The sequence below is a fragment of the Lacinutrix chionoecetis genome, from assembly GCF_053604665.1.
Genome location: NZ_JBSHNQ010000073.1, coordinates 1 through 57,671 on the forward strand (window position 1 = coordinate 1; position 57,671 = coordinate 57,671).

The 57,671-nt window shown below is 34.2% G+C and carries 53 protein-coding genes and 1 tRNA gene (1 of these 54 running past the window's edge); 30 read left to right on the forward strand and 24 right to left on the reverse strand.

The window, feature by feature from the left end; genetic code table 11:
- Positions 1-137: 137 nt before the first annotated feature.
- Positions 138-3,551, reverse strand: coding sequence for a methylmalonyl-CoA mutase family protein (locus tag ACVC43_RS06520; RefSeq protein ID WP_452223770.1), 3,414 nt, complete (start codon positions 3,549-3,551; stop codon positions 138-140).
- 145 nt (positions 3,552-3,696) lie between these two features.
- Between ACVC43_RS06520 and purU the strand changes: the two genes are divergently transcribed.
- From purU to ACVC43_RS06540, 4 genes are all read left to right on the forward strand, one after another.
- On the forward strand, positions 3,697-4,545 hold the full coding sequence (purU, locus tag ACVC43_RS06525) for a formyltetrahydrofolate deformylase (protein WP_452223771.1): 849 nt from the start codon (positions 3,697-3,699) through the stop codon (positions 4,543-4,545).
- Between the two features lie 176 nt (positions 4,546-4,721).
- Positions 4,722-5,426 (forward strand): DUF4197 domain-containing protein, encoded by a 705-nt coding sequence (locus tag ACVC43_RS06530; protein ID WP_452223772.1) that lies wholly within the window; start codon positions 4,722-4,724, stop codon positions 5,424-5,426.
- Positions 5,427-5,461: 35 nt separating this feature from the next.
- Positions 5,462-5,794: a hypothetical protein gene (locus ACVC43_RS06535; protein ID WP_452223773.1), complete on the forward strand. Its 333-nt coding sequence runs from the start codon at positions 5,462-5,464 to the stop codon at positions 5,792-5,794.
- A 255-nt stretch (positions 5,795-6,049) separates the two neighbouring features.
- On the forward strand, positions 6,050-6,247 hold the full coding sequence (locus ACVC43_RS06540; RefSeq protein WP_452223834.1) for a Lacal_2735 family protein: 198 nt from the start codon (positions 6,050-6,052) through the stop codon (positions 6,245-6,247).
- On the opposite strand, the gene ACVC43_RS06545 is transcribed toward ACVC43_RS06540, so the two are convergent.
- The 14 genes from ACVC43_RS06545 to ACVC43_RS06610 form a co-directional block, all read right to left on the reverse strand.
- The gene (locus ACVC43_RS06545; RefSeq protein ID WP_452223774.1) at positions 6,230-7,021 is read right to left on the reverse strand and encodes an ABC transporter substrate-binding protein; all 792 of its coding nucleotides are present in this window, start codon (positions 7,019-7,021) and stop codon (positions 6,230-6,232) included. The two genes, ACVC43_RS06540 and ACVC43_RS06545, sit on opposite strands and share 18 nt — an antisense overlap.
- A gap of 35 nt (positions 7,022-7,056) precedes the next feature.
- A complete protein-coding gene (gene pyrF / locus ACVC43_RS06550) occupies positions 7,057-7,872 on the reverse strand; it encodes an orotidine-5'-phosphate decarboxylase (RefSeq protein ID WP_452223775.1) in 816 nt (271 codons plus the stop codon).
- A 129-nt stretch (positions 7,873-8,001) separates the two neighbouring features.
- Positions 8,002-8,691 (reverse strand): DUF4919 domain-containing protein, encoded by a 690-nt coding sequence (locus ACVC43_RS06555; protein WP_452223776.1) that lies wholly within the window; start codon positions 8,689-8,691, stop codon positions 8,002-8,004.
- Positions 8,691-9,767 (reverse strand): peptide chain release factor 1, encoded by a 1,077-nt coding sequence (gene prfA, locus ACVC43_RS06560; RefSeq protein ID WP_452223777.1) that lies wholly within the window; start codon positions 9,765-9,767, stop codon positions 8,691-8,693. Before prfA ends, ACVC43_RS06555 begins: the two co-directional genes overlap by 1 nt.
- Before the next feature lie 404 nt (positions 9,768-10,171).
- Positions 10,172-11,155, reverse strand: coding sequence for a DUF3078 domain-containing protein (locus ACVC43_RS06565; RefSeq protein WP_452223778.1), 984 nt, complete (start codon positions 11,153-11,155; stop codon positions 10,172-10,174).
- Between the two features lie 37 nt (positions 11,156-11,192).
- Entirely contained in the window at positions 11,193-12,371 is a 1,179-nt protein-coding gene (locus ACVC43_RS06570) for an AIR synthase related protein (RefSeq protein WP_452223779.1), read from the reverse strand.
- Between the two features lie 84 nt (positions 12,372-12,455).
- Positions 12,456-13,988 carry a carboxypeptidase regulatory-like domain-containing protein gene (locus ACVC43_RS06575; protein ID WP_452223780.1) on the reverse strand — a complete coding sequence of 511 codons (1,533 nt, stop codon included), beginning with the start codon at positions 13,986-13,988 and terminating at the stop codon, positions 12,456-12,458.
- A gap of 16 nt (positions 13,989-14,004) precedes the next feature.
- The gene (locus ACVC43_RS06580; RefSeq protein WP_452223781.1) at positions 14,005-15,513 is read right to left on the reverse strand and encodes a CsgG/HfaB family protein; all 1,509 of its coding nucleotides are present in this window, start codon (positions 15,511-15,513) and stop codon (positions 14,005-14,007) included.
- 17 nt (positions 15,514-15,530) lie between these two features.
- Positions 15,531-15,941 carry a curli production assembly/transport component CsgF gene (locus ACVC43_RS06585; RefSeq protein WP_452223782.1) on the reverse strand — a complete coding sequence of 137 codons (411 nt, stop codon included), beginning with the start codon at positions 15,939-15,941 and terminating at the stop codon, positions 15,531-15,533.
- 2 nt (positions 15,942-15,943) lie between these two features.
- Positions 15,944-16,705 carry a CsgE family curli-type amyloid fiber assembly protein gene (locus ACVC43_RS06590; RefSeq protein ID WP_452223783.1) on the reverse strand — a complete coding sequence of 254 codons (762 nt, stop codon included), beginning with the start codon at positions 16,703-16,705 and terminating at the stop codon, positions 15,944-15,946.
- A gap of 6 nt (positions 16,706-16,711) precedes the next feature.
- Positions 16,712-17,260: a hypothetical protein gene (locus ACVC43_RS06595; RefSeq protein WP_452223784.1), complete on the reverse strand. Its 549-nt coding sequence runs from the start codon at positions 17,258-17,260 to the stop codon at positions 16,712-16,714.
- Between the two features lie 101 nt (positions 17,261-17,361).
- Complete coding sequence (locus ACVC43_RS06600; RefSeq protein WP_452223785.1) at positions 17,362-18,852, reverse strand: curlin; 1,491 nt, start codon at positions 18,850-18,852, stop codon at positions 17,362-17,364.
- A 387-nt stretch (positions 18,853-19,239) separates the two neighbouring features.
- The gene (locus ACVC43_RS06605) at positions 19,240-20,727 is read right to left on the reverse strand and encodes a curlin (protein WP_452223786.1); all 1,488 of its coding nucleotides are present in this window, start codon (positions 20,725-20,727) and stop codon (positions 19,240-19,242) included.
- A 192-nt stretch (positions 20,728-20,919) separates the two neighbouring features.
- Complete coding sequence (locus ACVC43_RS06610) at positions 20,920-23,106, reverse strand: glutamine synthetase III family protein (protein ID WP_452223787.1); 2,187 nt, start codon at positions 23,104-23,106, stop codon at positions 20,920-20,922.
- A 192-nt stretch (positions 23,107-23,298) separates the two neighbouring features.
- On the opposite strand from ACVC43_RS06610, the gene ACVC43_RS06615 reads away from it, so the two are divergent.
- Positions 23,299-24,315, forward strand: a complete 1,017-nt coding sequence (locus tag ACVC43_RS06615; RefSeq protein WP_452223788.1) for a glutamine synthetase beta-grasp domain-containing protein — start codon at positions 23,299-23,301, stop codon at positions 24,313-24,315.
- Positions 24,316-24,417: 102 nt separating this feature from the next.
- Here ACVC43_RS06615 and ACVC43_RS06620 read toward each other — a convergent pair whose 3' ends face one another.
- Complete coding sequence (locus ACVC43_RS06620) at positions 24,418-25,935, reverse strand: OmpP1/FadL family transporter (protein ID WP_452223789.1); 1,518 nt, start codon at positions 25,933-25,935, stop codon at positions 24,418-24,420.
- Positions 25,936-25,977: 42 nt separating this feature from the next.
- On the reverse strand, positions 25,978-26,952 hold the full coding sequence (locus ACVC43_RS06625; RefSeq protein ID WP_452223790.1) for a hypothetical protein: 975 nt from the start codon (positions 26,950-26,952) through the stop codon (positions 25,978-25,980).
- Between the two features lie 101 nt (positions 26,953-27,053).
- Here ACVC43_RS06625 and proS point away from each other — a divergent pair, with 101 nt between their 5' ends.
- The 3 genes from proS (at position 27,054) to rpsT (ending at position 29,034) form a co-directional block, all read left to right on the forward strand.
- Positions 27,054-28,532: a proline--tRNA ligase gene (gene proS, locus ACVC43_RS06630; protein ID WP_452223791.1), complete on the forward strand. Its 1,479-nt coding sequence runs from the start codon at positions 27,054-27,056 to the stop codon at positions 28,530-28,532.
- Positions 28,533-28,681: 149 nt separating this feature from the next.
- Positions 28,682-28,753: transfer RNA gene (locus ACVC43_RS06635), tRNA-Glu, on the forward strand.
- 29 nt (positions 28,754-28,782) lie between these two features.
- Positions 28,783-29,034, forward strand: coding sequence for a 30S ribosomal protein S20 (gene rpsT, locus ACVC43_RS06640; RefSeq protein ID WP_452223792.1), 252 nt, complete (start codon positions 28,783-28,785; stop codon positions 29,032-29,034).
- A 153-nt stretch (positions 29,035-29,187) separates the two neighbouring features.
- Here rpsT and rho read toward each other — a convergent pair whose 3' ends face one another.
- Complete coding sequence (rho, locus tag ACVC43_RS06645) at positions 29,188-30,861, reverse strand: transcription termination factor Rho (RefSeq protein ID WP_452223793.1); 1,674 nt, start codon at positions 30,859-30,861, stop codon at positions 29,188-29,190.
- Between the two features lie 202 nt (positions 30,862-31,063).
- On the opposite strand from rho, the gene ACVC43_RS06650 reads away from it, so the two are divergent.
- Entirely contained in the window at positions 31,064-31,474 is a 411-nt protein-coding gene (locus ACVC43_RS06650) for a DUF4293 domain-containing protein (protein WP_452223794.1), read from the forward strand.
- A 92-nt stretch (positions 31,475-31,566) separates the two neighbouring features.
- On the opposite strand, the gene ACVC43_RS06655 is transcribed toward ACVC43_RS06650, so the two are convergent.
- Positions 31,567-32,064: a metallophosphoesterase family protein gene (locus ACVC43_RS06655; protein WP_452223795.1), complete on the reverse strand. Its 498-nt coding sequence runs from the start codon at positions 32,062-32,064 to the stop codon at positions 31,567-31,569.
- A gap of 108 nt (positions 32,065-32,172) precedes the next feature.
- On the opposite strand from ACVC43_RS06655, the gene truA reads away from it, so the two are divergent.
- Both truA and ACVC43_RS06665 read left to right on the forward strand, forming a co-directional pair.
- Entirely contained in the window at positions 32,173-32,916 is a 744-nt protein-coding gene (gene truA / locus ACVC43_RS06660; RefSeq protein WP_452223796.1) for a tRNA pseudouridine(38-40) synthase TruA, read from the forward strand.
- Positions 32,917-32,924: 8 nt separating this feature from the next.
- Positions 32,925-34,691 carry an ABC transporter ATP-binding protein gene (locus ACVC43_RS06665; RefSeq protein ID WP_452223797.1) on the forward strand — a complete coding sequence of 589 codons (1,767 nt, stop codon included), beginning with the start codon at positions 32,925-32,927 and terminating at the stop codon, positions 34,689-34,691.
- On the opposite strand, the gene ACVC43_RS06670 is transcribed toward ACVC43_RS06665, so the two are convergent.
- The 3 genes from ACVC43_RS06670 to folP form a co-directional block, all read right to left on the reverse strand.
- A complete protein-coding gene (locus ACVC43_RS06670; RefSeq protein ID WP_452223798.1) occupies positions 34,688-35,497 on the reverse strand; it encodes a DUF3667 domain-containing protein in 810 nt (269 codons plus the stop codon). The two genes, ACVC43_RS06665 and ACVC43_RS06670, sit on opposite strands and share 4 nt — an antisense overlap.
- A complete protein-coding gene (gene cdaA / locus ACVC43_RS06675; protein ID WP_452223799.1) occupies positions 35,498-36,289 on the reverse strand; it encodes a diadenylate cyclase CdaA in 792 nt (263 codons plus the stop codon).
- A gap of 146 nt (positions 36,290-36,435) precedes the next feature.
- Positions 36,436-37,272 carry a dihydropteroate synthase gene (folP, locus tag ACVC43_RS06680; RefSeq protein WP_452223800.1) on the reverse strand — a complete coding sequence of 279 codons (837 nt, stop codon included), beginning with the start codon at positions 37,270-37,272 and terminating at the stop codon, positions 36,436-36,438.
- A 105-nt stretch (positions 37,273-37,377) separates the two neighbouring features.
- Here folP and ACVC43_RS06685 point away from each other — a divergent pair, with 105 nt between their 5' ends.
- The 19 genes from ACVC43_RS06685 to ACVC43_RS06775 all read left to right on the forward strand — a co-directional run bounded on the left by ACVC43_RS06685 (position 37,378) and on the right by ACVC43_RS06775 (position 55,102).
- Entirely contained in the window at positions 37,378-37,917 is a 540-nt protein-coding gene (locus ACVC43_RS06685) for a DUF1599 domain-containing protein (protein ID WP_452223801.1), read from the forward strand.
- A 57-nt stretch (positions 37,918-37,974) separates the two neighbouring features.
- Positions 37,975-39,300, forward strand: a complete 1,326-nt coding sequence (locus ACVC43_RS06690) for a BT_3928 family protein (protein ID WP_452223802.1) — start codon at positions 37,975-37,977, stop codon at positions 39,298-39,300.
- Positions 39,293-40,369, forward strand: coding sequence for an ABC transporter permease (locus tag ACVC43_RS06695; protein ID WP_452223835.1), 1,077 nt, complete (start codon positions 39,293-39,295; stop codon positions 40,367-40,369). The genes ACVC43_RS06690 and ACVC43_RS06695 overlap by 8 nt, the downstream gene beginning before the upstream one ends.
- Before the next feature lie 50 nt (positions 40,370-40,419).
- A complete protein-coding gene (gene tpiA, locus ACVC43_RS06700) occupies positions 40,420-41,169 on the forward strand; it encodes a triose-phosphate isomerase (protein WP_452223803.1) in 750 nt (249 codons plus the stop codon).
- A gap of 135 nt (positions 41,170-41,304) precedes the next feature.
- Complete coding sequence (locus ACVC43_RS06705) at positions 41,305-42,312, forward strand: helix-turn-helix domain-containing protein (protein ID WP_452223804.1); 1,008 nt, start codon at positions 41,305-41,307, stop codon at positions 42,310-42,312.
- A gap of 220 nt (positions 42,313-42,532) precedes the next feature.
- Entirely contained in the window at positions 42,533-43,201 is a 669-nt protein-coding gene (locus ACVC43_RS06710; RefSeq protein WP_452223805.1) for a hypothetical protein, read from the forward strand.
- Between the two features lie 11 nt (positions 43,202-43,212).
- On the forward strand, positions 43,213-43,863 hold the full coding sequence (locus tag ACVC43_RS06715; RefSeq protein WP_452223806.1) for a hypothetical protein: 651 nt from the start codon (positions 43,213-43,215) through the stop codon (positions 43,861-43,863).
- A gap of 79 nt (positions 43,864-43,942) precedes the next feature.
- A complete protein-coding gene (gene prmA / locus ACVC43_RS06720; RefSeq protein ID WP_452223807.1) occupies positions 43,943-44,779 on the forward strand; it encodes a 50S ribosomal protein L11 methyltransferase in 837 nt (278 codons plus the stop codon).
- A gap of 23 nt (positions 44,780-44,802) precedes the next feature.
- Positions 44,803-45,078 (forward strand): ATP-dependent Clp protease adaptor ClpS, encoded by a 276-nt coding sequence (locus ACVC43_RS06725; RefSeq protein ID WP_452223808.1) that lies wholly within the window; start codon positions 44,803-44,805, stop codon positions 45,076-45,078.
- A gap of 11 nt (positions 45,079-45,089) precedes the next feature.
- Positions 45,090-45,344 (forward strand): peptide methionine sulfoxide reductase, encoded by a 255-nt coding sequence (locus ACVC43_RS06730; protein WP_452223809.1) that lies wholly within the window; start codon positions 45,090-45,092, stop codon positions 45,342-45,344.
- Entirely contained in the window at positions 45,340-45,831 is a 492-nt protein-coding gene (locus ACVC43_RS06735) for a peptide-methionine (S)-S-oxide reductase (protein WP_452223836.1), read from the forward strand. Before ACVC43_RS06730 ends, ACVC43_RS06735 begins: the two co-directional genes overlap by 5 nt.
- Positions 45,832-45,930: 99 nt before the next feature.
- Positions 45,931-46,359 (forward strand): organic hydroperoxide resistance protein, encoded by a 429-nt coding sequence (locus ACVC43_RS06740; protein ID WP_452223810.1) that lies wholly within the window; start codon positions 45,931-45,933, stop codon positions 46,357-46,359.
- Positions 46,360-46,566: 207 nt separating this feature from the next.
- On the forward strand, positions 46,567-47,025 hold the full coding sequence (locus ACVC43_RS06745) for a GbsR/MarR family transcriptional regulator (protein ID WP_452223811.1): 459 nt from the start codon (positions 46,567-46,569) through the stop codon (positions 47,023-47,025).
- Between the two features lie 71 nt (positions 47,026-47,096).
- Complete coding sequence (locus ACVC43_RS06750) at positions 47,097-48,464, forward strand: TolC family protein (RefSeq protein ID WP_452223812.1); 1,368 nt, start codon at positions 47,097-47,099, stop codon at positions 48,462-48,464.
- 45 nt (positions 48,465-48,509) lie between these two features.
- Positions 48,510-49,574 carry an efflux RND transporter periplasmic adaptor subunit gene (locus ACVC43_RS06755; RefSeq protein ID WP_452223813.1) on the forward strand — a complete coding sequence of 355 codons (1,065 nt, stop codon included), beginning with the start codon at positions 48,510-48,512 and terminating at the stop codon, positions 49,572-49,574.
- A 3-nt stretch (positions 49,575-49,577) separates the two neighbouring features.
- The gene (locus ACVC43_RS06760; RefSeq protein WP_452223814.1) at positions 49,578-52,709 is read left to right on the forward strand and encodes an efflux RND transporter permease subunit; all 3,132 of its coding nucleotides are present in this window, start codon (positions 49,578-49,580) and stop codon (positions 52,707-52,709) included.
- Positions 52,710-52,822: 113 nt separating this feature from the next.
- The gene (locus ACVC43_RS06765; protein WP_452223815.1) at positions 52,823-53,944 is read left to right on the forward strand and encodes a mechanosensitive ion channel family protein; all 1,122 of its coding nucleotides are present in this window, start codon (positions 52,823-52,825) and stop codon (positions 53,942-53,944) included.
- On the forward strand, positions 53,945-54,082 hold the full coding sequence (locus ACVC43_RS06770) for a hypothetical protein (RefSeq protein WP_452223816.1): 138 nt from the start codon (positions 53,945-53,947) through the stop codon (positions 54,080-54,082).
- Positions 54,083-54,109: 27 nt separating this feature from the next.
- A complete protein-coding gene (locus tag ACVC43_RS06775) occupies positions 54,110-55,102 on the forward strand; it encodes a hypothetical protein (protein ID WP_452223817.1) in 993 nt (330 codons plus the stop codon).
- 368 nt (positions 55,103-55,470) lie between these two features.
- Here the strand turns inward: ACVC43_RS06775 and ACVC43_RS06780 are convergent, their stop codons facing one another.
- The gene (locus ACVC43_RS06780; protein WP_159259738.1) at positions 55,471-57,438 is read right to left on the reverse strand and encodes a heavy metal translocating P-type ATPase; all 1,968 of its coding nucleotides are present in this window, start codon (positions 57,436-57,438) and stop codon (positions 55,471-55,473) included.
- A protein-coding gene (locus tag ACVC43_RS06785; RefSeq protein ID WP_105018940.1) for a DUF3703 domain-containing protein crosses the window boundary here: on the reverse strand, positions 57,435-57,671 show its 3' portion. Its footprint extends 126 nt past the window's final position; the window shows 237 of its 363 coding nt (coding positions 127-363); the start codon falls outside the window, past its right edge; its stop codon occupies positions 57,435-57,437. The genes ACVC43_RS06780 and ACVC43_RS06785 overlap by 4 nt, the downstream gene beginning before the upstream one ends.

Below are 57,671 nucleotides of genomic sequence, written 5' to 3' on the forward strand. Positions count from 1 at the left end.
AGATACTTCGACTTCTCTCAGCATAAGCGATTCACACACTTTTTGCTTTGGCAAAAAGTGGTTCTCTGAGATACTTCGACTTCTCTCAGCATAAGCGATTCACACACTTTTTGCTTTGGCAAAAAGTGGTTCTCTGCTTACATGTTGCGTCTATATTGACCGCCAACCTCGAATAATGATGCTGTAATCTCTCCCAAAGAACATACCTTACACACATCCATTAAAGCTTCAAAAATATTCTCGTTTTTAATGGCTCTTTCCTGAAGATCTTTTAACAAGGCTTCAGTATCATTTGCTTCATGAAGGTGTTTTAACGTTTTAATCTGGAACTGTTTTTCTTCTTCTGTCGCGCGAATCACTTCCGCAGGAATAACCGTTGGAGACCCTTTAGAACTTAAAAACGTATTTACACCTATTATAGGAAACGCTCCGTTATGCTTTAAGGTTTCGTAATACAAACTTTCTTCCTGTATTTTACTACGCTGGTACATGGTTTCCATGGCACCTAAAACACCACCTCTTTCGGTAATTCTATCAAACTCCTGTAAAACGGCTTCTTCTACCAAATCTGTTAATTCTTCGATAATAAAAGAACCCTGAATTGGGTTTTCGTTTTTAGCCAAGCCTAATTCTTTATTAATAATTAATTGTATTGCCATGGCGCGACGTACCGATTCTTCTGTAGGTGTTGTAATGGCCTCATCGTAAGCATTGGTGTGTAATGAGTTACAATTATCGTAAATAGCATATAAGGCTTGAAGTGTTGTACGAATATCATTAAAATCAATTTCCTGAGCATGTAAACTTCTCCCAGACGTTTGAATATGGTATTTCAACATTTGCGCTCTGGCATTGGCACCATATTTATGTTTTAATGCCTTAGACCAAATTTTACGTGCCACACGACCTATTACAGAATATTCCGGATCGATACCGTTAGAGAAAAAGAACGATAAATTAGGCCCGAATTTATTAATATCCATGCCGCGAGACAAGTAATATTCTACATATGTGAACCCGTTAGATAGTGTTAATGCCAATTGTGTAATAGGGTTTGCTCCAGCTTCTGCAATGTGGTATCCAGATATAGAAACACTGTAAAAATTACGTACATTATTTTCTATAAAATACTCTTGAACATCACCCATTAAACGCAGGGCAAATTCAGTTGAAAATATACAGGTATTTTGTGCCTGATCTTCCTTTAAAATATCGGCTTGTACAGTTCCTCTAACCTGAGCAATGGTATTCTTTTTAATTTCGGCGTACACGTTTGCTGGCAACACTTGATCTCCAGTAACACCTAATAACATTAATCCTAAGCCGTTGTTTCCTTCTGGTAAATCGCCATTGTAAGATGGTCGTGTTTTGCCTTTATAAATTTTAGTTATTTTCGCTTCAACGTCTTTTTCTAAGCTGTTTTCCTCAATATATATTTCGCATTGCTGGTCTATGGCAGCATTCATAAAGAACCCCAATAACATAGGAGCAGGACCATTAATAGTCATACTTACAGAAGTCATTGCACTCGCCAAATCGAAACCAGAGTACAGTTTTTTAGCATCGTCTAAACAGCAAATACTTACACCTGCATTTCCAATTTTACCGTAAATATCTGGACGTAAGTCTGGATCATTACCGTAAAGGGTTACACTATCGAACGCTGTAGATAATCGTTTAGCTGGCAAACCTGCACTTACGTAATGAAAACGCCTGTTTGTACGTTCTGGTCCGCCTTCGCCTGCAAACATACGTGCTGGGTCTTCTCCTGTACGTTTAAATGGATATAATCCTGCAGTATATGGAAATTCGCCTGGTACGTTTTCCTGTAAACACCATTTTAAAATATCGCCCCAAGCCTGATACTTTGGCAGCGCTACTTTTGGTATTTGTAAGTGCGAAAGTGACTCGGTATGCGTTTCTATTTTTATTTCCTTTTCTCTAACTTTAAAAGCATAAACAGGGTTTTTGTATTTATTTACTTTTTCGTCCCAGCCGGTAATAATTTCCCAATTATATGGGTCTAAGTTTAATTTTACACGGTCGAATTCATTAACTAATAACTTAACAAACGTTTTGTTTTCGTTATTAGGTTTTACAGATTCTGAAGCTATTCCTGCTTTATCTAATGCTACTTCTGCTTCTAAAACAGAGGTTAAGGTTTTATATATGCCAAATAGTTTTTGAGCCACTTCTACCTGTGCATTTGCTGTTTTATCGTAGGCACGATTATTTTCGGCAATTTCAGAGAGGTATCTTGTTCTGTTTGGCGGAATAACAAAAATCTTTTCGCTCATTTCTTTCGAAATTTCGAAAGTAGATTGTAACTCAGTTTCCGTTTTCTCTGCCAATTTATTCATTATCGCTATGTAAAGCGTATTCATTCCTGGGTCGTTAAATTGAGAGGCAATAGTCCCAAAAACAGGTAACTCCTCCTGTGGTGTGTCCCACAAATTATTGTTACGCATGTATTGTTTTTTTACATCGCGTAAGGCATCTAAAGAACCGCGTTTATCGAATTTATTAATAGCTACCAAATCGGCAAAATCGAGCATGTCTATTTTCTCCAATTGCGTTGCTGCACCAAATTCTGGTGTCATAACATACAACGCAACATCGCTGTGCTCCATTATTTCTGTATCGCTTTGTCCTATTCCAGAGGTTTCTAAAATAATTAAATCGTATTCTGCAGCTTTTAAAACCTGCACGGCTTCGTTTACATATTTTGACAGGGCTAAGTTACTTTGTCGTGTTGCCAAACTACGCATATAAACACGTGGTGAGTTGATGGCATTCATACGAATACGGTCTCCTAAAAGTGCGCCTCCTGTTTTTCTTTTTGAAGGATCGACAGACACAATACCAATAGTTTTTTCTGGAAAGTCTATTAAGAATCTACGCACCAACTCATCGACTAACGACGATTTTCCTGCTCCTCCAGTTCCTGTGATTCCTAAAACTGGTGTTTTAGAATTTTTGTTTTTAATATGAATTTCCTCCAAAGCACCTTTTGCTACTTCCGGGAAATTCTCTGCCGAAGAAATAACTCTTGCAATGGCTTTAGGATTTTTTGATGGAAGCATGTCGACCTCACCATTTAAAGTATCGCCAATAGCAAAGTCTGATTGTTTAACCAAATCGTTAATCATGCCTTGCAAGCCCATTTCACGACCATCGTCTGGTGAGTAAATTCGTGAAATCCCGTAATCCATTAATTCTTTAATTTCTGATGGCAAAATAACACCTCCTCCTCCACCAAAGATTTTAATGTGCTCTGCTCCTCTTTCTTTGAGCAAATCGTACATGTATTTAAAATACTCATTATGTCCTCCTTGATAAGAGGTTAAACAAATAGCATTAGCATCTTCTTGAATAGCAGTAGTTACCACTTCCTCAACACTTCTATCGTGCCCTAAGTGAATAACTTCTACACCTGTGGATTGGATTATACGACGCATGATATTTATGGAAGCATCGTGACCATCGAACAACGAGGCTGCGGTTACTATTCTAACTTTGTATTTTGGCTTGTAAGGTGCTATTTGTTTCATTACTATTTTTAACTGAGAATTAGTGGTGCAATTTACGGAATATTCAAAATAATTGTCCTAAAATTTAGAATAATCTAATAAGGCTAACTTATAAAATATACTAATTTTTTTATATTACCTTAGACTTGCTATTAACACTAACTTTATGAAAAAAATTATACTACAGATACACTGTAAAGACCAGTCTGGTATTATTGCTTCTGTTACCAATTTTATTGCTTATAATAACGGTAATATTGTTTATATAGACCAACATGTGGACAGAGAACAAAATATTTTCTTTATGCGTTTAGAAAGTGAATTCCCTTCATTTTCTATGGACGATTTTAAGGCAAGTTTTAAAACCGTGTTAGCTGAAAAATTTAATATGAAATGGCGTATTTATAATATTGAAGATAAACCCAAAATGGCATTGTTTGTTTCTAAATACGACCATTGTTTGTACGATATTTTAGGACGTTATAACGCTGGCGAATTGTTTGTAGACATTCCTTTTATTGTAAGTAACCACAACAATGTTAAGGCCATTGCAGATGGATTTAAAATTCCGTTTTACCATATTCCTGTTACTAAAGACACCAAAACCGAAGCAGAAACACAACAGTTAAAATTATGTAAGGAGCATGGTATCGATTTTATTGTTTTAGCGCGCTATATGCAAATTGTTTCGGATCGTGTTGTTAATGCCTACCCGAATAAGGTTATAAATATTCACCACTCGTTTTTACCAGCCTTTGTTGGTGCCAAGCCCTATCACTCGGCTTACAAACGTGGTGTAAAAATAATTGGTGCAACAAGCCATTATGTTACTGCAGAGTTAGATGCTGGCCCTATTATTGCTCAGGATGTGGCAAGTGTATCGCACACGCACGCCATAGAAGATTTAATTGCCAAGGGTCGTGATTTAGAAAAAATTGTTCTGGCTACTGCTATTAAACATCACATAAACAGGAAAGTGATGGTGTTTAATAATAAAACGGTAATTTTCTCGTAAATTTGAGTTTGCGAAAGCGGTTGATGCGGCATCCTTTTTTTGCTGCCATATATGGCAAAAAAAGATATAGCGGAAAACGCGGTATTTTGCTTCCTTAAATTTTTCTTTAAACACTAAATACTACAGCAAAATATTTGCCCAAATTATAAGTATCTTTAAACCTTAAAAAATAAATTATGAAACGATTATTAGCCCTGTTTTTAGCATTTAATTTAACGGCTTGCGCAGAACTGCAGGATGTTGTAAACCAATTACCACAAGGTACTGGTGGTGTATCGCAATTAGATATTGCCAACGGATTACGCCAGGCATTGGATTTTGGTATTGATAAACAAGTGAGTAAATTAACTGTACAGGATGGTTTTTTTAAAAACGAATTAGTGAAAATTTTACTTCCTGCAGAGTTACAGAAAGTTGATAAAGCGTTAAGAGATATTGGCTTAGATAATTTGGCAGACGAAGGTTTAAAAGTATTAAACCGAGCGGCTGAAGATGCGGTTGGAGAAGCAACACCTATATTTATAGATGCTGTTAAAGGCATTACTTTTAACGATGCTAAGAATATTTTACTTGGTGATAAAGATGCTGCTACGCAGTACTTAAATGGCAGAACACAAACCGCTTTGTATGCCAAGTTTAATCCTGTAATTAAAAATAGTTTTGCTAAAGTTGGTGCTGACCAAATTTGGGAAAACTTAATTAATAAATACAATGCGATACCTTTTACAAGTAATGTAAATCCGGATTTAACAGATTATGTAACTAACGAAGCCTTAAAAGGTGTTTATAAAATGATTGCTGTTGAAGAGCTGGAGATTAGAGAAAAAGTATCTGCAAGAACCACAAGTTTACTACAAAAGGTTTTTGCGTTGCAAGATTAGTATTAAATTGATGACGTTGTTATAATATTTTTTGAATGGAATTGAAAAACAGCTCTAAACTTAGTGATGCACAGTTAATTGAATTGTATAGAAACCCGACTACCAATACCGAAATAAAAAAAGCTATTGCTAATGAACTGGATGCAAGAGATGTTAAAACCTATTTTGAGGACAACCTAACAACCACTTTTACTTATAGGGAAAAAATAAGATTGCTTGCTTTTCCTTTTGCAATGGGTTATCATAGACGAGTAATGTTAGGTAAAAACTGGACAAGGCAAAGAGATAAAACATTTTGGCACTATATTTCTATGGGTTTTGCTATTTATCTTGTTACCATTTTAATTTTGGGGCTTTTGTTTCGTTAGAAAACAATTATGGTTTTTAAGTTTTTTAATAGTTAGATAATATTAAGATAACATAAAAACGATAGCATTAAAATACTTTTGTAGCTCAAGTTATTTACTTCATATTTACTTGAGTTAGTTAGTTTATTACAGTCTTAAAACCAATCTTAACACCGCTTTAAAGATTGGTTTTTTTATTTAACAAAAAAAATATTAACATAACACGCTATATATCAATATTTAACGTATATTTATTTGACCATTCTCAAAATAGTCATGAGTCGTAAAAATTTATTAAAATCTCATCAACACAAATTAAATAGGCGCTATAAGCAATTGGTTGAGCAAGCATATAATTTAAGCCAAACAGATCACGCACTTAGTGATGACTATGAATATAAGGCTATGAAATTATTGCACAAACTAAACCAGATTAAGTTTTTATCTCGTGATAACTCACAGTCTGTTTCGTAATGTTTTGAAGTAATCGAAAGCCTTTATTAATCGTGAGCCATACCACGAAAAATATTCTCCATCCACAAATATGGTTTTTGCGTGGTGCGATACACGACCAATTTCGAAAGCATGTTCATCTTTAAAAGGGTAAGGTTCGCTTGACAAGAGTACAACTTCTGGGTCGCCTGCTGTACGTAGTTTTTCTATTTCAATTTCTGGATAACGGTCTAAATTACTGTAGATGTTTTTAAAATTATTAAGTGCTAACAAATAATTAATAAACGTATTATTTCCTGCAACCATCCATGGATTTCGCCAAATAAAATACGCGACTTTAAGCGTTGGCTTGTCTTTTATAAAGGTTTTAAAATCCTTTAAATTGAAGTTTATTTTATCTGAAATCTTGGTTGCATTTGTACGTTTTCTAAAAATGATACCGTATTGCTTAATGAGTTCTAAACAATCTTCTACGGTTACAATATCTGAGACATGTGTAGTACAAATTGCTTCGCAAGCCTTAACAATATCTTTAGTATTTTCTTCTTTATTGCAAAGAATAATATCGGGATTTAAAGCTTTTATTTTTTCAATATTAATTTGTTTTGTGCCTCCTACTATTTGCTTTGTACTTTTAAAGTGAAAGGGATGCACACAAAATTTAGTGATGCCTACTACAGCGTCCTCAAGACCTAAGTCGTAGAGTAGTTCGGTTTGAGATGGCACTAAAGAGATTATTCGCTTTGGCGTATGGTCTAATATTAGTTGTCTTTCTATTTGGTCTTTTAGTTTCATTTATAGCGCTTGCTTCGCTTTGCTGCTAATGACTATTAACTTTTTAAAATCGTTTCCATTTCCTGTTGTAATTCTTCAGCTTTTTTAGCTGCAGCCTGAGCAAAATCTTCTTTATTTGATGAATAAATAATGCCTCTTGAAGAGTTAATTAGCAAACCTATATTCTCACTTAAGCCATATTTACAAACCTCTTGTAAGTTTCCGCCTTGTGCGCCAACGCCAGGCACTAAAAGAAAACTGTTTGGGATAATTTTTCTTATCTCTGAAAAATATTCTGCTTTAGTGGCACCAACTACATACATTAGATTTTCTGCATTCTTCCAAGTTTTTGAAGTTTCTAAGACCTGTTTGTATAGTTGCTGTTTATTGACGCTTAGCGTCTGAAAATCGAAAGCACCTTGATTAGAGGTTAGCGCTAAAAGTATCGTGTGTTTGCTTTTAAATGCTAAAAAAGGTTCTATAGAATCTTTTCCCATATAAGGCGCAACGGTAATACTATCGAAAGCTAAATCTTCGAAGAAAGCTTTGGCATACATTGCACTTGTATTGCCAATATCGCCACGTTTAGCATCGGCAATGGTGAAAATTTCCGGATGGTTTTCGTTTAAATAATTGATGGTTTTTTGTAAAGCTTGCCAGCCTTTAATACCATAAGCTTCGTAAAACGCTATGTTTGGTTTGTACGCTACACATAAGTGGTGTGTAGCATCGATTATGGCTTTATTAAATTCGAAAATAGGATCTTCGGTTTTTAATAAATGTGGTGGTATTTTATTTAAATCGACGTCTAATCCTATGCATAGAAAAGACTGTTTTTTTTTAATTTGCGCTGTAAGTTGTTGTGTTGTCATTAATTTCTCTTAATCCTCCAAAGGAGAAACCGTTGTTTAGTTACTCTTATTTTATTTCGAATTACTTGCGGTATACCTGATAATTTCAGTTTAATAAATTAAAAAGCCTCTTAAAACATGAGGCAAAATTTAATTTTTAAACATTTTAGACATTGAATTTAAGCATGGTGAAACATCAAAATAAAAACTTTCAAAACCGTATTCATTTTCGGCTAAAGTTAAACGGTCATAATGCTCAATTAGACTTTGCATACCTCCAAATTTAAATCCAAGTATTGAAATTAAATCATACTCGTGCGTTGTATAAATAACATAGAAGGCTGTTTTTTTTGAAATTCCATCACCAGAACTCAAAAGCGCATCTACAATCATATTTACTTTAATTATAGCTTTTTCCAACTCTGGTTTGTTACCTAATTCATCATAGGCGTACATGACATAATTGTAAGTACGAATATCGAATGGGTTTTCCTTAAAAATTTCATTACTAAATTTAATGATATTTTTAAAATCTGTTTCTTCTAATTTAGGTTTATTGAGTATTGTTCTTAAACTATCGGTAAATTCAGAACGACTGTAAGGCGAGTATTTTTCGTTAAATGTAAAACCGTAATACAGATGCCTTTTTTCTACCAGTGACATCGTAGAATCTGCATCCAAAAACCTTTTCATTAATTTTTTATAAAATAAATCAGACTTTTTTTTACTGATGGTCTTTTCTATTTTCTTGTAATCTGGTGCTTTAAATTCTATTTCGTCTTGACCAAAAGAATTTAAGCCAGCAACTAAAAATAAAGTTATAAAAAAATATTTCATCATTACATTATATCGCTGTTAGCCTTTAACTTCTCAGTATTTTCTGCCAGCATTAACTCGTCTAATATTTTTTGAATGTCGCCATTTATAATGTTCTGCAAATCGTAAAGTGTAAGCCCAATCCTGTGGTCTGTTACACGCCCTTGCGAATAGTTATAGGTTCTAATTTTAGCACTTCGATCTCCAGAGGTTACCATTGTACCTCGCAACGCTGCATCTTCTTCCATTTTCTTAGCCAACTCCAAATCGTAGAGACGTGAGCGAAGTACTTTAAAAGCTTTCTCTTTATTTTTATGTTGCGATTTTTGGTCCTGACATTGTGCTACCAAACCTGTTGGTTCATGTGTTAAACGTACTGCAGAATAGGTTGTATTTACAGATTGCCCTCCTGGTCCAGATGAACAGAAATAATCGATACGTACATCTTTCGGGTCGATTTCTACATCAAATTCTTCGGCTTCAGGAAATACCATAACAGTTGCTGCACTGGTATGCACACGACCTTGCGTTTCGGTTTGTGGTACACGTTGTACACGGTGTACACCTGCTTCAAACTTTAGAGTGCCGTAAACATCGTCTCCAGATACTTCAAATTGAATTTCTTTAAATCCGCCATTGGTACCCTCACTATAGTCAACGGTATCTACTTTCCAACCTCTGCTTTCGCAATATTTGGTGTACATTCTATATAAATCTCCTGCAAAAATACTGGCTTCATCACCACCTGTTCCAGCGCGTAATTCTACTACTGCATTTTTAGCATCCTGAGGATCTTTAGGTATTAAAAGTACTTTTATATCTTCCTCTAAAAGCGGGATGCCTTCTTTAGCTTCGTCGTATTGCATTTTAGCCATATCAACCATTTCCGGATCGCTTCCATCTGCAATTATTTCTTCGGCTTCAGCTAAATTATTTGTTAACTCTATATACAACTCACGTTTATCCATTAACAAACGTAAATCTTTATATTCTCTGGTTAGCTCAACGTAACGTTTCTGGTCTGAAATAACATCTGGTTGAATGATTAAATCACTAACCTCATCAAAACGCTGTTTTACTATTTGTAATTTATCTAACATCTATCTATTAAATTGTGAAACAAAAATACGATAATTTATCAATTATCAATGGTTTCTTATGTGTTTAGACTGTTGAAAAATAATACAGAAAAAATTGCGTTGTATAATATATGCTAAGCCAATTTCGCGCCATATTATTTTATTACAGACCTCTCGCTTTATGGTCTTTTACGGTAACTATTTTACTAACTGTTTATAGTCCCGAAATTATAAGTGCACTCTTAACCAAACTGTTTCTTATGATACTTTTTTGGTTGATGATTAATGATAGAAGTATGCGTAAAAAAATTAAATTCTATAAAATGGTTGGTGTCTCTAACTTTAAGCTGGTACTTGCTCTTTATGTTATAGATTGCTTAATTACCTGCAGTTTTTTGTTACTGATTAAAGGCTTTATTTAAATTTTAATTAAACTCGTAAACCACACCAACTCCTAAAAGTTGTTTCCATTGTAGTTTGGCGCCTCGTTCTGCAACCTCCCCTTCTATTGCTGTTTCTTCTATAATTTTTACGTCGTTATCATACTTTAAATGAGAGCCTAAAGTGGCACGAACAAAATTGTTAACCTTAAGATTTAAAACCATTTCCCAATCCACATCTATATTGCCAAAATCCTTAAGATAATCTGTGTATAGGCTAAAGAGATTAACAAGATGTATGTTTTCTAATATTTCGGCTTCGTAAGAACTGGTGAGTAACATTCCCATTTCGGTTCGTATGCGTTCTCCTTGTTTTAAAATGTTACCTTGATCGTCGTACACAGCAGGTGTAACACCAAAAGCACCAGCGTTAGACAATTGGCTATCTAAAACAAACGTACCTTTAAAGGTTAAAGGCGACATATAGAGTGAAAATTTTTCTAAATTTTTGCCATATTCTGCGCCACCTCCAATAAACAAATATCCTGGTGCCATTAATCCTGAAATCTCATTATCTCTATCTGGATAATTATAACCATTGGTTAACTGTGTTCTAAAATTAAATCGTGCCGAATAATACCAATTAGTAATGGTATCTTTACGGTAGCCCAAAGTGGACAGGAGTTCGAATTCATCTTCCGTTTTTCTTAACTTTTGGTTTTCCTGCTTATTAATGCCATAACGTACACGCAATAAATTTTTCCATTTTAAATTGTTTTGTGTATAATTTAATGTAGAAACCAAACCGGTTAAGGCTGATATTGAATTACTTCCTCCAGCACTCCAGTTAACAAAAGTAACTTCGTTAATATCTAAACTTGCAATATTTTTTTGTTTCCAAGGCCCAAGATTTTTTATAGAGTCTTTTTGCTTTGCGGTTAATGTATCTGCTTTTGTAGTAATAATTTTAGATTGGGCCAAGCTAATTTGACCAATAACGACAGCTATTAGGAAAACAATTTTATTCATATTAAAGTAGGAAGGAGATTAGTAATTTGAGCTTAATTTAGTATTCGAAAGTGCCAAACTCGCTTGTAATAGTAAGTTTTTTTATGTCTGATTTTTCTACTCTACCAACAATTTGTGCCTTAACATTAAAACTTTTAGAGATTGAAATAATATCTTCGGCTATTTCCGGAGCTACATATAATTCCATTCTATGTCCACAATTAAAAACCTGATACATTTCTTTCCAGTCGGTTTTAGACTGCTCCTGAATTAATTTAAACAGTGGTGGAATAGGAAACAAATTATCTTTAACAATATGTAAATTATCGATAAAATGAAGAATCTTCGTTTGTGCTCCACCAGAGCAATGTACCATCCCATGAATAGCATCAGCATTATATTTTGATAAAATCTCTTTTACTATTGGTGCGTAAGTTCTTGTTGGCGACAACACCAACTTACCAGCATCTATCGGGCTATTTTCAACAGCATCAGTAAGTTTTACCTGTCCAGAATACACTAATTCTTCTGGCACAGCGGCATCAAAACTTTCAGGATATTTTTTTGCTAAATAGTTATTAAACACGTCGTGCCTTGCAGAGGTTAGCCCGTTACTTCCCATGCCTCCATTATATTCTTTTTCGTAGGTGGCTTGCCCGAAACTTTCTAAACCAATAATAACATCTCCAGCCTTAATGTTTGCATTATCGATTACATCGCTACGTTTCATACGTGCAGTTACTGTAGAATCTACAATAATTGTTCTTACTAAATCTCCAACATCTGCAGTTTCTCCTCCTGTTGAATGGATTGTTACACCAAAGGATTTTAAGTCTTCTATTAACTCTTCGGTGCCATTGATGATGGCTGAAATAACTTCTCCTGTAATTAGGTTTTTATTTCTACCAATGGTTGAAGACAGCATAATATTATCCGTTGCACCAACGCACAACAGGTCGTCAATATTCATAATTAATGCATCTTGAGCGATGCCTTTCCAAACGGAAACATCTCCGGTTTCTTTCCAATACATATAAGCTAGAGCACTCTTAGTACCTGCACCATCTGCATGCATAATTAAACAGTAGTCCTCGTCATTGGTTAAATAATCTGGAACTATTTTACAAAACGCTTTTGGAAACAAGCCTTTATCTATGTTTTTTATAGCATTGTGAACATCTTCTTTTGATGCCGAAACACCTCTTTGACTGTAACGTTTACTTATTTCCGAACTCATAATTGTGTTTTAAAATGCAAAGATAACTGTAAAAAAAAAGCACACAAAATTTTGTGTGCTTCTTTATATTTTGGTCGATTAATTTTAATCCCAATCTGGCATTGAGGCTGCTGTGAATAACTCTATTTCTGCATTTGCTTGCCCAAATTGGTACCTAAATATTCCAGGAACGCCATTAACCGTATTAGAAACTCTAGTAAATATAAATCCGCCTTCATTTGGTGCAAATTTAACATCTAAATCATTTTGCCCAGGAAGCACTGCTGTTAGTATTTGTGTATTTGTTGTAGAAGGAATATCATAAACAAAAATTCTACTTTCAAATTGTCTATAATTTGTGTTTTCAGATCCAGAAACATCTCTATTATAAATAACTTGATTACCGTTTGCGGTGATATCTATACCTCCAATGGCTCCAGGTAAACCTTCAACTATAACATCTTCTTCTAATCCTGTAGATAATCTTACAGTAAATAATCGTGCGTTATAACCAACAGAATTATTTGTTTTCACCAATATTAAGTCGTTATCAAAAGCTACACTTTCTATTTCTGAAACAAACGAGCCATCTGTTGTTTGATAAATAGGATTAGAATCAAAACCGCTTCCATCAGGATTTATTTGATATATTTTATCAAAACTTGGATAATACAATTTACTTCCATTTTGTGCCCAACAAAAATCTACTTGTTCTAATCTAAAACCAGAAACAGGAACTGCGCTAGTTACTTGTGTTTTGTTAGATCCATCGGTGTTCATTGTAAATATTTGAGTGCTCCCACCAGCGGTTCGCAAATATGCGATTTTATTTAGTGCAATATTAGTTCTTGGTCTAAAACTGTTATTTGCCTCGCTTGTTAATTTAATTAAATCTACATCTACTTCAGAATCTGATCCATCTTCCATATCTTCATTACCGGAGTAAATAACATTATTCCCATTTTCTTTTTTTACAAAAACATAAGGATTATTTGGAACGGTTATGGTACTAAATTGACTAATAGATGAAACCACATCATCATTGGTACCATCGCTAACCTTTACTTGCCAAAAATAAGTAGTTGAAAGCTCTAGATTGCTAGCCAAATAAAAAGTATCTTGAGCTGTCTCATAAGTTTCAACTTGATTAGTCTCTCCATTTCTTAGCTCTAAGGTATACATTAATTCGTCGTTAGTATCTGGATCTGAAGCTTCCCAAGTAAACTGGACTTCCAAATCGACTTCTGTTGCTAAATCCTCAGGAAAAATTAAGTCTGGCGCTGTTGGCGGCTGGTTATTAGCGTTGGAGGTTATTAACTCGAAAGCTACAACTGCTGCAGTATTTTCAAGAACAGAAACCGATTCGAACGCTGTAACAAAACCATCTAGTTCTGCCTGTACAGCATAGGTGCCAATCGTTGCATTTTCTATAAGGAAATTTCCTTCTTCATCGGTAAACACTGTACTAGAAACAGGGTTTGTAGATATTTTTACGTTTTCAAGTGGAGCATTTGTTCCTTGGGCAACAACTTTGCCATTTATAGATCCTACACGAACACCATCGATTTGATTTTCGCTACAGGTTGAAATAGCAATAATTATTAAAATTAATGCCAATATATTTTTTACTGTTTTCATTTTTACTGCCTTTAAGTTAATTCTCTTCTGCACTTTTTTCATTCTTATCCTCTTGAGGAACAGGCTTATCCTTTATTAAGCTTTTTGTAATATTTTCTCTTTTTATTTGTTTAAGCGCTTTTCTTTCTTCTCTTAATTTTGCACGTTCTAAATCTCTTTTTGTATTATAATTCCCAATGTATAAATTTAAACCTACTCCAAACCTTAAATACATATCATCTCTAGAGCCTCTAACCAATTCATCAACAGCATCACTTAACACAAAATTATTTTCTGCATATCCTGTAATACCAATTCGGTGTGATACTAAGTACTCGACTCCTATTCCTGCTTGTAATTTTGGATTTAAGTTATTAAAATCGTTTGAAATGTTTGTACCACCACCAGCGTAAACGTATGGTGTTAATTTATCGAATGGTAACACGGTGTATTCCACATTAGCATCAATAGATACAAAATTTTTATTAAAAATATTTTCATTAGATAAGTTGAATAAATTTCCATTTAAATTTAAATTGAAATGTGAATTTAAATATCGTTTATATCCTAATCTCGAATTTAATTTAAATTCTGAGTTTATGTAATCACCATTTATACGTGCTGCTCCAACAGAACCATGAAGCACATTATCTGTACGGCGTTTAAAAGTGAAGCGATTAAATAATTCTGTTACATTTGCTGCATCTTTTTCTTTCTGGTATTGTGCAACCAACTCTTTATCAACATTAACACCAGCTTTTGTAGCCCAATACCCATCTTCTATACCTTCCATAATTAAGTCGTGAACTGCTTTTTCAATAGCGTCTTTTACTGCCAACTGCACAGGTTCATTTTGTGTAAATCCAGTTTCAGCTTCTAATAATCTTTGAAACTTTACAAAACGAAATAAACTTACGTCTACGGCTTGAGATAAAATAGTTTTAGATACGTATATAGTGTTAATTATTTCACCACTTTGTGTTGAAACAGCTCGAAGGTAAACTGTAATTCTGTCTTGTCTGTAACGAGCAGAGCCGCCAACACCAAAGTAACGTGCGCCTGCTCCACCTGTAACAATATTAGTATCGTAAGATATAATACCACCTTCAAGCATTAAGCCTGCATACAATAGTGGTTTTATTGCTGGTTCATTAGGATTAAGTCCTTTTATGTATTCTTGTTTTGTAGTTCGAATAATGTTTCTTTCTGTAGAGAGATTATTAAAATTTTCTCTTTCTAAAGGAACAAAATAACCTGAGTCTCCCAAGGCTTTTATTAACATTGTTGTTGCGCCTTGAGTTACGGCTGTACTAAAAGTACTTCCGTTTTCAACCGCTTTATATTGACCAGTTTGGTCACTAAAATTATATACTGCTACTTCTAAAGGTACTTTAGGTGGTGGTAAATCTAAAAGCTGTTTTGTTGATTTGGAATATTCGCCTATTCTTGAAGCTTCTTGAGAGAATGGTTGGTTAAAATAAGTTCCGCAAGAGCTTAAACATAAGAATATAGCCAAAATGGCTACTATTTTTTGGTGATTTTTCATAAGAGGCAAAGTTTATGCTATGGATTTGGAACGATAACTTGTGTTTGTTCTCCGTTTGAGGTGTCTAAAATATTAATAACTAATCCTTCGTCCGATTCAAATACTTCTACATTTAATGTACCAAATGTAAATGTCCCTTCTTGGTTAAAATCGCCAACAGCATCCACTTGTTGCGCCAATAGCGCTCGCGAAATCTGATTTAGTACTTGTTGATTTAAATTCTCACCAAATCGATCTAATTCAGATTGCTCTTCGGCTTGTGTTCTAGGTTGCGTAAAACCGTTTTGAGCGTTTGCAGAACTTAATAACCAGTTATAATTAAAAGTATCACCACCAAATGCAGGATTTAAAGCTTTGTAGCTAAATTGCTGTGCACTAGCGAATGCAAAAGCACCCAGAAAAAGGATTATAAATAATTTAAACTTCATAATTAATAACGTATTTGTGTGTCTTGTCTCTGTTGTAATTGTTGCAAATATCTTATACTTCTATCTAATGAAATATCTGCCATTTTCTGTAAAAATTCTTTTTTAGGTCTTGCAAAAAATTGCCAAACGAGTTGACCATCTACTTCCACTGTAATTCTAGTACTCCTACGTTGACCTGGCACTTCTTTAATTACAATGTGTTTTTCTGTGGTTACTTGTTTGTTAAAATATTCAGAATAGAAATAACGATGAAAATCTCTACCAGATTTAGTTAATACTTTCTTTATTACTAAACCTTGTAAAAATATTTCTTTCTCTAAATCTCCTTCAATATTTAATTGTCCATTTTCGTTACTTGTAATAACCAATCTACATTTTCCTATCGCTCCTTGTGTTTCATCCTGCTCCTCTTCATTTGGATAAACCAACAACAATAATGTTACTTTTCCGTCTATTTGATTGTTAATGGTAACGGAAGATAATATTTTTTTTTCATAGTTCTGCAAAAAGAACTTATTAGACTGCGCTGATTTAGCTACATTACCGCTAGTATCGGCTTTAAACATCATAAATTCGTAACGCAAATTACGCCCAGAATATGTTAAATTCTCAGACGTAGCTGCGAATGTAGTAAACTCACTCGTTCTATCTATTTTAATTTGCGCTTTTACTTCTTTATTATAAATAACATTTTGAGCATTAGTATTTAAAAATACTAATGCACAGATTGTAAATACAATATGTTTAATAAATTTGAGGCGCATTTATCTTTAATTGAAACTTCTAATTATGATTGTTGGTGATGCTTCAGTTTGAGTAAATTTAATGTTTTTTGTTATGTTATTAGTTCCAAATTTATCGAAAGTTAAATTGTTTCCGTTTTGCTGAAGCTCTAAAGAGACTTTAGCATTAGGATCTATAACATAATCTAATATTGTATTATCGTTACCATTTTGCTCTAAAGTTGCTACTACAGCATCTACTTTGTAAGCGAGGCTTACATCGTTATTTAATCCGTTTTGATAAATATTTATATCACTAGCGCGAGATGCCACTTTAGCAGACACATTGTTATTAGCACCTACTTGTTCTATGGCAATAGCGTTACTATCTATAACATCTAATGTTGGGTTTGGTGTAGTATCAAAAAAAGAAGAGAATTGACTTTGCGAAAACTCTTGTCCATTTACAGTAGTTGAAGCTTCTGTGCTTTCTGTGTCGTCATCGGCACTGTAAGTTTGACTCCAACTTATTTGAAATACAAAGAATAACGATAGCATTGCTATGGTTATTTTGTTATTATTTACTAATGTTTTCATAAGAATTATAAATTTAAAAAAAAAGAGGATGATTGCTATATAGTCATCCTCCTTTTTATATGTATCAGATTAAAATAATTAATCTATATATTCACTAGATATTAGCATCCAGCTGTACCAGGAGTACAAGGAGCATCTAAGTCAAATCCATCTACACCACCTGGCATACCTGGGTTAACAACATCTTGGAAATCACAGTTCTCACCGTCATTCATGATGTCACCAGAAGGACCTAATTGTAATACGCTAATTGTGTTACCACCGTTTGGCATACCACCATCTGCTATGTTTTGGCTAGATTTAAAGCTATGACCACCTGTAATACCATCGTTCTTTTGTACGATTAAAGCTTGGTTGTCATGACCTCTTTGTCCTGTTTCCGCCCAGTTATCATCACCAGATTGGTACGTACTAATTAAGTTCGCATTTCCTTTTTGAGACGTTAATGTAATGTTACTGTTTCCATACTGACGTGTATATGTTAAATGGTCTCTACCGTTTTGTCCAGAATAAGCACCGTTACCATTTCCTACTTGGTCTTGACGTGCATAATTTGCACCGCCAGTAGGTGTACCGTTTGCATTTTGTTCTATGTAAACCACATTACCATCACCAGTTTGGTTTTGCTCTGCACGGTTACTATCTTCATCGTCTGAACCAAATTGTCCAGCATAAGCTAAATTGCCATCTCCATTTTGTCTTTGTCTTGCTTTACCAGCTTGAGAGTCTGGACCACCATCACCAGCTGTAAAACCAGCATCTGTGAAAAAATCTAATGTTGGACCTAAAAGTCCATCAGGCTGTGATAAAAAATCTTGACCTTGATCTACATATGCTGAGTTAAAATCACCAACTTGTCTTTGGTCTGCTTTATTGTCATCTCCTTTTTGAGCAGTATAAGCATAATTGGTATGGCCATCTTGGTAAATTTTAGATGAGTTATCATCACCATATTGCTCATTTAAAGCTGAGTTCCCTAGAGAACCATTTGGACCAGATTTTTGACGAACACCAGACATGTTGTTGTCACCTTCTTGTACTGTTCTTGCTTCGTTGTTATCGAAAGACTGTACTGTCCAAGCTTGGTTAGTTTGTCCATCTTGCTCGATCATAGCATAGTTAAACTCACCATTCTCTGCAGTACCATGGTTGATTAATGCTTTGTTTCCACCGCTTAATCCACCGTCTTTTAAACCTTGACGTGTTACTGCTTCGTTAGAGTCGCCTTCTTGCATTGTAGTCGATTCGTTTGCAGAACCTAATTGTCTTACATCTGCAGCGTTATCCACACCACTAATACCAGATACATCACCTGTTTGCCAGATTCTTGCTCTGTTGTCTCCAGTTCCTACACCATCACCTTGCTCTGAATAAGAAGATTGGTTAGTACCAGCTTGTAATACTTGTAACTTGTTTGTGTTACCTGTCTGTTTAGCTTCACCATAGTTACCATCGTCTGCAGTCAAATCCACAGCTAATTGAGCATCTGCTGAATCTGTTGCGTCTTGTGCAGTTAATGTGCTTTGTGAAACTTGTGCGAACATCGCACCCGAGAATAATAGTGCCGCAGCACCGAAAATTACTTTTTTCATGTTAAATATATATTGATTAATAGCATTGTAAATATACAGAAAAAAATCCATACATCTTGAGGTTTTTGGTTAGAATGATGTGATTTTAACAGTATTTTCGATTACCATATAATTTATATCGACGAAACGCATTTTAGTAGAAAACAGACGCTATAAGACACTAATTACCAAGTACGTAGAAATACGTAGCTATCTAAGTAAAATTACGTAGTACTATTATTTAGCTCAAAATCAATTCCATTTTAAAAATTAAAACAAACTCTTAAAACCGCCTATTTTTTTAAACAAAAGTATTCGAAATAAAAAAAGAGGATGCTTGCTATAAGGCATCCTCTTTTAAAGTATGGTTTTGATTAAATTATTTTATTTAATCTTAAAATTTAGATATTAGCATCCAGCTGCACCAGGAGCACAAGGCGCATCTAAATCAAATCCATCTACACCTGCTGGCATACCTGGAGTTACTGCATCTTGGAAGTCACATCCTTCATGCTGTCCCATAATATCTCCACTTGGTCCTAATTGTAATACTTGAATAGTGTTATTTCCATTAGAATAAGGATCGTCTATATTTTGGCTAGCTTTAAAGCTATGTCCACCAGAAATACCATCGTTCTTTTGTACAATTAGCACTTGGTTATCATGACCTCTTTGTCCTGATACTGCCCAGTTGTCTTCACCTTCTTGGTAAGTACTTACTAAGTTTGCAGTTCCTTTTTGAGACGCTAATGCAATGTTAAAATCTCCATTTTGACGAGAATACGCTTTGTGATCTCTACCGTTTTGGCCAGTATACGAAATGTTAGCATCACCTGTTTGGTCTTGACGAGCATAATTAGCGCCACCATTAGCGATACCGTTAGCATTCTGATCTATAGCAGCTTGATTACTATTACCTACTTGATACTGCTCTGCATGGTTGCTTGCTTCTGCATCTGAACCATACTGAGATGTGTAAGCAAAGTTACCATCACCATCTTGTCTTTGTATTGCAATACCAGCTTGAGAATCTGGACCACCATCACCTTGAGTTGCTAAAGGATCTGCATAAAGATCTAATGCAGGACCTGTAAGACCATCTGTAACACCATAAAGACCTTGACCTTGATCTACATAAGCTCCGTTAAAGTCACCTTCTTGTCTTTGGTCTGCCTTATTGCCGTCTCCTTTTTGAGCCGCTTGCACATAGTTATTATGACCTTCTTGATACATTTTAGAAGAGTTACCATCGCCATACTGCTCTGCTAATGCTGAGTTTCCATCAGAACCGTTAGGACCAGACTTTTGGCGTGTACCAGACATGTTATTGTCTCCTTCTTGTACTGTTCTTGCTTCGTTGTTATCCCAAGATTGTACCGTCCAAGCCGAGTTAGTTTGACCATCTTGCTCAATCATAGCATAGTTAAACTCACCATTTTCTGAAGTACCATGGTTTATTAACGCTTTGTTTCCACCGCTTAATCCACCGTCTTTTAAACCTTGACGTGTTACAGCTTCGTTAGAATCTCCTTCTTGCATAGTAGTCGATTCGTTTGCAGAACCTAATTGTCTTACATCTGCAGCGTTATCCACACCACTAATACCAGATACATCACCTGTTTGCCAGATTCTTGCTCTGTTGTCTCCAGTTCCTAAACCATCGCCTTGCTCTGAGTAAGAAGATTGGTTAGTACCAGCTTGTAATACTTGTAATTTGTTTGTGTTACCTGTTTGAATTGCTTCACCATAGTTACCATCGTCTGTAGCCAAATCAACAGCTAATTGAGCATCTGCTGTGTCTGTACCGTCAACGGCTTTTAAATCTGATTGTGAAACTTGTGCGAACATCGCACCTGAGAATAATAGTGCCGCAGCACCAAAAATTACTTTTTTCATGTTAAATATATATTGATTAATAGCATGTGCAATATATAGAATTTAATCAACAGAAATTTAATGTTGCATCAAAAAAACCAGCATTATTGTCCTTTTTTCGATTACCTATTTGGTTACATCGACGAAATGCATTTTTAAGTAAGAATTTTACTACTTCTAAAATATAATTCATTGTTTTACAACTACGTAGTTCTACGTAGTAAATAAAAGTTCACGGTATTTTGTAAGCGGCCAAAGCTCATCGTCAACCAACAATTCTAATTTATCGCAATGGTATCTTATATCTTCAAACAGCGGCTTAACGGTATTGCAATACGATTTAGCCTTTTCTTCTAATGATGTTATGCTGTTAGAAACTCTTCTTGCATCAGTCATTTTATTTACCATATTATTTATAGACTCTATATGCGTGGAGATTTCTTCAAGCAAAAGCATTTGCGCGGCAGCTACTTTTTTTAAGTCTTTACCATAAATCTCTTTCAAGCCTTTTACATTTTCTATCAAGGTGTTTTGATACTTTACAGCTGTGGGCACCACATGATTTCTAGCTAAATCACCAAGTACCCGTCCTTCTATTTGAATACGCATGATGTAATCTTCTAACTCTATTTCGTAACGAGCTTCAACTTCTGTTGGGTTCATTACACCCAAGTCACTATATAAGGACAGGGCTTTTTTAGAAATTTTAGCTTTAAGCGCTTCTGGAGTCGATTTTCTATTACTTAGTTTTCTTTTTTTAGCTTCTTTTTCCCACGCTTCGCCATATCCATTTCCTTCAAAGAGTATTGCTTTACTCTTTTTAATATATTCTCTTAAAATATTAAATACAGCTTCATCCTTTTTAAGTTCCTTTTTTTCTATTAGCGCATCAACTTCTTTTTTAAAGTCAATAAGTTGTTTTGCCACAATAGAATTTAACAATGTCATTGGGTTAGCACAATTGGCTGTAGAACCTACTGCTCTAAATTCAAATTTATTCCCAGTAAACGCAAAAGGAGACGTTCTGTTTCTATCGGTATTGTCTAAAAGTATTTCTGGAATTTTACCAACTACGTTTAGCTTTAAATCGGTTTTCTCTTCTGGCGAGAGCTTTCCATTGGTTACGTTTTCTAATTCATTTAAAACATTAGTCAGTTGTTCGCCTATAAAGACCGATATAATTGCTGGAGGCGCTTCATTAGCTCCCAATCTGTGATCATTACTGGCCGATGCTATCGCAGCACGTAGTAATTCTTCATTATCATGTACTGCTTTAATGGTATTTATAAAAAAGGTAAGAAATTGAAGATTGCTCATTGGTGTTTTTCCAGGACTCAATAAATTAACACCAGTATTAGTACTTAAACTCCAGTTATTATGCTTCCCAGACCCGTTGATGCCTTTAAAAGGTTTCTCATGAAACAAAACTTTAAAGTTATGTCTTTCGGCTACTTTATCCATTAAATCCATGAGAAGGGCATTGTGGTCTACCGCTAAATTTGCTTCCTCATATATAGGAGCAAGTTCGAATTGATTTGGAGCCACTTCGTTATGTCTTGTTTTTACAGGAATTCCTAATAACATACACTCGGTTTCCAAATCTCGCATATAAGCCATAGCACGATTTGGAATAGTCCCAAAGTAATGATCGTCTAACTGCTGGCCTTTTGCCGAAGCATGCCCTAATAAAGTTCTCCCTGTTAATAAAATGTCTGGACGCGACGACACTAAGGCACTATCTATTAAAAAATACTCTTGTTCCCACCCCAAAGATGCATTCACCTTTTTTACGTTCTTATCGAAATATTTACAAACCGCTACTGCTGCATTATCTACCGCCTGCAACGCCCTAAGTAAAGGTGTTTTATAATCTAATGCTTCTCCTGTATATGCGACAAAAACCGTAGGTATACATAATGTTGTGCCATAAACAAAAGCTGGAGATGTTGGATCCCAAGCCGTGTAACCTCTTGCTTCGAACGTGTTACGGATGCCTCCATTAGGAAAACTCGAAGCGTCTGGCTCTTGCTGTACTAATTCATTACCTCCAAACTGCTCTATGGCGCCATTGTTTTCTATAGTCTCAAAAAAAGCATCGTGTTTTTCTGCGGTAGAACCTGTTAAAGGCTGAAAGTAGTGCGTGTAATGTGTAACGCCCTTAGACAATGCCCAATCTTTCATCGCCGAAGCTATTTGGTCTGCAATATTCCTATCTATCTTACTCCCTTTTTCCACCGCATTATTTAAGCTCTTAAAGGCATCACTCGTTAAGGTTTGACGCATTTTTTTTATATCGTAAACATTTTGTCCAAAAATTTCTGAACGCCGTCTATCCTCTTTAATTAAAAGTGGTTTTCTATTTAATGTTTCTTTTATTGCGAAAAATCGAAGTGTTGACATAAACTATTATTATTTTTTTACAAATATAGTAATTTAGGCACCGAATATTGTATTAAAAAAAGTATACCCTAAAAAAAAGAGGGTTATTACTATATATTTCATAAAAAATAGAATTTAACCTATAAAAATATATGGGTTATAAAAATTTCAATATATATTTGCAATCAAATATTAATTCTATTTAAAGTTATTATGAGTAAATCAAAATTAGAGTACATCTGGTTAGACGGCTACTATCCAACTCAAAACATGAGAAGTAAAACTAAAGTTGAAAATGATTTTAGTGGAAAACTGGAAGATTGTCCAATTTGGTCTTTTGACGGAAGCTCTACAAAACAAGCATCTGGAGGATCATCTGATTGTTTATTGAAGCCCGTTGCTATTTATCCTGATCCTGCAAGGAGAGATGGATATTTAGTTATGACCGAGGTACTAAATGCAGATGGAACGCCTCACGAGTCTAATGGTAGAGCCACAATTGAAGATGAAGATAATGATTTCTGGTTTGGTTTTGAGCAAGAATACTTTATTATGGATAGAAAAACACTATTACCATTAGGTTTTCCTGTTGGTGGATATCCTGCACCTCAAGGCTTATACTACTGCTCTGTTGGTGGAAGAAATACGCATGGCAGAAAATTAGTTGAAGAGCATGCAGATTTATGTATCGACGCTGGTTTAAATTTTGAAGGTATAAATCAAGAGGTTGCTTCGGGGCAATGGGAGTTTCAATTATTTGCAAAAGGTGCTAAGAAAGCTGGAGACGAAATTTGGATTGCTCGCTATCTTTTAGACCGCTTAACAGAAAAATATGGCTATTATATAGAATACCACCCAAAACCGTTAGGCGATACAGACTGGAATGGCTCTGGAATGCATGCTAATTTCTCTAACACTACGCTAAGAACTTGTGGAAGTAAAGAAACTTACGAGAAAATTTGCGAAGCTTTTAGACCTAAAGTAAAAGAACATATTAATGTTTATGGAGAATTTAACGACCAACGTTTAACTGGAAAACATGAAACAGCCTCTATAGACGATTTTAGCTATGGCGTCTCAGACAGAGGAGCTTCAATAAGAATTCCAATTATAGTTGTAGAAAACGGTTGGAAAGGCTGGCTGGAAGACAGACGTCCTGCATCTAATGCCGATCCATACAAAGTTGCTGGCAGAATTGTAAAAACAGTTAAAAATGCCAATATAAATTAGATTATAGTTAAATCTACACATAAAAAAAGCGTTTGAATAAATACTATTCAAACGCTTTTTTTGTGATTAAAACAGAAGCCCTTTTACAAGGTTCTAAAATTTCTATAATTGAAATCCTAAAGTTAAAGTAATACTAGAATTATTAGCATCAATAGTTGCGGCATCTGTTAAACCAGTATTGTATAATTGATGATTTCTTGTTTGCTTATATGCATCGTAAGTTAAGTCTAATTTAGTATTGCCAAAATTGTATCCTAACCCTAAAGAGTACCCATTAAGATCACCAATGGTTTCACCATTTTCATAAGGACTCTCCTCGAAACGATATCCGCCTCTAAAACTAAATTGATTAACCTTATACTCCCCACCTAATTTGTAGGTTGCAGCAGTAGTTAATGTTTCTGAAATGATATTATTTTGCGCACTAAAGTACGCATCAGAGGTTGGCTTAAACTTTGTGTTACTGTAATCTTTTCTTGAATAGTCGAAACTTAACAGTCCCTGAGTTCCAAAAACATATGCTAAACTACCGGTAATTTTTCCAGGCGATTGCAAATTATAATCTGGAAATAAATTCACTACGCGTGGATCTACAATTTGCAACACATTCTCATCTCCATCTACTCTAACCGTCTCAAGATATTGAGAGCTCTCTTCTGTAATTGTCATCCACGTTGGAGAATCGTAAGTAAATCCAACTCTAAACTCATTTGATAATTTATAGATGGTTCCTAACTGAAACGAAAAGCCCGATCCAATAGTTAAAATATTATTCTCAAATCCCACTTGATTTACAATGGAGCCAGCATTATCATTTTGTTCGTATAAAAAAGTAGAACGTTCAAAATTTAGAAAATGAGAATTTAAATTAAGACCTAAATATAAATTTTCTCCATATTGAGCTCCAACATTAAACGCTATTTTACCATTATAACCAGTAGCTGCATATGAGTATTCTTGATCAAAATTACCCGCTGCTATATTCGATGTATAAATAGTGTTATCGCCTGCATCACTGTCTGGCTCTAGAATAAAAGAAGAGAAACCTAAAAAGGCCTGTTGATGCTGATACCCATAGATGTTACCTATATCTGAGTAAGCATCAGTAGTCGTTTCGTCAGTAAATGCAGATATTTGATCTAAACGCAAACCTTGTGCATTATTTAAAAAGTACTGATCGATTGACGTTGTGTTAGTTCCTCTTGACCTCCAACTATCTTCATAGTTTTTAGTATTATCGTAAGCAATGCTTAACGCAAACTTTTTCCATGGAGAATTTTCGTTTCTATTTCTAAAAACAAAAACACCACCACCTTGATTTAGAGAAAAATCTGAATCCGACGTCGCTCCCTGACCTCCAAAATAAGACGTTTCATTATCTACATCACTTGTATTAATAGAAACAGATGCAAAACTATTTGTAAATACAGCAGAACCTGCAGGATTAACACTAATAGCACTTAAGTCTCCTCCCAAAGCTCCAAATGCACCGCTAAGACCTCTATATCGTGCAGATCCAATAATTTCTCCATTACTGTACTGCAATGCATCATTTATATCCTGAGCGTTAATTGTAAGCATAGATAGGGCACCTATGATTAAAAATATTCCTTTTTTCATATTCTTTTTTTTATTTTTTTTCTGAAAAACCAAGTTTGGATTCTAACCTCTTCTTCTAGAACCACCAGAAGATCGCGTAGATCCAGAAGAACGACTTGATCTACTCGGGGAAGTTGCTCTTGGAGCAGACGACCTTGGAGTATTTGATCTCACTCTTGGAGCAGGATTTCTAGGCGTAGAACTATTAGTTCTTGTTCTTGGTGTATTTGTTCTAACTCTTGGTGTAGAGCTATTAGTTCGTACTCTTGGCGTATTTGTTCTCACTCTTGGCGTATTTGTTGACCTAACTCTTGGAGTAGAAGATGTTCTAGTACGTGTAGCGGTATTACTTCTTCTTGAAGCTTCTACCCTTCTACCTAAGACAGAGTTTCTTCCATAAACCGAACCTCTTCTTGTAGAATTGTAAGCCAATCCTCTATGATTTCTTCCATAAAAACCACCATAATATGGGTAGCCTCCATAACCATAGCCGTAGCCATATCCGTAAAATGGATGACCCCAAAAAGGATCATAGAATCCTGCATTCCATCCAAATCCTCCATAACCATATCCATAGCCAAAACCTATATTCCATCCAGCATAAGGTCTATTCCAACCCCATCTATTCCATCCATAAAATGGTTGGTTCCAGTAATTATAGTACCCAAAACCATTGTTATATACATTTATTGAAACTTCGTTACCATTTTCACCCCATGAGCCGTAGCCTGTATTTGATTGTTGTGTACCATCTTCGGCATACGAGCCTTCATAAGCATCAATATCTACAAAAACCTCATTAGCATCAGCTGCCTCCATTTCTAAAGACTTTTCCTTGAAGTAGTTTTTATAATAGTTATCGTTTCCAGCGTCATCAGTTTCAGTTTGTATAACCTCAACCTGCCTATCATCATCTCCATATACACCATCACTATCCTGACCAACGTATTGGTAAGAACCACAAGATGTAAGTCCAAAAGACAATAAAATAGCAGCAAATGCTGGTAATTTAATCCGTAAGTATTTTTTTAATTGCATAACTGTTTGTTTTTATTGTTGAACATAACAAAAATAGTTAGTTTTGTCCAACTATTTCTTTTTTTTAACATAGTCACAACATTTGTGCCAAAACACTGAATATGAGCAAAAAACTCACAAGTAGAGCCGAAGATTACTCAAAATGGTATAACGAACTGGTTGTTAAGGCCGATTTGGCCGAGAATTCCGCAGTTAGAGGCTGTATGGTTATTAAGCCTTACGGTTATGCTATATGGGAAAAAATGCAAGCAGAATTGGATAGAATGTTTAAAGAAACAGGACACCAAAATGCATATTTTCCTCTTTTTGTACCTAAAAGTCTATTCGAAGCAGAAGAAAAAAATGCCGAAGGCTTTGCAAAAGAGTGCGCAATTGTCACACATTATCGCTTACAAAACGACCCTGATAATCCAGGGAAATTACGGGTAGACCCTGAAGCTAAACTTGAAGAAGAGTTGGTTGTAAGACCGACGAGCGAAGCAATTATTTGGAATACCTATAAAGGCTGGATACAATCTTACAGAGATTTACCTTTATTAATAAACCAATGGGCAAATGTCGTACGTTGGGAAATGCGAACTCGTTTATTTTTGCGAACAGCCGAATTTCTTTGGCAAGAAGGACACACAGCACATGAGACCAAAGCTGAGGCGATAACCGAGGCAGAAACAATGAACAACGTTTATGCAGAGTTTGCAGAGAATTTTATGGCTATACCTGTAATTCAAGGTTTAAAATCTGAAAGTGAGCGTTTCGCCGGAGCTGTTGAAACCTATTGTATTGAAGCATTAATGCAGGATGGAAAGGCACTTCAGGCAGGTACTTCGCACTTTTTAGGACAAAATTTTGCCAAAGCCTTTGATGTGAAGTTTACCAATAAAAAGGGAAAACAAGATTATGTCTGGGCAACTTCATGGGGCGTTTCAACGCGATTAATGGGCGCATTAATTATGACGCACAGCGATGACCAAGGCTTAGTACTGCCTCCAAATTTAGCTCCAAACCAAGTGGTAATCGTGCCTATTTATAAAACAGACGAACAGCTTGAAGAGATAACCATTGCTGTAAACAGTATAATGAAAGATTTAAGAGCTAAACATATTACTGTTAAGTTTGATAACAGAACAACTTTTCGTCCTGGAGCTAAATTTGCTCAGCACGAATTACAAGGCGTACCACTTCGTATAGCTATTGGCGCTAGAGATTTAGAAAATAAAACTGTAGAATTGGCTCGCAGAGACACCTTAACAAAAGAGACCATTTCTATAGATTCCCTAACCGATAAGGTGGAAGTCTTAATGGTAGAAATTCAAAATTCGCTATATAAGAAGGCATTAGATTTTAGGGATTCTCATGTAACAGAGGTTGAAAATTTTGATGAATTCAAGTCTGTTTTAGAATGCAAAGGCGGTTTTATTTCTGCACATTGGGACGGCACTATAGAAACTGAAGACAAGATTAAAGAAATAACTAAAGCAACTATTCGTTGTTTACCTTTAGAAGGAAAGCAAGAAGATGGAGTTTGTGTTTATTCTGGAAAGCCTTCAGAACGTAGAGTATTATTTGCAAAAGCATACTAATTAAAAAAAGTTTAAAAAAAGTTTAATTAGATATTGCAAGAGTAGAAAATAGTTGTATTTTTGCATCCGCAATGGAAACGTTGTAAAGTTATTTGAAAAGTTTTGCATAAATAAAAATATAATTTATATTTGCACACTCTAAAATAAATGGCCCGTTCGTCTATCGGCTAGGACGCATGGTTTTCATCCATGTAAGAGGGGTTCGATTCCCCTACGGGCTACAATTTTTTAATAAAGAAAAAATAAACTAATGGCAAATCATAAGTCATCGTTAAAAAGAATTAGAAGTAACGAATCTAAACGTTTAAGAAACAAATACCAGCATAAGACCACGCGTAATGCTATAAAAAAATTACGTGACTTAACTGATAAAAAAGAAGCGGAAGCAATGTTACCTACTGTATATTCTATGTTAGATAGATTAGCAAAGACTAATGTTATTCACGCTAATAAAGCGGCTAACTTAAAATCTGGATTAACATTGCACGTAGCTGCTCTGTAATTAGATTAAATTTACAATAAAAAAAGCCTATCGAATCTTCGATAGGCTTTTTTGTATTTGGTTATTTCTAATAATAATTATTGTACGTAAATTTTAAAACAAAAAAAAGCCTTGACTAATAATCAAGGCTTTTTCTTGTGCTTAAGGTTTTTTCTATCCGTTCATTGAGATTAAAAACTCTTCGTTATTTCTTGTTTGTTTAAAACGATCGTTAATAAATTCCATGGCTTCTACTGGATTCATATCAGCAAGATATTTTCGCATTACCCACATTCTTTGAATGGTTTTATCGTCTAATAATATATCGTCTCTACGCGTGCTTGAAGATGTTAAATCGATTGCCGGGAAGATACGACGGTTAGAAATTTTACGATCTAACTGTAACTCCATATTACCAGTTCCTTTAAATTCTTCAAATATTACTTCGTCCATTTTAGAGCCGGTTTCGGTTAACGCTGTAGCAATAATAGTTAACGAGCCTCCATTTTCAATGTTACGTGCAGCACCAAAGAAACGTTTTGGCTTGTGTAAAGCATTAGCATCTACTCCACCCGAAAGAATTTTTCCAGATGCTGGCTGCACAGAATTATAAGCTCTTGCCAAACGCGTTATAGAGTCTAACAGAATTACCACATCGTGTCCACACTCCACCAATCGTTTAGCTTTTTCAAGAACGATATTAGCGATTTTTACGTGTTCATGAGCTTCCTTATCGAATGTTGAAGCAATGACTTCACCACGAACATTACGCTGCATATCTGTTACTTCTTCCGGACGTTCATCAATTAACAAAATCATTTGATAAACTTCTGGATGATTAGCTGCAATTGCATTTGCAACATCTTTTAGCAACATAGTCTTACCCGTTTTAGGTTGCGACACAATCATGCCTCGTTGTCCTTTTCCAATTGGAGCAAACAAATCCATAATACGAGTAGAAATTGTAGCTTGCTTTTCTGCAATATTAAATTTCTCTTGCGGAAATAACGGTGTTAAATGCTCGAAAGACACACGGTCTCTAACTACATTGGGGCTTTGCCCATTAATTTTATTAACTCTAATTAGAGGGAAATATTTTTCGCCTTCTTTAGGAGGTCGAACATTTCCTAAAACTGTATCTCCAACTTTTAATCCAAACAAACGAATTTGAGATTGCGAAACATAAATATCGTCTGGAGATGATAAATAGTTGTAATCTGAAGAGCGTAAAAATCCATATCCATCCTGCATGATATCTAACACACCTTCACTTTCAATTATAGCATCGAATTCGAAATCTGGTTCTCGATAACGATTACGTGTATCGCTATTTCCGTGTGTGTTACCATTTTTTCCCTGGTTACGGTTCTGGTTGTTATTTTGATTTTTTTTCTGATTGTTTTGACGATTTTGCTTAGGATCTTTTTTACTATCGTCTTTTTTATTTTGATGATTATGAACAGGTTTCTTGTGTTGAGGCTTTGGTTTTTGCTCCTTTGTCTCTTCTTTTACTGTTTTAGATTCTGGTTTTTTATTGTCTTTTTTATCGTCCTCTTTAAAAGCCAATGTTTCTTGTTTCGCTTTTGGGTTCGGCTTATTTTTATTTGTCGCAGGACGTGGCGTGCGCTCTTTTTTCTGTTTAGCAGGAGGTTTTGTAGTAGTTTTTTCTGCTGGAGGTCCATCTACTTTTACTTCTTGTACAGCTTTAGGGTTCGCCGCTTGTTTGTCTAAAATTTGATAAACAAGATCTAATTTTTTTAATGAACGAAACTTAGGAATACTTAATTTTTTTGCCATTTCCTGTAACTCAGGAAGTTTCATTTCTTTTAATTGTGAGATTTCAAACATGAATTGTTTATTGATATTTTTTGAAAAAATATGTTGTTGAAAATTTCCGAAGAAAATTATAATATAAATTTGAAGAATTAACGTCTTGCTAATGTGATTGTTGCAATGCGCTTATGCAATAATACGACTTTATTTTAAGTTTTTAGTTAAAATTTCCAAAAGAAGTTATATTTTTGAAGCTCTAATTTTTCGATTAAAATAAATGTTACAACGTATTCAATCTGTTTATTTATTGCTTGCCGGAGCTGTTTCGGCTGGATTGATATTTGTTTTTCATTTATGGATAACTAATGAAAATGTAAAAGTCTTTGCTGTTGATGAGTTATTGTATTTTAGCTTATTTTTAGGCTCTGCAACATTATCTTTGTTATCTATATTTATGTTTAAAAACAGGAAGTTTCAATTTGTATTGGGACGACTTAACATCATATTAAACTTTATTTTACTAGGATTACTTGTATATCAATCTCTAAATGTATCTGGAGAAGCTTTAGTTTCTGAGAAAGGTATTGGGATTTTTCTTCCTATTCTGTCTATTGTATTATTGGCGTTGGCCAATAAGGCAATTAAAAAGGACGAAGATCTCGTAAAATCTGTAGATAGATTACGATAAACCTAACATCTTAGTAGTATTAGTGCGTGAGCCCAAGGTGAAGATCTTGGGCTTTTTTTTTTAGGTTTTATTTACTTTCCTTCAAAAAAAAACTAATAGCGTCTTGGAAACTCAATCACCTCCAAATTTTCAATTTTTTTTCCGTCAATAGTAAATCGCAACATGGTTCTTACCTTGTGAAATCCGTGTGTGCCAACAGCTCCAGGATTCATATGGATTAAATTAAGCTTTTTATCTGGCATGACTTTTAAAATGTGCGAATGTCCGCAAATGAAGATTCTTGGTGGATTTTTATAAATATCTTCTCGCACTCTTACATTATATTTACTTGGATAGCCACCAATGTGGGTTATCCAAACATCTACCTCCTCGCACATAAAACGATTATGTTCTGGGAACTCTATTCTCACTTTGTCATCGTCGATATTACCATACACAGCGCGCAGAGGTTTGAGCTTTTTAATGGTATCGGTTACTTTAATATCTCCAATATCACCGGCGTGCCAGACTTCATCGGCTTGTTTAACATATTTTAATATGTCGTCGTCAATATAACTGTGCGTATCTGAAAGGAGGAGAATTTTTTTCATCTTTGGTTTCCGAGAAATCGGAAATCTTTTAATTATTATTTAGCATTTCTTTAGTAACAAAAACAACTATCTTTGTGTCTTGATTAAAACACAAAAATACAAGTTTCTTTGCGATATTTCATAGAACTCTCATATAACGGTAAGCGATATCATGGTTGGCAAATACAACCTAACGCAATATCTGTACAGGAGGTTCTTGAAAAGGCTTTATTAACTTTATTAAGAGAACAAATTGCTACCGTTGGCGCTGGCAGAACAGATGCAGGAGTTCACGCCTTACAGCTTTTTGCTCATTTTGACACAGCTGTTAGTTTTGATACAGAAAACTTAAAGTATAAGTTAAATTCTTTTTTACCAGAAGACATTTCCATTCAAAATATTTTTAAGGTAAAGCCCGATATTCATGCGCGTTTTCATGCTGTAAGCAGAGAATATCTATACCGTATTGCATTAGAAAAAAACCCGTTTAATAGGGATCAAGCTTTCTTATTAAAGCCAAATTTAGATATTGAAAAACTAAAAGAGGCTACTAAAATTTTATTGGACTATAAAGATTTTCAATGCTTTTCTAAAAGTAATACAGATGTAAAAACGTATAATTGTGATATAATGAAAGCCGAATGGAACGTGGTAGCAAACGAATTACAATTTACCATAAAAGCTGATCGTTTTTTAAGGAATATGGTTAGAGCAATTGTTGGTACCTTAATCAACATAGGTATTGGTAAAATTGAAGTGAATGCGCTCCACGATATAATAAAATCTAAAAACCGAAGTGAGGCTGGCTTTTCTGTGCCTGCACATGGCTTATATTTAACCGAAGTTAACTATCCAGATACTATAAAACTATAATAATTAAATTGAATAATAAGAAAGAAAACATATTCGATATTACCTTATTTAAACGTTTGTTTAAATACACAAAGCCATACAAAACCGTTTTTTATGGTGTTTTATTATCCGTTTTAATCATTGGTGTCTTAAGTATTGCCACACCAAAATTGTTGCAAATAGCAATAGACGATAATATTAAAACACTACAAAAAGAAGGGTTCTTGTTTTATATTGTATTAATGATTGTTTTGCTTTTACTGCAAACCGTTTTTCAGTTTTTATTTCAATTTTATGCAGCCTGGCTGGGACAAAACATTGTTAAAGATGTTCGCGTGATATTATTCAATCATATGTTAAAGTTTAAAATGAAGTACTACGACAATTCTTCCGTAGGAACCCTTATAACACGTGCTGTAACAGACATGGAGCGTATTGCCGATATTTTTGGTCAAGGTTTGTTTATGATTATGCGTGATGTTATGGTTATGTTAGTAATTTCCATTGTTATGCTTTTTACTAATTTTAAACTGAGTTTAATAGTTTTTGTCACGATGCCAATAGTTGTATATGCTACTAAAGTATTTCAGCGTTACATGAAAAAGGCTTTTGAAGAAGTGAGAACAGAAGTTTCAAACCTCAACTCTTTTGTACAGGAACGTGTAACTGGTATGAAAATACTCCAATTATTTACCAGAGAGGCTACAGAAAACAGAAACTTTAAAGCTATAAACGAGCGCCATAAAAAAGGCTGGTTAAAAACCATTTGGTACAACTCTATATTTTTTCCAATTGCCGATTTTCTCTCAGGCATTACAACAGGTTTAATAGTCTACTTTGGTGGTTTAATGGTTGTAGTGGGTAATACAACCACAACAGGCGAATTATTTATGTTTACCACTATGATTCCGCTACTATTTAGACCATTAAGACAAATAGCCGATAAATTTAATACGTTACAAATGGGAATGGTTGCTGCCAAACGTGTTTTTAAAGTAATAGATACCACCTCCCAAATTAACGACACTGGACATATTGAAGCTTCACATTTTAAGGGTGATTTATCTTTTAAAAAGGTGCATTTTAGTTATGTTGAAAATGAAGCTGTATTAAAAGGCATATCTTTAAATGTAAATGCTGGTGAAACTATTGCGATAGTTGGCGCTACTGGTGCTGGAAAATCTACAATTATAAACCTCTTAAATCGTTTTTACGAAATTGATAGTGGTGTAATAACCATTGATGCCATAGACATTAAAACCGTTACATTGGCATCTTTACGCAGCCAAATAGCTGTGGTGCTTCAAGATGTGTTTTTGTTTGCAGATACTATAATGGCTAATATTACGCTAAACCATCCAGAAGTTACAGAGGCTCAAGTTATTCAAGCTGCAAAAGATATTGGCATACACGATTTTATTTCAAGTTTACCTAACGGCTACAATTACAACGTAAAAGAACGTGGTGTGATGTTAAGTTCTGGTCAACGACAGTTAATTTCGTTTTTAAGGGCTTATGTTACAAATCCGAGTATCTTAGTTTTAGACGAGGCGACCTCTTCTGTCGATTCGTATTCTGAACAGTTAATACAAAATGCAACAGATAAAATTACCAAAGGCAGAACCTCTATAGTGATTGCACATCGCTTGGCAACTATTCAAAAAGCCGATAAAATAATTGTGATGGATGCTGGAGAAATTGTAGAACAAGGCACACATACAGAACTACTTAAAAAAGAGAATGGCTACTATAGAAATCTTTACGAGGTACAATTCCTAAAAGCAGAAGTAGCTTAACTTTTGAGCTTAGCAGCTTCCTTTGCTGCTTTTTGAACCTCTATAAATTCTTGCCCTGATTCGGTTAAAAACATCCATGCTGTAAAACCAACTGCGGCAATTACAAATACTATAAATAACACAGTAAAAAAGCCCATGGTTCTTAAAATAATGCCAGGAACACTTATTTTATATAGCCGTTTTAATGCGTAACCAATATAAATTACCATAAAAGGCATACTAATAAACCCAACATACATCATATTAACTTGTAATGCTACTAATGCAATAGTTACCACTGCAAGTAAAATGGTTATTTGTGCCTGTAGATATAAGTAAATAACCAATATCTCTGTAAAATTAAATCGCTTTTTGTTGAAGAACACAACCTTTGTAATTAACGCATACATTGGTATGTATGCCATCATGTAAAGCGACTGATATTTTTGAAGACTCTCCATATTTGCTTTCTGAAAATCTTCCATTCCAGACTGTCCGGCTAAAGTGACAACATCGAACGCATTTGGAAAAAAATTTTGAATTATAAACAACTGCAAACCTGCAGCGGTAAGTGCTATTGCGAAAAAACTAATGGCATCTACATACATTTTTCTCGTGCCATTAATATAACTTTCTATAACAACTTCTGGACTTGTAATTAGCGTTTTTATTGTTTTAAGAAACTTGTTATCGTAATTAAAGTATTTGTAGGCAAAGTCTTGAGACAGATTACGCATCGTTAACCTGTTCCTAATTACTTTTGCACCACAATTGTTGCAATAGTTTACACGATCTGAAATAATATTACTACAATTCTTACAAACCATTTAAATTAAATCTTCTTTAATAATTTTAATAAGCTCGGTAGAATCTTTAAAATCTACAAAGGCGCCATTTCTAAAGCATGAAATTTGTCCGGTCTCCTCGCTCACAGCTATTGCAATAGCATCTGTGCGTTCTGTAATACCAACTGCTGCTCTATGTCTTAATCCAAAGCGTTGCGGAATGGTTTTCTCGTTATTCACGGGTAAAATAACACGTGTTGCTTTAACCACATTATTTTCTATAATAATAGCACCATCATGTAACGGACTATTTTTAAAAAAGATACTTTCTATTATGGGTTGAGTAACTTTAATATTCATTTCGTCACCTGTGCTTACTAAAAAATCAAGATTGTTTTCGCGTTCCAAAACAATAAGCGCACCTGTTCTGCTTGTTGCCATTTTATTACACGCAGCAACAACAACTTCTATATCTGTGGTGGACGACGTAACGGTTTCCATTTTTAAGAATTTTAAATGTCTTAAAAAACTACGTTTGGATGCGAAATTGGTAGAACCAATCATTAATAAAAACTTTCTAACTTCCTGTTGAAATACCACAATTAGCGCAATAAACCCAACACTTATAAAACCACCTAGAATTTTGGTTAACAACACCATTTGAAGCGCCTCAACAATTAAATAAATGAAATATATAAATACAATACCAAGAAATATATTAATTGCTACAGTGCCTCTAACTAAGCGGTACACATAATACAATAACAAGGCTACAAGAAAGACATCTATATAATCCTTTATTCCAAAATTTAAAATACTGTCGAAAATTTCCAATGGATGATGTTTGTTTAAGAAAGACTAAATATATTAATTAAAGATAAATTCTTCATTATTAATTACTGTATTCTCTAATTTAAGTTTAGATAGTTAAGTTTAAAGACATTAGTGTATTCATTTTAAAAAAAATATAAAGAAACATCTTAAGGAGTACTATATTGATTAAGCTGATTATAGAGAATAACACATTCTACTGCTTCCTTTACATCGTGAACACGTAAAATTTTTGCTCCTTTTTGTAAAGCCATCATGTTTAGCGCTGTGGTTCCGTTTAAAGCTTCGGCTGGCGAGATTTTTAGTGTTTTATAAATCATAGACTTGCGAGAGACACCAACTAAAAATGGCACATCTGTTATTTTAAAGCCCTCTAATTTATTTAATAATTCAAAATTCTGCTTAAGTGTTTTAGCAAAGCCAAAACCTGGATCTATAATTATATCAATAATCCCTAATGCTCTCGCTGCCGCTATTCTTTCAGAAAAATAAAAGAGAATATTTTTTAAGACATCATCATAACTTGTTTGTTTTTGCATGGTTTTGGGCGTACCTCGCATGTGCATCATTATATAAGGTACATTTAATTTTGCTACTGTTTCCAGCATTTTTTCATCTAAATGTCCCGCAGAAATATCGTTAACAATTGCTACGCCTCGTTCAACACATTGCTTTGCTACCTCAGCACGAAACGTATCGACCGAAATTACAAGGTCTGGAAATTGCTTTACAAGCAAGTCGATAACTGGAATAATACGCTGGAGTTCCTCGTTTAAAGATACCTCTTCTGCATTGGGTTTAGAACTGTAAGCGCCAACATCTATAAAAGTGGCACCTTCATCAAGCATTTTTTGCACTTGATTAATTATTTTAGATTGGTCTTTGTAAAATCCACCATCGTAAAAAGAATCTGGAGTAATGTTAAGAATGCCCATTACTTTTGGTGTGGACAAATCGATAAGTTTACCGTTACAATTAATGGTCATTTGTACCTTTAAGTTAGTTGTTTGTAACACATTTAAAAAGTATAAACGTGAAACCTTGAATTTTAAACAATTTTATGCGAAATTTACGCAAAATTGAATCAATTTATGCAAGATACTTCGAAACAATACGATGCTGTTATAGAAACTTGTCGTAGTCTGTTTGTAAAAAAAATGAGTGATTACGGTAGTGCATGGCGTATTTTAAGATTACCATCGCTTACAGACCAGATTTTTATTAAAGCACAACGTATTAGAGGCTTGCAACAAAACGAGGTTAGAAAAGTAGATGAAGGTGAGCAAAGTGAGTTTATAGGTATTATAAACTACTGTATTATGGCATTGATTCAGCTTGAAAAAGGTGTGGTAGAGCAGCCGGATTTATCTACTAAAGAAGCTACTATGTTGTATGATGAAAAAGTAGCTATTACCAAACAATTAATGCAAGATAAAAACCATGATTATGGTGAAGCCTGGCGAGACATGCGTGTGAGTTCTTTAACCGATTTAATTTTACAGAAATTATTACGAGTAAAACAAATTGAAGATAACGCAGGTAAAACGCTTGTAAGCGAAGGTATAGATGCTAATTATCAAGACATGATTAATTATGCGATTTTTGCAATGATTCATTTAAACGAACAATAATATTACAGGTTGTACTCCCATTGTAAAATGAGACAGCGTGTGTTTTTAATATAACTTATGAAATACTTAGTACATATTTGCAGATTTTTGGTAGGTGGTTTATTTATCTTTTCTGGATTGATAAAACTTAACGACCCTCTTGGATTTTCGTATAAACTACAAGAATATTTTTCTTCAGATGTTTTAAACTTACCTTCTTTAGACCCTTACGCTTTGGGTATTTCGGTTTTTGTAGTGGTCTTGGAAGTTGTTTTAGGTGTCTTTTTGCTTATTGGTTACAAACGAAAATTTACCGTTTGGATGCTATTGGCAATGATTGTTTTCTTCACCTTCCTAACATTTTACGCGGCCTATTTCGAAAAAGTAAAAGACTGTGGTTGTTTTGGTGATTTCCTTCCTATGAAACCTTGGGAAAGTTTCACAAAAGATTTAATACTTTTAATACTCATTCTTGTTTTAGTAATTGGAGTGAAACACATAAAGCCAATTTTTGGCAAATTCCCAACCACGCTTTTAGCACTATTAGGCTTTATAGGAAGTCTTTGGTTTGGTTATCATGTGTTAATGCATTTACCAACATGGGATTTTAGGGCTTACAAAGTAGGAGCAAACATTGCTGATGGTATGGTTGTTCCAGAAAATGCTCCAAAAGCTGTGCAAGAATTTACCTGGACTTTTAAGGTTAATGGTGAAGAGAAAGAATTTGTAACAGATGGCAGTTATCCAACAGTAGATGGCGAATATGTTGGTGTAGAAACTAAAATAATTGATGAAGGTTACGATCCTCCAGTAAAAGATTTCTCGATAGAAACTGAAGACGAGAATTTAACAGATAAGTTTTTAGCCGAAGACCATCTCATTATGGTCGTTGCATACAGCCTTGAAACAGCCAACGAGGAAGGGTTTGAAAATATTAAAAGAGCTACAGATAAAGCAATTAAAAATGGCTATACAGTTATTGGTTTAACTGCTTCTGGAGCTGAGGCAAAGCAATTAACAAAAGAGAAATATAATTTAAATTTCGATTTTTATTTGTGTGACGAAAAAGCGCTAAAAACAGTAGTTCGCTCTAATCCAGGTATTTTAAAACTTGAAAAAGGAACGGTAATACAAAAAGAACATTTTAACGATGTGGATGATTTAGATTTACCAGAAGTTGAGAGAAAACCAGAGCCAGTTGTAGATGATGGAACAGTTCGTTTAATTAATAACGTGATATCAACAAAAGAAGAGGTTGAAAAATTAGATCCTGAAAGCATTAAAGAAATGTACGTTATAAAAAACAGGTCTGAAGGTAACGCACTAGATTCTATAAATGCAGCAGACAATAAATCTTATACATCATACCTTAGAATAGAATTAAAAGAAAGCCAAACTGATTAGCTACTTCCTAAATAAAACATTCTACGCACTACTTACATTATTTGGAGTAGTTACTGTAATATTCTTTTTATTTAATGTTTTGCCTGGAGATCCAGCACAAATGATGCTGGGACAGAACGAAGATAGCGAGCAATTAGCAATCGTTAAAAAAAAATATGGTTTCGATAAACCTATAAGCACACAGTATCTTTATTATCTAAACGACCTCTCTCCTATTTCGTTTCACTCGAATACTGAAGGTGATTATACCTTTTTAAGAGCCCAGAAATATACTGCAGTAAAGCTATTTAACTTTAGCAACACAACTACTGTTTTAAAGTTCCCCTATTTAAGAGAATCGTTTACCAAACAAGGAAAAAAAGTAAGCACTGTTTTGGCAGAGACGCTACCTAACACTTTTGTTTTAGCTGTGTCCGCAATAATTATTGCGCTATTGCTGGGTATTAGTCTAGGCGTTATTTCTGCATTAAAAAAGGATACGTTTTTAGATAAAGCCATACAAATTTTAAGCACAGTTGGCATGAGTGTACCATCCTTTTTTAGTGCTATTCTATTCGCCTGGTTTTTTGGTTTTGTATTGCATAAATACACCAATCTTGAAATGACTGGTAGCCTTTTCGAACTTGACGATTTTGGTGAAAATGTAAATATTAAATGGAAGAACTTAATACTTCCAGCTATTGTTTTAGGTATTAGACCTTTGGCAGTTGTTATTCAACTTATGCGAAACTCTTTGTTAGAAGTTTTTAATCAAGATTATATTAGGACGGCACGAGCAAAAGGCTTGAGCGAATTTCAAATTATTAGAAAACACGCTATTAAAAACGCACTAAATCCAGTTGTTACAGCTATTTCTGGTTGGTTTGCTTCGATGCTTGCAGGTGCTGTTTTTGTAGAATATATATTTGGATGGAATGGCTTAGGAAAAGAAATTGTAAACGCATTGAACACGTTAGATTTACCCGTGATTATGGGTTCTGTGTTAATTATTGCCTTACTCTTTATAATTATCAATATTTTTGTTGATGTAATTTATGCATGGCTGGACCCTAAAGTAACCTTAGAATAAAAGAAGTATAATTTAATAAATTCCTTTCTACTTGGAAAGGTTAAGAGAAAATGAGAAAAAAAATAGTAGCAGGTAACTGGAAAATGAATAACGATTTGCCACAAACCGAGTCGTTGATTGCAGATCTTTTAAAACAAGAGCAAACTTCTAAGGCAGAAGTAATGATTGCACCACCCTATACAAACTTATATCAGGCGTTCGAAACCACAAGAAGTTCTAATATAGAAGTGATTGCACAAAATATGCATTTCGCAGAAAAGGGTGCTTACACAGGAGAAATAAGTGCGTCAATGCTTAAAAGTATTGGTATAAACACAGTCATTTTAGGCCATAGCGAACGTCGTGCTTATTTTAATGAAACTGACGATATGTTAGCCAAAAAAGTAGATGCCGCTTTAAAAAATGACATACGTATAATTTTTTGTTTTGGAGAAGAATTGTCAGACAGGAAAGCTGGAAATGAAGAGGATGTAGTAGGCAATCAAATTAAAAATGCTTTATTTCATTTAGAAGATTCCGCTTTTAGAAATATTGTTTTAGCCTACGAACCAGTTTGGGCAATTGGTACAGGTGAAACAGCAAGCCCAGAACAAGCGCAAGACATGCATAAGTATATTAGACAGACTATAGACTTTAAATACGGTAGCGAAATAGCAGATACTATTTCTATACTTTATGGTGGTAGCGTAAAACCTGCAAATGCCAAAGAAATTTTCTCTAAACCCGATGTCGATGGTGGTTTAATTGGAGGTGCAGCTTTACAAGCCGAAGATTTTATTGCTATTGTAAACGCGTTTTAATTATGTATCTTATACTTCTGTAATAAGAAGTATTTGAATTTCAACTTATTTAATAGTATAATCTTAGCTGGAGTTATTCAAGGAATAATCTTCAGCTTGGTTGTACTGTTTTCTAAAAAATACAGACATAAAAGCATGTATTTTTTAATCGTTTTAATTGTTATTTACTCCTTAGGTAATTTGCAATGGTATTTGGAGGATATTAAGCTAATCACATTAAATCAACTGTATAGCTACTATTATTTTCCCATTTCGAATTTAATTCCGGCACTTTTATATTTTTACGTTATATTTTATTTATATCCCGAAAGAGCTTTTAAACCAAAAGAAAAACTCCTATTTATACCTTTTTTAATTTCATTAAGCTTAAGCCTTTTATATAAGGTTTTAGTTAATATAAGAAACAACGAATTTACTGACGGTTTACGTTTGTATTTATCTTCTTATGACGAACTCCTTTCTGCAATTTTTCACATCGTTATTCTATTTCTATTAATTAGAATGGTTAATAAATATGAAAAGCAAGAGCAGTTTGCTCCAAACGGTTTTATATTGTATATAAAATGGCTTAAGGTAACACTAACCATTATGTTTGTGTTAACGCTCTTGTGGATTGGGCTTAATATTTTATATGTCTATTTTCCAGGACAAATATCCTTTTATCCACTTTGGATTGCCATTGCTATTATAATATATTGGTTAGGCCATATTGGTATTTATAAATATGGAATAGTTGAAGAACGAAAACATATTAGAAAGAAAAGAAAGTCTACAGTTGCTTCTACCAAACAAAGAAGCCCTAAGCATCTCATTATAGAAAGGTTAAAAGATTTTTTAGAAAACGAAAAACGTTTTTTAGATGCTTCACTAACTTTAGAAAAAACTGCCGAATCTTTAGCATTAAGTCAAGGTCATCTATCAAAAATTATAAATACTGAATTAGGTATTAGCTTTAAAGACTACATAAACGCTTTACGCGTGGAAGAAGCAAAAACGTATTTACTTGACCAAGAATTTTCAAACTACACCTTGGTTGCTATTGGGTTGGAAGCTGGATTTAATTCTAAATCGGCTTTTAATGCATCCTTCAAAAAAATATCTGGTGAAACACCTTCACAATTTAAACAAAGACATTTCAATTAGTCCTATTTTTTCATATTCACATAATATGACACTCCTGTATTAATGTTGTAAAATATTTTTGAGCAAAAATCAATATTAAACTATTGTTTTTCAACTCATTAAATATTAGTCATGCATATTATTATTAGGTTTTTTGGTAGTGTTTTCTAATTTATTTCACATTGATTAATTGCGTTATATCCTTTATAAAAATAACATTAATCTTAAAAAAATAGAAAACATGTCAACATTAGTATATAAAAAAACAAAATCACACGGAAATGTAAATACGCCAGCTAGTGGTGCTGGAATGGATAAGTTAAAATTCAAAATTCCTAATAACGAAAAGTTCTCACATTATACAATTTCTCAAGCATCTGGTCATACAGGTACTGCAACTTTTATAGTTGTAGGCGCTCCCAAAAAGAATGCTACTGGAAATGCAGAAATAAGAGTTCTTTGGACAAATGGTCCATTTAGCAAATGTAGATACACTTTAAAAGTGTATTCTTATAAGCCAAGCAGTGTAACAGTACCAATAATAAAGCCTATAGTAATTTTTGGTAATGCAAATTGGTTTAATGACGCATTGAGTTTCATGAAACAGAAAACACCATTCATTCTACGCGTTCAAGGTGTGGATGCTATAAAGCTTTTTAACGCATTAAATCCAATAAATCATTCAATACTACGAAGAAATATTATTATAAATGAGCCCGTACTTGTACCAATGACAATTGCAATTTGTATAACCATAATTGCCCTTGGCGGATTTGCATTATTAGGAGCTGTTTTACTCTATGGTATAAATCAGGGTTGCAGTATAAAGGTTAAATATGATACAAACCTTTCATTGTTTGGAAATTTAAAACAGCTTATGGATTTTGAATTCATGAATTGTGGTGGCTAATTATTAATATTATGAAAATAGCCTTAATAGACGGTTTACCGCTAAAGCCTATAAAGGGCATGAGTATTATAAACAATAATCTTATACCCTATTCATGGGACTCTGAGTGTTTTGGAGTCCCTGAATTTAGGAAACATAGTACTAATATGCTAAATATTATTTTTAAAGAGAACCCTAATGCAGATGTTACTGTGTTCCCTTTTTTTCCAAAGTATAATTCTGTTTTAAAGAACTATAAATTAATTGCGCAAAATATTGGAAAAGCAGTTGATTTAAAATGTAATATAATATGTATTTGTTTAGAAGTGATAGGTGCTACATACTTATCCTCAGATGTAATTAAAGCCTATAAATATGCCTACGCTAATAATGTTTTAATATGTGTTTCAGCAGGAAATAATAGATTATTAAACAACCCTCTAATTCACAAAAAATATGCAATCCCAATAGTTGGTTTTTTAAGTCACATTTCTTTAAATATATCATATAAAATAGATTTTTTAGATGAAGTCGAAACCAGAAAATTAGTATCAATTAATTCTACATACAGTATAAATTGCAGTAAAGCTACCGCTCAATTTGTAGCTTTGCTATCTAAAAAACCTTATGCTTTTCTCAAAAATAATATTCATAATAAAGTAATTATATTGACTTACGAATAGTTTTTTAAGCTTGTTTTGTTTAGTAGAAATTAACTATGTGATTTAAATTAATTGTAAATTTACAATCTAAATTATTTTTATGTCTAACACAATATATTTAGGTTACTATTTTAAGGTAAAACCACTTCAGCCAGCAGTAGAAATACTTATTGCAGAGCTAGGTTACGCAGGCTTTGAAAGCTTTGTTGAGACCGAAGAAGGTGTTACTGCTTACATTCAAAAAGAAGAATGGCGAGAAGATATTTTGCAAGATATTTATGTTTTAACGAATGACGAATTTAAAATATCTTTCACCTTCGATGAGATAGAACAAGTAAACTGGAATAGCGAATGGGAGAAAAATTTTAACCCTATAATTGTTGACAATCTCTGTTCTGTCCGTGCACCTTTTCATGAAAAACCTGATACTAAATACGATATTATTATCGAGCCAAAAATGAGTTTTGGTACAGGCCATCATGAGACTACGCACATGATGATTCAGCATATTTTAAATAACGATTTTGATGACAAATCTGTTTTAGATATGGGATGTGGCACAGGCGTTTTAGCAATTTTAGCGGCAATGAGAGGCGCAAAATTAATTGATGCCATAGATATAGATAATTGGTGCTATTTAAACAGTGTTGAAAATGCAGAGCGAAATAACGTCTCGCAAATAAATGTTTTTGAAGGCGACGCTACTTTACTCAAAAACAAAAAGTACGATATTATAATTGCCAATATTAATAGAAACATTTTACTAAATGATATTGAAATATACTCAAAATGTCTAAACCAAAACGGACAGCTTTTTTTAAGCGGATTTTATGATAACGATATTTCAACAATTGAAGCCGAATGCAATAAACACAACCTCCAATACGTTACAAAATTTGAACGAAATAATTGGGTTGCTTTGCAATTTAAAAATTAATATATTGCCATAAAGTATTGCGAATGAGTACAAAAGAAAAAATACAAGAACAGGAAGATATATCAACATTAGAAAAACAAAACAACGAAATTGTGGTGTATAATGACGATGTTAACACTTTCGATCACGTTATAGAAACCCTAATAAAAGCCTGCGATCACACACCCGAACAAGCAGAGCAATGCACTATTTTAGTGCATTATAAAGGACAATGTACGGTAAAAACAGGTGAATTTAAAGATTTAAAACCTCGCTGCTCTAAAATATTAGAAGCTGGTATTAATGCCGAAATTATATAGATCATTTTAAAATGACTGCATTATTAGAGCGCATTCAAAATTTACCCATTGGTTATTCTGAAGTGCTTTATAACAATCAAAAATATGCTGTTACCCGAACAGATTTTAATAATGGTAAGAGTATAAAAATCTATGCCAAATCGCTTTCTACCACTAATTTTATAAGCCTGAATTATTATATAACTTCTGATAATGAATTACTAAAACCTTGCGAAATGCCCGAACAGAAGGTGATTCATTTTTTAAATAATTACATGCAATATTAACAACGTAGATAAAATAGCTTTTGGAGGTGGTTGCCATTGGTGTACCGAAGCGGTGTTTCAATCTTTAAAAGGCGTTGTAGCAGTAGAACAAGGCTTTGTGGCTTCAACTAAAGAAAATAACACGTTTTCTGAAGCTGTCATTGTTCATTTTAAGCCTGAAACTATATCAATATCAGTATTAATAGAAATCCATTTACTTACGCATAAAAGCACTTCACAACATACCATGCGGAAAAAATACCGCTCGGCAATCTATATTTTTTCAGAAACACAAAATAAAAGCGTTTTAAAAATTCTTGAAACACTGCAATTAAAGTTCGACAAACCATTTATTACAAAAGTTTTACCTTTTAAAGCTTTTAAAACCTCTCAAGAACAATTTAAAAACTACTACTTAAAAAACCCTGAGAAACCTTTTTGCAAGACCTATATCGAACCAAAACTAAAACTGTTATTAAATAGATTTTCATATTACACAAATAATTGAACCATACTTTGTAAATTTATGAGAATTTTAAGACCATAGATTTTATAAACCCTTGCTAACAAACTATCTTTAATACTTGTAACTATAAATAAAAACGACATGAAAACATTATATGAAGCAACCACTACAGCCGTTGGTGGGAGAAAAGGCCACGTAAAATCTGAAGACGGACCATTAGATTTTAATTTATCTGTCCCAAAGTCTATGGGTGGAGATGGTGGCAATGGTGCCAATCCAGAACAGTTTTTTGGAGCTGCTTACGCTGCCTGCTTTGGCGGTGCAATACAAGCGGTTGCAGAGGAAGAAAATATTAGCATTGATGCAGAAAACTTGAGCGTAAGTGCTGTAATTGGTTTTTGCAAAGATGATGAAGGCTTCTGTTTAGAGGCGACTTTAGACTGTTACATTCCTGGAGTGGATTTGGAAACGGGAGAGGATTTGGTTGAAAAAGCTCATGAAATCTGTCCGTTTAGTAAAGCAACACGCGATAATATTACCGTGACTTTAAATTTATTGCTTGACGAATAATCTATACGTGAATTTTAAGACAAAGAACCACTTCATTTTGAAGTGGTTTTATTATTTTTACTAATAGTACAAAATCTTGTTACTTAAGCACTAAAAGAATAGTTCTTAAAATGGAGACCTTAATTTAAAACAGTAATGTTAAAATTATCATAAAATTATAGTTCTCTTAAAGCAGAACCAAAAAAACCATTTACTTTTACCCTAGATATGGAAAACAAATTAACAGATAAGCAAAAAGAACTCATTGAGAGTTTTGGAGTGGCCCAAGAAAGCATGGGACTCTCGCCTGCTTCTGCACGAGTAAATGCCCTACTTACTATTGCAGATAATGTAGAGCTTACTTTTGATGAAATACGTGAAGCCTTAGAGTTAAGCAAAAGTGCTACCAGTAATTCTATTAATAATTTATTAATGTTAAAGCGTATAGGTTATAAAACGAAACCTGGAGATCGTAAACGTTATTTCTATTCTAAAATGGGACAATGGCAAGATGCCTTTATGGATAGTATGAATGGCCTTACAGGTTATAACTTACTTCTTAAAGACATTTTAAATAATAGAACTAAGGACACTAAAGAATTTAATGCTCAACTAAAAGAATTAACTCAGTTTATAGATTACTATCAAAAAGAGAGTATAAAAATTATTAAAAACTGGAAAAAATAGTATTGACTATTTTTTTATATAAATCAGTTCTTTTAATTCTGAACTAACTAAAAATTAACAAACTAAAAGAAATGATTACACTTATTAAATGGTTACTAACAATACTACTTTCGTTAATAACTTTTATAGCTTCAGCACAAGAAACTATTACTTTTAATACTCTTGAGGAAACCATCAATTACGCCATTGAGAATAACAACAATCTTGAAAGTGCTAAAATTGACCAAGAAATAATTCAAGCACAAATTGCAGAGGTTAAAGGTCGTGCATTACCTCAAGTAAATGGAAATGCAGGATTTACAGACAACTTTTCTCTACAAGAGCAACAATTACCAGGAGAAATATTTGGTGGTGAGCCAGGAACTACAATAGGTGTTGCGTTTGGAAATCGTTATCAATATTCTGCTGGTGTAAATGTGCAACAGCAATTATTAAACTTTCAATTATTCAGTTCTATAAAATCTACTGCTGCACTTGCAGAATTAAGAACATTACAAACACTAACTACAACACAGGATTTAATTGTAAACATTATTCAAACTTATGTACAAATACAGGTTTTTGAAAAACAAGTGGAATTATTACAGCAAAACTTTGATCGTACAGACAACCTCGTTGAAATTTCAGAATTTAAACTGGAAGAAGGTATTATAAAAAAATTAGATTTAAATCAATTAGTAGTAAACCGTTCTAACTTAAGAACACAAATTGAAGATGCACAATTTGGGAGAAATCAACAAATGAGGCTTTTTAAAGTGTTATTACAAATACCAATATCTACTAAAGTGATCTTAGTTGAAAAACTGGAAGACAGGACACCTTATCCTTTAGATGCCAAATTACTCTTAGATGCAAATATAGAATACCAACAATTAGATAAATCTTTGGAGCTTTCTATTATCGACCAAAAATTAGTTAAAGCCGAATACTTACCTAATCTAAGCGCCAATTTTGGATATAACTATTTAGGGCAGTCTAATGAGTTTGCAGAATTTAATACCGATGTGTATCAAGGTCAATGGAGTGGTACTTGGGGCCTATCGGCCAGTATTCCAATATTTGATGGCTTCCAGCGTCGCAATCGCTTAAAGCAAAAAGAGTTTGCAACCGAGCAATTGGAACTTGATAAAGAAACACTGAAATTGAATATTGAAAAAGATTTCGGCGATGCTAAAGAGCAATTATTACTTAGCAATTCTCAAATAGAGAGTCAAAAATCTAATATGGATTTGGCCCAAGAAAACTACAATGGTATAAAAACCTCTTACAATGAAGGCGTTGCCAACCTTACCGAATTACTAGACTCAGAATTTGCTTTAAGACAAGCACAGTCTAATTATTTAAACGCCTTGTTACAATCTAAAGTAGCCGAAGTAACCCTATTAAAATCAAGTGGGAAATTATCGCAACTAATTGCTAATCCAACTTCAAATAACTAAAAATCAATCTAATTAAACAGATACCCACTTTCGTGGGCAATACTTATGAAAACAAAAAATATAATCATCATAGTAGTAATTGCCATAGTCGCATTTATAGCATACACCTTATTCAACAATAAAAAGGAAATGAATGACTTGGCAAAGGTTGTTCCTGAAGAATTTGCCATTCCTATACAAACAGCAACTGTTGGAAAAAAAACAATCTCAAACGGTTTAACTGCCACTGGAGAATTTGCAGGTTGGGAAGAAGTAACATTAGTTGCAGAATCTCAAGGAAGTATTCAATACTTAAAAGTTAAAGAAGGCCAAAAAATTAGTAAAGGTCAAGTAATTGCAAAAGTTGACGCTGTCTCATTAAGCTCTCAATTAAGTGGCGCGCAGTCTGCTTTCGCTAAAGCAGAAAAAGATGTAGCACGTTACGAACGTTTATTAAAAGTTGGTGCTGTGTCGCAAAGTGCATTAGAAGATGTACGTATTCAACGTGAAAATGCCAAAGCCAACATTGCTCAAATTAACCAACAACTAAGCTTTACTGTCGTAAAATCACCAATTAATGGTATTGTAAATAAGTTAATGGTAGAAGAAACCAGTTTTGTAATGCCAGGAAATGAAATCGCTGAAATTGTTCAGGTGGAGCGTTTAAAAATTATTGTGAATGTGGCAGAAGATAACCTTTCTAAGATAAAGGAAAACCAAACAGTTTCTATTAGAACAGATGTGTATCCATTAGAAGAATTTAAAGGAAAGGTTAGTAATATTAGTGTTAAAGCAGATGCTTCAAGAAAGTTTCAAGTTACTATAGAAGTTGAAAACACAAAGGACAACCAATTAAGAGCTGGTTTGTTTGCAGAGGTAAATTTTGATGCCTTAAAAACTAATGAGACTAAAGCAATGGTTATTCCACGTGAAGCAATTGTGGGAAGTCTTCAAAATCCATCTGTATATATCGTAAAAGACAGTATAGTAGTACTACAGAAAATAAAAGCAGGAGCTGTTATTAATGGCGATGTAACCATATTAGAAGGTCTACAAAATGGCCAAAAAGTAGTAACCAAAGGTATCATCAATTTAACGGATGGTACTAAAGTGAAAATCACAAATAACTAGACGATGACTATAACAGAATTATCAGTAAAAAGACCAACACTCGCAGTTGTAGTCTTTACAATTATTGCCTTATTGGGTATTATTAGTTATTCAGGTTTAGGGTATGAGTTATTACCAAAAATAACGTCACCGCAATTGTCAATTAGCACTATGTATCCTGGTGCTTCACCGAGCGAAGTAGAAAATTCGGTAACTACAAATATCGAGGATGCCGTGAGTGCTATGGAAGGCGTAAAAAGCATTACATCGACCTCACAAGAAGGCATTTCGATTGTAAATGTGGAACTAACCTATAATGCAGATGTAGACAAAGCCTTGCAAGATGCGCAACGTAAAGTGAACAACATTTTAGGACAATTACCAGAACAAGTAAACCAGCCAAGTGTCGACCAGTTTTCGTTTGACGATTTACCCATTATGCGTTTGGGTGTCTCCTCGGAAATGGACGCAAATGCATTTAACAATTTAGTAGATAACGATATTAAAGAAACCCTATCACGTATTGAAGGCGTTGCACGCGTTCAGGTTATTGGCGGCAATGAGCGTGAAATTCGTGTAAATGTAGACAGAGATAAACTAAAAGCATACGGCTTGAGTATCCTACAGGTTACACAAGCGATTTCTGCAGCGAATCTTGATTTCCCTACAGGAAATATTAAAGATGCAAACCAACAAGTTACAGTGCGTCTTTCAGGAAAATTTAAAGACGTAAACGATATTAAGGGTCTTGAAATTACTACTGGAAATGGATCGAGCGTAAGGATTGAAGATATTGCAGAGGTATACGACACAACTAAGGAGGTAACGACCATTTCGCGTATTGATGGCATTAGTTCTATAGGTTTAACCATTTCTAAACAAAGCGATGGAAACACTGTACAAGTAGCAGAGGATATAAAGGCCGAAATTTTAAAAATTGAATCAGAATATGCCGATAAAAATCTAAAAATAGCCGTTGCGCAAGACAGTTCTGTATTTACGTTAGAAGCTGCAGATGCTGTTATTTTCGACTTAATGCTTGCGGTAGGTTTAGTAGCCATTATCATGTTATTTTTCTTACGCAGCTGGAAAGATTCAATTATTGTTATGGTCTCGATTCCAGTTTCTATTGTAGCAACCTTTATTGCTATGAATCAATTAGGTTATACATTGAACTTAATGACCTTGTTAGGCTTATCTTTAGTGGTTGGTATTCTGGTTGATGATAGTATTGTTGTTTTGGAACAAATTCATGCCGAAATGGAAAAAGGAAAATCCAGAATGCAAGCAGCGATGGAGAGCTGGAAGAAAATAGGACTCTCTGTAATGTCCATTACGTTAGTATTGATAGCAGTATTCCTTCCTATTACATTTGTAACTGGTCTAATTGCCGATTTATTAAAACAATTTGCTGTAGTAGTTGCATTTGCCACAGCTATATCCTTAATTGTTTCATTTACTTTAACTCCACTTTTATCTTCTCGTTTTTCTGAAGTGATAACTTTAGACAGAAAAAAACTTTTTCACAGACCATTAATTGCTTTCGAAAGCTTTTTAACTGGAGTAAACAATGTGTATAAAGACTTATTAAAATGGACTTTATCACGAAAACGAATCACTGCTTTTTCATTATTATTTTTAGTAATAGCATCCTTATCGTTATTAGTTTTCGGTTTTATAGGAAGCGAGTTTGTAAAGAATGGAGATAATGGAGAATTTATAGTAGAATTAGAATTACCTAAGGAATCAACAATAGAAGAAACCAATCTGGCGACGTTAGCTGTTGAAACTATTCTATTAAAAGATAACATTGTATCCTCTGTATTCTCAACTGTTGGAACAGGAACAGGTGGTGGTGGAAACTCCTCAAACTTAGCACAAATTAACGCAAAGATGATTAGTCCAGATGAGCGCACAATTACTTCTGAACAATTTGCGAGAGATATAAAAAACAAACTCACCAAAAATATTCCTGGAGTAAAATTTAAAACTGCAGCTGTTGGTATGGTTGGCGGAAGTACTGCAGGACCTATTCAAGTACTATTAACAGGAAGCGATATTGATGTTTTAATGGAAACTGCAGATGAAGTGAAGCGCACCATTGAAAGTGTAAACAGCACACGAGAAGTCGAATTATCTGCAAAAGGTGGTAATCCAGAGGTAGCTATTACGGTAGATCGTGATAAAATGGCTGCCTTAAATCTTACCATGAGTACGGTTGGTAATACAATGCAAAATGCTTTTGCAGGAAACACGCAGTATAAATTTCGAGATGGTGAAAACGAATATGATATTAATGTAAAACTGGATCAATTCGACCGTCAAAACATAGAAGATATTAAGAAAGTTACCTTTTTAAACACAACAGGTCAATTAATAGAATTACAACAATTTGCGGCAGTAGATCAATCTACTGGACCTTCAAAATTACAGCGAGATAACAAACGTAGTAGTGTAAGCATTGGGGCACAAGTAGTTGGTCGCCCTGTAGGAACCGTTTCCACAGATGTGCAAACCGCTATTGAGACCATGCAAATGCCAGATGGTGTAAACTTCGAAATGGGTGGAGATCTGGAAAGCCAGACAGAAGCTTTTGCAAGTTTAGGACTGGCTCTTTTAATGTCTATTGTGTTAGTGTACTTAATTATGGTAGCATTGTACGAAAGTTATGCCTATCCATTAGTAGTTATGTTTTCTGTACCCACAGCAATGATTGGTGCCTTTTTAATATTGGCATTATTTCAAGAAAGCTTAGGTGTATTTACTTTTTTAGGCTTGATAATGTTAGTTGGATTGGTTATTAAAAACGCCATTTTAATAGTCGATGCGGCAAACCAATTTAAAGTTGAAGGCATGGATAGCGTAGAAGCAGTTGTTAATGCAGGACTATCAAGATTACGACCAATTTTAATGACCACATTAGCCATGGTAATAGCCATGATTCCAATTGCCTTTGCAGCTGGAGCTGGAGCCGAATGGAAAAACGGATTGGCTATGGTACTAATTGGTGGTTTAACAAGTTCATTAATCTTTACTGTTATTATCGTTCCTGTAATGTATGTGGTTATCGATATATGGAAAGGCGATATAAAAAGAAAAGTAGCCAAAGTGAACGCAAAAGAAATTTCAAATTTAAAAATACAAACAGCTCATTAACAATAGAGATTCTAAGCCTTTCAGCATAGCTTGACTCTATGCAGGCGTTGATTAAATAGCATATCTTCTCTGGAAGGCTTTAGAATCCATTATTTAATGTAAACAATAATATAATGACAGAATTTTGGAATACCTATCAAGATAACATTATATGGTCTACCATAGTTATCATAACTGTATTAGTATTGAGGTTTCTTACTAAGAAACTTCACGACTGGTTGCAAAAAAGAAGCTTAAAAAAATATCCAGGCGAAGAACCTACAACAATTAACCTCACTCAAAAAATATTAAACTCCTTATGGATTGTTCTTGGAATAATGGCTATTTCCTGGAATTTTATGGATGAAGAACGCGTTAAAGAAGTTGCCATTGGTAATTTTGGGTTGGTTTTTTATTTGGGTATAGTAGCTGTTATAACATTAGTAGCAGCATCCATTACTCAAACTTGGTTTAAAAGAAGTATTAAAGAAAAGACTATTAATAATCAAGACACTACCAGTTATAAATTTTTAAGATACATAGCCATTTTTGGTGTGTACTTTATTGGTGGATTATTTATTTTAATTGCTTTTGAATCTATGCGCAGTTTTGCCGCTACAGCTTTAGGTGGTGCTGGTGTTCTTGCTGTAGTTGCTGGTGTGGCATCTCAAGAAGCGCTTTCTAATCTTGTTGGTGGTCTTTTTATTATTTCGTTTAAGCCTTTTAAATTAGGAGATATTATTAAAGTGGATGAGTCTATGGTTGGTACTGTTACAGACATTACACTACGACACACCATTATTAGAAATTACGAAAACAAGATGATTGTAATTCCCAATGCCATTATCAACAAAGAAAAATTAATTAATTACGATTTAGGAGAACGCATGTGTTGCCAATGGATTGAAATTGGTATCTCGTACGATAGTAATATCGAATTAGCAAAACACATTATGCGTGAAGAATGCGAAGACCACCCAAATCTTATAGATAATAGATCTGAACTCGATAAATATAACAATGTAAAAAAAGTTATTGTACGTGTAATTAGTTTAGACGATTCGTCGGTAACATTAAGAGCTTGGGCTTGGGCAAGTAACTTTACAGATGCATTTGTAATGAAATGCGATCTATACGAGAGCATTAAAAACAGATTTGATAAAGAAAACATTTCTATACCATTTCCTCATAGAACATTGGTTTTTAAAGAACAACAATTAAATGACATTAAAACTAAGTTAGAAGCATCAGCTTAAATGGAAACACTTTTAATCAAGTCCATTTCGTCTATTATAATTGTATTCTTTATTGCCATTAGCATCTATATAATTAGAGACTATTTTCAAGCTAAAAAAGAGTACGACGAAATTACTGAAGATGATAACAAAACATAAAACTAACAATTCAGATAAAAAAACAAAATGAATAAAACCCTAATAATAATTGCCATAATATGCTCTTCAACTTTCATGAAAGCGCAAAGTCCTTCAGATTCTTTAAAAAAGAAGGCAACAATGGACATTAAAGAGAAATTTCCTCGCGCTCGTGCTTTAAACTTTGAATACAGTCAAAGTCTATCTCGTGATTTCGACTCTCAATTATTTGAACAAGATTTTCAAAAAGGAGACATTAAAACACAACACACTTTTAACGCTTCGGCAAATATTCCGCTTTATAAAACAAGAAAATGGAGTTTAACTGGTTCTTTAAATTATCAATTTAATGAGTTCGAATTTGATAATATAGAAACTACAGACATAACTGTATTTGAGCAAAATGGCATTGTAAATTTTCATAATTTTTCTACAGCATTTAGCTCTACATATTTTTCAACATTATTTAATAAACCTGTTATTTATAATGCCTCTATAATTGCAGATGGTAACGATAAAGGTGTTGAGCGTTTAAAGGGATTAATTGGTGCTTCATTTATATTAAAAAGAACAGCCCGCACTACAATAACCTTGGGTGCTATTGTATTTATAGACCCAACCTCACAAATACCATTTTTTCCAACATTCTCTTACAACCACAGGTTTAAAAACTCGAAATGGGAAATCGATTTTATTCTCCCGCAACGTTTATTGCTACGAAGGTTTATTGGTAAAAATGGACGATTCTCAATAGGAAGCAGCTTTGGCTCGACAGGTTTCTACGTTAATGTTGATAATCCTAATTTTGCCGAAACATTTGAGTATAGCCAACTGGAAATAAAATCTGGAATTATTTATGAGCATCGAATTAACGATTTTCTTATTGGAACATTCCAAGGTGGTATTGAAAACTTTGTTAGTAATCGTTTAACCGAAAAAGGAGAGCCTACTCAAGATTTTATATACGAAAATAACCAAGATGCTACTGGCTATTTTAAAGTTGGTATCTCTATAGATCCTTTTGCTGGAAAGAAGAAATAAAGATGTCATATAAAAATCAACTCCGCTTTTAAAATAATTCAAACAAAAAAGCTCAAGCAAGCTTGGCGTTTTTTCTTATTAAATTATTTATTAGTGACCTCCACAGAATTGCATATTCTGGCTATACTCAATGTTTTAAATAAGAAACCAAGCCACTCTATTGTCATTGCTGGTATTATATTTATGTTCATTAAGGGAAGCATCCGGCTTTCAGCATTTCCAGAAAACACAAAACCACGCTCATAAAAATGAGCGTGGTTTATTAAGTAATGTGAACTCAACGGGACAGAGTTCGAACTTTTTGAAGGAAGATATTAGCTTAATTCTCTCAAAATCAATGATTATAAATAATGCTTCCTCGCAAAGATTTAATCCCACTTCATCTTCTGTAATCTAACAGCATTTAAAATAGCAAGCAAGGCAACACCAACATCTGCAAAAACAGCTTCCCACATTGTGGCAAGTCCACCAGCTCCTAAAATGAGAACTATAATTTTTACGCCAAATGCTAAAACAATATTTTGCCAAACGATACTTCTGGTAGAACGTCCTATTTTTATGGAGCGAGCAATCTTTGAAGGTTGGTCGTTTTGAATAATCACATCGGCAGTCTCAATAGCAACATCGCTTCCTAAACCACCCATTGCCATACCAACATCACTTGCTGCCAGAACAGGTGCATCATTAATACCATCGCCTATAAAAGCGACTGTTGTATCTGGTTGTGCTTTGAGTTTTTCTACTTCGTTAAGCTTATCTTCTGGCAATAAACCACCTTTTGCCCAATCTATGCCTAATTCCTTAGCAACTTGTTGGGTAATGGAATCCTTATCGCCAGACAACATTATGATTTTAGAGATACCAGCCTCGCGAATTTGCTTAATCGCCTGATGGGCATCTTCCTTGAGTTCATCGGCAATGGTAACATAGCCAGCAAATTTGCCATCGATACCCACCATCACGATGGACTCAATAATGCTATCGGTTTCAGCAGGAACATCTATGCTATTTGAAGTCATCAATGCTTTATTTCCTACCAAAACGGTTTTCCCATTTACACTTCCTTTTAATCCCTTACCAGCAATTTCAGATACTTCTGTAGCTTCATAGTCGGCACCTTCTGCCTTGTATTCCAGAATTGCTTTTGCAATAGGATGTGTGGATTGTTCTTCCATCGCCATCAGGTACTGCATAAATTCAGCTTCCGCAAAAGTGGATTTATTTACCACTTCCTTAATCTTAAAAACACCTTTGGTCACCGTTCCCGTCTTATCCATTACCACGGTATTCACCTTAGTCATTGCATCCAAAAATGATGCGCCTTTAAACAGGATTCCGTTGCGAGATGCAGCACCCAATCCACCAAAATATCCTAGCGGAATGGATATTACCAAAGCACAAGGACAAGAGATAACTAGAAAGATTAAAGCTCGATATAGCCAGTCTCTGAACACATAATCATCTACAACGAAATACGGTAAAAAGGTCAGACCTATGGCTAAGAAAACTACAATAGGCGTGTAAACACGAGCAAATTTTCTAATAAACAACTCGGTTTTAGATTTACGAGCGGTGGCATTCTGCACCATATCTAGAATACGTGCGATAGAGCTGTCTTTAAACTTCTTAGTAGTTTCTACCTCAATAACTCCATCAAGATTGATACTTCCTGCAAATACAGATGCTCCTTTCTGGACGGTATCCGGTTTACTTTCTCCGGTAAGAGCAGCGGTATTGAAAGAACCTTTATCTGAAAGTAATATTCCATCAAGAGGCACTTTTTCTCCTACGCGTACTTGAATTTTTTCGCCTATCTCAACCGTCTCAGGATTAACCGAAATGAAGTCGCCATTTCGATATACTAACGCCTCATTAGGTCGCACATCTAATAAAGCCTTGATATTTCCTTTTGCTCGGTTAACCGCTGCTTGTTGAAATAATTCGCCCACGGCATAAAACAACATTACAGCTACACCTTCTGGGTATTCTCCTATGGCAAATGCGCCCAAAGTTGCAATGGACATTAAAAAGAACTCCGTAAAGAAATCTCCATTCTTAATACTGTTCCAACCTTCTTTTATTACAGGGAAGCCAACAGGGATATAAGCTACGGTGTACCATACGATTCTTACCCATCCTTTAAAGAAGGGAAAAGTGTCAAAATAATCAACTGCAATACCTATTATAAGCATTACAAAACTGAAAATCGCCGGTAGATAAGTTTTCAAATTAGACACTTCGTCTGGACTACTGTGATTGTGTCCATCATCGTGACTGTGCTCGCCCTTATGTTCTTTAGGGTCTATGTCCCGTAAATTTATTTTTTTCTTTTTCATTGACTATTGAATAAGTTAATTATGTCATTTGGTATAGGCATACGTTTTAATGGTGGCACATTTGAACCTCCTGTATTTCCTAGTGGAACGTGATTAATAAACGACTTCCAACCACCAACAACTAATCTGATTATTTGACCAAATACTTCTTTAGTATTCTTTTGCATAAACCCAAATTTCAACATTAACCAATGTGAATAGGTATGCTCAATTGGATACGATTGACCTATAAT

Coding starts and splice junctions, on each gene's coding strand:
- ACVC43_RS06725 (WP_452223808.1), top strand. CDS start 44,803: ATGAGTACAAAAGAAAAAATACAAGAACAGGAAGATATATCAACATTA.
- ACVC43_RS06760 (WP_452223814.1), top strand. CDS start 49,578: ATGACTATAACAGAATTATCAGTAAAAAGACCAACACTCGCAGTTGTA.
- ACVC43_RS06610 (WP_452223787.1), bottom strand. CDS start 23,106: ATGTCAACACTTCGATTTTTCGCAATAAAAGAAACATTAAATAGAAAA.
- folP (WP_452223800.1), bottom strand. CDS start 37,272: ATGACCATTAATTGTAACGGTAAACTTATCGATTTGTCCACACCAAAA.
- pyrF (WP_452223775.1), bottom strand. CDS start 7,872: ATGACAACACAACAACTTACAGCGCAAATTAAAAAAAAACAGTCTTTT.
- tpiA (WP_452223803.1), top strand. CDS start 40,420: ATGAGAAAAAAAATAGTAGCAGGTAACTGGAAAATGAATAACGATTTG.
- prmA (WP_452223807.1), top strand. CDS start 43,943: ATGTCTAACACAATATATTTAGGTTACTATTTTAAGGTAAAACCACTT.
- ACVC43_RS06535 (WP_452223773.1), top strand. CDS start 5,462: ATGGAATTGAAAAACAGCTCTAAACTTAGTGATGCACAGTTAATTGAA.
- ACVC43_RS06580 (WP_452223781.1), bottom strand. CDS start 15,513: ATGAAAAATCACCAAAAAATAGTAGCCATTTTGGCTATATTCTTATGT.
- ACVC43_RS06740 (WP_452223810.1), top strand. CDS start 45,931: ATGAAAACATTATATGAAGCAACCACTACAGCCGTTGGTGGGAGAAAA.
- ACVC43_RS06575 (WP_452223780.1), bottom strand. CDS start 13,988: ATGAAAACAGTAAAAAATATATTGGCATTAATTTTAATAATTATTGCT.
- ACVC43_RS06710 (WP_452223805.1), top strand. CDS start 42,533: ATGTCAACATTAGTATATAAAAAAACAAAATCACACGGAAATGTAAAT.
- ACVC43_RS06595 (WP_452223784.1), bottom strand. CDS start 17,260: ATGAAAACATTAGTAAATAATAACAAAATAACCATAGCAATGCTATCG.
- prfA (WP_452223777.1), bottom strand. CDS start 9,767: ATGTTAGATAAATTACAAATAGTAAAACAGCGTTTTGATGAGGTTAGT.
- ACVC43_RS06540 (WP_452223834.1), top strand. CDS start 6,050: ATGAGTCGTAAAAATTTATTAAAATCTCATCAACACAAATTAAATAGG.
- ACVC43_RS06690 (WP_452223802.1), top strand. CDS start 37,975: ATGAAATACTTAGTACATATTTGCAGATTTTTGGTAGGTGGTTTATTT.
- proS (WP_452223791.1), top strand. CDS start 27,054: ATGAGCAAAAAACTCACAAGTAGAGCCGAAGATTACTCAAAATGGTAT.
- ACVC43_RS06545 (WP_452223774.1), bottom strand. CDS start 7,021: ATGAAACTAAAAGACCAAATAGAAAGACAACTAATATTAGACCATACG.
- ACVC43_RS06715 (WP_452223806.1), top strand. CDS start 43,213: ATGAAAATAGCCTTAATAGACGGTTTACCGCTAAAGCCTATAAAGGGC.
- ACVC43_RS06775 (WP_452223817.1), top strand. CDS start 54,110: ATGAATAAAACCCTAATAATAATTGCCATAATATGCTCTTCAACTTTC.
- ACVC43_RS06520 (WP_452223770.1), bottom strand. CDS start 3,551: ATGAAACAAATAGCACCTTACAAGCCAAAATACAAAGTTAGAATAGTA.
- ACVC43_RS06530 (WP_452223772.1), top strand. CDS start 4,722: ATGAAACGATTATTAGCCCTGTTTTTAGCATTTAATTTAACGGCTTGC.
- ACVC43_RS06730 (WP_452223809.1), top strand. CDS start 45,090: ATGACTGCATTATTAGAGCGCATTCAAAATTTACCCATTGGTTATTCT.
- purU (WP_452223771.1), top strand. CDS start 3,697: ATGAAAAAAATTATACTACAGATACACTGTAAAGACCAGTCTGGTATT.
- rpsT (WP_452223792.1), top strand. CDS start 28,783: ATGGCAAATCATAAGTCATCGTTAAAAAGAATTAGAAGTAACGAATCT.
- ACVC43_RS06615 (WP_452223788.1), top strand. CDS start 23,299: ATGAGTAAATCAAAATTAGAGTACATCTGGTTAGACGGCTACTATCCA.
- ACVC43_RS06705 (WP_452223804.1), top strand. CDS start 41,305: ATGTATTTTTTAATCGTTTTAATTGTTATTTACTCCTTAGGTAATTTG.
- ACVC43_RS06600 (WP_452223785.1), bottom strand. CDS start 18,852: ATGAAAAAAGTAATTTTCGGTGCTGCGGCACTATTATTCTCGGGTGCG.
- ACVC43_RS06555 (WP_452223776.1), bottom strand. CDS start 8,691: ATGATGAAATATTTTTTTATAACTTTATTTTTAGTTGCTGGCTTAAAT.
- ACVC43_RS06625 (WP_452223790.1), bottom strand. CDS start 26,952: ATGCAATTAAAAAAATACTTACGGATTAAATTACCAGCATTTGCTGCT.
- ACVC43_RS06620 (WP_452223789.1), bottom strand. CDS start 25,935: ATGAAAAAAGGAATATTTTTAATCATAGGTGCCCTATCTATGCTTACA.
- ACVC43_RS06570 (WP_452223779.1), bottom strand. CDS start 12,371: ATGAGTTCGGAAATAAGTAAACGTTACAGTCAAAGAGGTGTTTCGGCA.
- ACVC43_RS06585 (WP_452223782.1), bottom strand. CDS start 15,941: ATGAAGTTTAAATTATTTATAATCCTTTTTCTGGGTGCTTTTGCATTC.
- ACVC43_RS06765 (WP_452223815.1), top strand. CDS start 52,823: ATGACAGAATTTTGGAATACCTATCAAGATAACATTATATGGTCTACC.
- ACVC43_RS06770 (WP_452223816.1), top strand. CDS start 53,945: ATGGAAACACTTTTAATCAAGTCCATTTCGTCTATTATAATTGTATTC.
- ACVC43_RS06745 (WP_452223811.1), top strand. CDS start 46,567: ATGGAAAACAAATTAACAGATAAGCAAAAAGAACTCATTGAGAGTTTT.
- ACVC43_RS06650 (WP_452223794.1), top strand. CDS start 31,064: ATGTTACAACGTATTCAATCTGTTTATTTATTGCTTGCCGGAGCTGTT.
- ACVC43_RS06655 (WP_452223795.1), bottom strand. CDS start 32,064: ATGAAAAAAATTCTCCTCCTTTCAGATACGCACAGTTATATTGACGAC.
- ACVC43_RS06565 (WP_452223778.1), bottom strand. CDS start 11,155: ATGAATAAAATTGTTTTCCTAATAGCTGTCGTTATTGGTCAAATTAGC.
- ACVC43_RS06670 (WP_452223798.1), bottom strand. CDS start 35,497: ATGGTTTGTAAGAATTGTAGTAATATTATTTCAGATCGTGTAAACTAT.
- ACVC43_RS06780 (WP_159259738.1), bottom strand. CDS start 57,438: ATGAAAAAGAAAAAAATAAATTTACGGGACATAGACCCTAAAGAACAT.
- ACVC43_RS06590 (WP_452223783.1), bottom strand. CDS start 16,705: ATGCGCCTCAAATTTATTAAACATATTGTATTTACAATCTGTGCATTA.
- ACVC43_RS06685 (WP_452223801.1), top strand. CDS start 37,378: ATGCAAGATACTTCGAAACAATACGATGCTGTTATAGAAACTTGTCGT.
- ACVC43_RS06755 (WP_452223813.1), top strand. CDS start 48,510: ATGAAAACAAAAAATATAATCATCATAGTAGTAATTGCCATAGTCGCA.
- ACVC43_RS06750 (WP_452223812.1), top strand. CDS start 47,097: ATGATTACACTTATTAAATGGTTACTAACAATACTACTTTCGTTAATA.
- rho (WP_452223793.1), bottom strand. CDS start 30,861: ATGTTTGAAATCTCACAATTAAAAGAAATGAAACTTCCTGAGTTACAG.
- ACVC43_RS06605 (WP_452223786.1), bottom strand. CDS start 20,727: ATGAAAAAAGTAATTTTTGGTGCTGCGGCACTATTATTCTCAGGTGCG.